This is a genomic window from Oxalobacter paraformigenes (genome assembly GCF_000158475.2).
GTDB classification, from domain to species: Bacteria; Pseudomonadota; Gammaproteobacteria; order Burkholderiales; family Burkholderiaceae_D; genus Oxalobacter; species Oxalobacter paraformigenes.
On sequence record NZ_KI392031.1, the window covers coordinates 731,563 to 787,730 of the forward strand.

Below are 56,168 nucleotides of genomic sequence, written 5' to 3' on the forward strand. Positions count from 1 at the left end.
TTGGGAGAATGGAGAGGTAATTTGTACACAAGCTGACCGAAGTTTTTTCATGGTGTATATTTTTCATGTGGCGCCCGAGTTGCGCCCGGAAAACGTGAAAATCGGAAAACCGACACAGATCCCCTTCATCTGAAGCGGGGTCTTTTTTTATGGAGAAAAGACATGACGAAATTACCGGCAAAGGAATTGCTGGACGGTACCAAGAACCCTGAAACGACCACTGGCGAATTCCGGCTGGCGATGGGCAATCTCAGGCAGTTCCTTTTCGATCTCTTCGGCGACGAAAGTACCGACAAGGAAACGGCTCGCCAGACATTGGGGATTGATCTGACCCAGCTGAATGAGGATATCTCGAAAAAAGCGGATGCCGAGTTGGTAGAGGGGGTAGTAAAGGAGCTCGTCAGTGATGTGGTCGAGCTCGCCAATGATGTGGCAAAACTTGCCGGCGAAGTAGCGAGTATCGTCGTTGCACCTGTTGGCACGATTTATGTCCAGTTTGCTGGTCAATCCACCCCGGAAGACTTGTATGGCGGTACTTGGGAAAACATAAGTCCACAATATGCCGGGCAGTTTTTCCGTGCGGAGGGTGGAAATGCGGCTGCATTTGGCGAATCGCAATCCCAGGGATTACCTAACCACACACATCAATTGAAGGCAACTGGCTCCGATTTGTACACCTATTATGGCGCCAATTATATTTATACAACTGCACGGGTCCAAAACTCGGTTAATGGCATGATCAATAGTATTGCTGCTGTATCAGATAACAAAATTTATGGCTCATCGACCGAGGTACGCCCTGATAACAGTACTATCCGTATCTGGAAATGCATTGCATAAAGGAGAAAAATATGGAATACATCACCGTTGAAAACGGAATCATCGCCGCTCACCGATGCGGAAAAGACAAACCGGAAAACGCCCTAGAAGTCCCGTCCGGATTTGCCGGATATATGGGCTTGCCCCTGTCAGCCCTGAAAGAAGACATGTCCGGCCTGAAGCCCATTTCCCAACAGCTTGCGGAAGGAGTGATTAATCTTCCCGACGGTTACAAGGTCAACAAAGCCGACAACGAATTTATCCGGATGGAACAGGCGGAAATCGACGAAAAATATCCCATCAAAACCTATGCGGAAGAAGGATCGTTTGAGGCCATCGAGGTCAAAAAGACATTCGATCGTGACGGGAATTTCGGTTACTGGCCACCCGAAGGCACGGTTGAAATATCCGGCAAACAGCCGGACGTAACATACAAGGCGGTAAACGGAAAATGGGCGCCTGATCCAGCCAGAGCGAAAGCCAAGCGTCTGGCCGAGATCGACGAACGCTGCGAAGAAGCTATGCGAACTGTAGTGTCCAGCTATCCGGACAGCGAAAAACAGACTTTTCCGCAACAGTCCGCCGAAGCGCAGGCGTATTTGGCCGACCCGACTGCCAGCGTGCCGTTATTGTCGTCATTGGCTTTGTCAAGAGGCGTAACACTGGATGAATTGGCACGACGTGTATTGAACAAGCACACGGTTTATTCCGTATTAACCGGCAAAATACTGGGACAAAGAAAAACGCTTCAAAACAGGGTAAAAGCCTGTTCGAGCGTGGAGGAAATCGAACAAATCGAAACAGCAATCCAGATACCCCAACAGGAACTTAACCAGTATCTTTCCTGAAGCGGAAATTCCTTGCCTGTTTGATGGGGCTGTCGAAGTTCGGCAATCCCGAACTTCGGCAGGAACAAAGGTGACAGAATAGAAAACGGGGTCTTCTATTTTACAAAGCTGGTGTTATTACGGCATAGGCAAAGGGTTCAGGTGATGTCTCGTCTGATTCGCAGGTGGTTATAACAATATCTTTTTTGGGATAGTGCGTAATAGCGAATTCGATTTTATCCCTGAGTTGATCCTGTGTATCTGTGAGCCTGCCGTTATAAAGCGCTTGTTTGAATCGCTCACCTTCTATAATTTCAATACCGTATTTATCTTTCAGTTCGGCAATTAATGAAATCATCGTACCCCTTTCCATTTTGTCGAAAAACATAAAATTTTGGGCCGGATGCCGCCCCCGCAACCCGATTCAGACGCCGCTGAAAGCGTAACTTTCAGCGGCGTTTTCTTTATTCAGGTTCAAAAGACCGGACAAACGGGTACACTGACTTGTCCGTGATGCCGGCTACATGCAAAACAGAAGTCTTGAAGCGGTCGAACTCTTGTATTCTTTCCAGTTTGCAGAAAGTTTGTTAAATATGCCTGTTCTCCGTGTTCGACTGAAGCGTTTTCCTGAAATGGGGATAAAAACACGGCGCCAAATTTGTGACAAACTGTGACTAAATCACAGCATTTTGTGACATCTTATTACATGTCTTTTTGCTTGCCGATGCAATAAGTTATTGATTTTGAATTGGTAAAAAGAGGGTTAAATCTTCTTTGCCGTCATGGCTGACCGAAGATTGAAAACGGGATAAACTCATGAGGTGGGGCGCGTTGCGCCCTTTTTTCATGTCGCGCCTTCCGGGATATCCCAACTTCCCGGAAGGCTTTTTTTATGGAATGAATAAGGAGAAACCCGATGAGCGATGACTTTGAAAACTATTTTGGTTTGGCTGGCGACATGGCTTCAGGCAGCCAAAACCCGGGCGAACACAACGATTGGCTGGACAAACAGCAAAGAGAACGCGAGCGGCAACAGAAAGCGCGGGAGCGGCAACAACCCAACCCGAACCGGACAGCCGATGGCTTCACTGCCCCCGCAACAGGCCTGACCCCGGTTTTTGACAACGAAACCGCTGTACCGAAAAGCGAGCCCCTCAAAATCGAACCGGTAAAAGCGGAAACCCCGAAACCCGGCCTTTCCCCGGCAGAAACGCCCAAACCTGCTGCATCGGGAACCGGCTTGTCCAACACCGGTACGGCTGGAACCGCCTCCCCGACAATTAACCTCTCCATCACGCCCGAAGACGCCTACACCACCTTCGGGAAGACATGGGGAGAACAAAGACTGATCGGCATGTATGACAAGCAGCCCGTGCCGCGCCGGGAACAGCCCGAAGAATGGTACGCGGCACTGGCGCGTCGCGCCAAGCATATCCCCACCCTGAGCCCCGACGTGCAGGAATGCCTCTTCCGTTTCCACTGCCAGACCAATCCGCCATTTCGCCAGAAAATTCAGGAGGAAATCCGGCAGACGCACCGCGTCATGCCCGATATCCGGAAGGATTCGGCCCAAAGCTCACCCCAAAGCCCGACAGGGAACACGCCGGCCATCCCTTCCGCCAGCGTGCCGGAAGAAACCGGGAAGCTGGCTCCTTCGAGTGTGGAAAAAGCCGGAGCCGGAAGACAAGGCGAAAACACCCCGGTGGAACCGGAAACAAGCCTCTTGCAACAAGCCCTGAGCGTCAACCTGCCTCAGGACATGAGCCTGAACCCGCTTATCGACTTCGTAAATGACCATGACCGGGACATACTGGGCGACAATCCTTTCTGGAAAGCCGACCCGCCCGGTCATTCCGACCTGAGCTATGGCGCTTTTGGCGAGACCCTTTCCAAAAGCGCCCAAAGCGCTCTGGGAGAAGCGAGCGCCATTCACGGCAAAGACCAAAGCCGTACCGCAGGCCTGCTCGATGAAAGCTACGCTCCCCTGATCGGAGACGTGTCAGACAACCTCGGCGCCAACAGCGCCGTCACCGGCCACGGCCGGGAAACCATCGGCGCCCCCAACCAGAGCTATTGGGTGAACTGGGAAGACGAACAGGGGCGGCAAATCCCCTTCGATCTGGCGGCCAGAGGCGTTAAACAGGGTCTGGAAGACGCCAAAGCCCTCTTTTACTCCGGGGCGGCACTGGCCGGAGACCTCGTATACCAGCTCGTCGGAGGCGACGACAAGGCGCTGCGGCAAATACAGGTCCTGGTGGATCGACACCGGAAAGAGCGAAAAAAGAGAGAGACCCTGAGCATAAACGAACTCTACGTTGAAGGCGACGCGGAAAAGACCATGCAAAATATCACGCAGTACCTGTATCAGGAACTGGGGAACCAGATAGTGAACGTGCCAGCCTATATCGTACTGGGCCATCTGAAAACCTTTGCGGAGCTGACGGGCGTCTCGACGACGGTCATGGCCGCACAGATACACGGCGACATCCGGGAAAAGACGGGAGAGGGAAAGCCGGTGGAATCGGTCCTGTACGCTGTGCCGCTGGGCTTGATGAGCGCGTTACGCATGCCGTTCCGTCAGGCGGGGGCATTGAAAGGGGCGCAGGAGGTGAGGAATTATGTGGGGGGCCTTCTGGTCGGCTTCGGGGTGCATATGGCTCAGCAGGAGCAGGAAAAAATGATTGTCAGGAAATTTGGTGATACCACTAGCCAAAGTGATTAGTCATTGCGTTATTATTCAACTTTAGTTCTCGGTGGGACAATCTGAACATAATGGACAAGCTTGTCCCGCTTCCTGCTGAACCATGAAACCTGTCATTAAAACCTTTTTCCTTTTTCTGTTCCTGATCCCGGTTTTTTCCGTACAGGCCGACAATGCTGCAAAAGGAGACCGGCTTTACAAGGCAGGAAAATACGAAGAAGCCTTGAGGCATTACCTTAAACCGGACGCACAGGAAAAACCGGAAGTCATGAACCGGATCGGTTATATGCATAACTACGGGAGAGGAGTTGAAAAGAACACATCAATTGGTGTCCAGTGGTATAGAAAAGCGGCAGAACTGGGCTTCGCCAAATCGCAATACAACCTCGGGCAGTGTTATCAGTTTGGAACCGGCGTCAAAAAAAACCTGAACGAAGCCATCAAGTGGTTTCGGAAATCGGCGGAACAGGAATACGCCGATGCCGAAAGAAAAATAGGATATCTGACAGTAACAGGAACCGGGGTCAAACAGGATTTTGGCGAAGCGATGCAGTGGTTCCGCCGGGCTGCCGGACATGGCAATATCAGGGCCTATGCCGATATCGCGCATGCCTACGCAGAAGGGTACGGCGTCAAAAAAAACAAGAACCGGGCGGTGCAGTACTACATCATGGGGGCGGAAAAGGGTGACCCTGAAGCGCAGTACTGGCTGGGGCGGGCTTATCAGCTGGGCCGGGGCATCAAACACGATTCCGCACGGGCCCTTTACTGGCTGAACAGGGCGGCCGACAACGGCAATACGCTGGCGATGGATGCGCTGACGCGAATCTACAATTCGGGGGCGCTTGACCAGCCCATCGATCACGAGCTGGCAGCGAGATGGGCTGAAAAGGCGATTGAAACCCGGAAGCAAACCGGAGAGAGTGATCCGGACCTGGTGAAACGGCTGCGGTTTTTCGGGGTCGATGTTGACCGGATGAAGAAACCGCATGAATAGTAGTCTTAGCGGACTGGGAGAAAACAGCGCCATCCACGGAAGCGGGAACAAGAGAACTCCCGCAGGACACGCTGACGAAAGCTACGCTCCCCTGATCGGAGACGTGTCAGACAACCTCGGCGCCAACAGCGCCGTCACCGGCCACGGCCGGGAAACCATCGGCGCCCCCAACCAGAGCTATTGGGTGAACCGGGAAGACGAACAGGGGCGGCAAATCCCCTTCGATCTGGCGGCCAGAGGCGTTAAACAGGGTCTGGAAGACGCCAAAGCCCTCTTTTACTCCGGGGCGGCACTGGCCGGAGACCTCGTATACCAGCTCGTCGGAGGCGACGACAAGGCGCTGCGGCACATACAGGCCCTGGTGGATCGACACCGGAAAGCCGGCGCAAACCGTCCCCGACTGTCCATAGACCAGCTCTACGTCGAAGGGGACGCGGAAAAAACCATGCAAAATATCACGCAGTACCTGTATCAGGAACTGGGGAACCAGATAGTGAACGTGCCGGCCTATATCGTACTGGGGAAGTTGAAAACCTTTGCGGAACTGACGGGCGTCTCGACGGCGGTCATGGCCGCACAGATACACGGCGACATCCGGGAAAAGACGGGAGAGGGAAAGCCGGTGGAATCGGTCCTGTACGCCATTCCGCTGGGTTTGATGAGTGCGTTACGCATGCCGTTTCGTCAGGCGGGGGCGTTGAAAGGGGCGCAGGAGGTGAGGAACTATGTGGGCGGGCTTTTGGTCGGCTTCGGGGTGCACAGGGCTCAGCAGGAGCAGGAACGAAAGATTGTGGGGGGTTATGGAAATAGAGAAAAACGAGGCAATTAAAATTTACTTTTTACTTTGTCTGTATTGACCATCATGAATAAGCCTGAACATAATGGACAGGCTTATTCTGTTTCTCATCGAACCATGACACCATTTATCAAAACGATTTTCTTTGTTTTTCTGTTGTTCACGGGACTACATGCATTAGCCGGCAATGCCACAAAAGGAGATCGGCTTTACAAGGCGGGAAAATATCAGGAAGCCCTGACGTATTACCTGACACCGGACGCACAGGAAAAACCGGAGGTCATGAACCGGATCGGTTATATGTATGACTACGGTCAAGGCGTTGAAAAGGACGCATCAATTGGTGTCCGATGGTACAAGAAAGCGGCAGAACAGGGGTATGCAAAAGCGCAATTTAACCTTGGACTGTGTTACCAGTTTGGTAACGGCGTCAAAAAAGACCTGAACGAAGCGATCAAGTGGTTTCGCAAATCAGCAGAACAGAGTCATGCTGATGCGGAAGCAAAAATGGGTTATTTGACAGTGACAGGAACCGGTATCAGGCAAGATTTCCAGCAAGCTATGAAATGGTATCGGTTGGCAGCGGAACATGGAGATACCAGCGCGTATTATCAGATCGGCCTCTTCTATGCCCAAGGCAACGGCGTCAAAAAAGACAAGAACCGGGCGGCACAGTACTACATCATGGGAGCGGAAAAGGGCGATCCCGAAGCGCAGTACTGGCTGGGGCGGGCTTACGAGCAGGGGCGCGGCATCAAACACGACCCGGAAAGAGCCCTGTACTGGCTGAAGCAGTCGGCAAACAAGGGCAACTGGCAGGCGATGCGCGAGCTGTCGGTGATTTACGGCTCGGCTTTGCTGGGACAGGCGATTGATGAAAAGCTTGCCCTGCAATGGGGAGAAAAGGCGGAGGAAACCCGCAGAAAGAACGGGGAAACCAATCCAGACGTGGAAAGGCGCTTGCGGTTTTTCGGCGTCGATGCCGACAGGCTAACGAAGGACGGGCAGTAGCCGCACTTGCCGGAACGGGCCGGCAGGGGGTATTTCCCCGGAAGTGTCTTTGCCGCGGTGGCTGGCGTTCCGTCAGGGGAGGCCGGAAGACGGAGGGCCGTGTTTGACAGACGGGGGAAGGCTTTTAAAGACAGCATCCGTCAGTAAGGCGGTTTCAGGAGACAAAAAGACGGCAGGATTTCAAGGCAGGGACGGGCAACGCCGGTTCGTTCCCGGAAAAGGAAAGGAAACCGGCCCTGTCTGCAAGCGGCAGGGCGATTCCGAAGGCGATTCCAAAGAGAGGGGCTGGCCGAATCAGCCAGCCGGAAAGCCGTTGTCCCTGCGGTATGGGGGGCTTTGCGGGCGATTCGATGGCCGGGGCGCTTGTTGACGCTGTCGCCGGCTTGCCTTTGCCGGCCGCTTCAGTCAGCCGGGAGGGAACGGGTGCGATTCCATGCCCCTTGCCCCTGCATGCTGGCTGGAAGCAGGCAATCGTTTTCCGCAAGTTGAACGGTTCGGCTTTTTTCTTTTTCCGGCCGGTTTGGCGTATTTTTTCATGAGGCAAGGCCCTGTTCTGTATGGCGGCCGGTTTTTCCCGGTTCGGCACTGGCGGGCAACTCCTTTTGCGGGTCGGGGAATACCGTTTAAGGGGCTTTCCGGTTTTTTTCTCCGTTTCGGTCCGGATAGAACGCCGCTTTTTTCATGGGTTTCTTTTTGCGGTGTTGCCGGAAGGAGCGTGCGGGGCCGCCTGTTTCCGGCGGGTTCCGGACGTATCGCGGAGCGGAATGTCGTCCGTTTCATGTGTCGTTTTCTGGCGAATTAAGGGGTTGACAGACGGATTTTCGGGAAAAAGGAGGGCGGCCAAACGAAAAAACGCCTTGTTCCGCTTTTCCGTTTGCGGTTTTGTTCTCTTTTAAGGTGTTGATTTTTATGGGAATTTTTTTAATCAGGCGTTTTTCGCGGAAAGCGTTTTGCATAAATGTGCCGGAAATGTCCGGAGACGGTTGATACCGGATTTATAATGCAGGGGTGCCACACACAAGGGCAAGAGGCCGGCAAGCGGCACACGCTCTTCTCTTGTATGGCACGTGCAGGGAAGGCGGGAACGGCCGGGTTTCGAGGCCGTTTTGCCGGGGGTCGCGTCCCGGCGCCCGGGGTTTCCGCTTTTCCGTCCACATCGTAATTTGTCGCCGTATCGCCGGGGGTCGCGTCCCGGTAGCGCATGAAGCGGGTTTGAAGTCGCCGAAGCCAGTGTCGCGTCTGGCAATGTCCGTTTCCAACAGCAGGGTTTGCGTCCTGCGCCGGTGTGAAAGACAGGTTTTTCATTCTTTCATATTAGGAGCGACAGATGCCAATATCATCTACCGACTTGCAGGCGCTGGGCAAATCCACGCTTGACGATTATCTCAAAAACGAACCGATCGACCAGGTGTCGGTCGATATTCCCCTGCTGAAAAAGCTGATGAGCAAGCGCAAGCCGTTTGCCGGCGCCAAGCAGAATGTGACGGTCAATATCCGCAAATCCCACGATTCCAATTTCGCCTGGGCGTATGGGGAAGAACCGGTTTCCTTCAACAAGCGCAATACGCTTGAAAACGCCGCTTTCCCCTGGCGTCGCGCCGTGGACGGTTTTTATATCGCCCACGATACGCTGTTTGCCAACGGCATCAAGGTGAGGGAAGGCAAGAGCAGGGAATACAAGCTGGAAGTCAGCGAAAAGAATCAGCTGACCAATCTGTTGAACGAACAGACCGACGCGTTCCGTACCGGTTTTTCGGAAAAACTGTCGATGGAACTGCACCGCGACGGTACGGCCTCCGACGATGCCGTGACCGGTCTGGATGCGCTGGTTTCGCTGAAACCGGAAACTGGCGTAGTCGGCGGCATTGACCGTGAAACGGCTGTTTACTGGCGCAACAATGCGGCCACCGCCATTGCCGCTACCGGCAACGGAAATCTGGCAACCGCGATGGAAGGCCAGTGGCGCCGCTGTATCCGCAATGGCGGCAGCCCCGATTTCATTCTGGCCGGTTCCGCCTTTATCGACGCTTACCGCCAGTACGGGGTCACGGTGACGAACAACGCGAATGCCGGTGCGGTCAAGCGGCTGGATGCCGGTATCGGTTCCGGTTCTTCGACGGGCCTGTATTTCAAGGGCGTTGAAATCATCTGGGATCCGCAGTTCGAGGCGCTGGATGCGCTTGAATCGCCGACGATTCCCTGGGAAAAACGGTGTTACTTCATCAACACCAAGTATCTGGAATTGCATGACGACACGATGGATATCGTCTCGCCGACCCGTCCGTACAACATTCTCGCGCTTTATCAGATGGTCAATCTCCGTCTGGCGCTGGTGTTGAAACGCGCCAATGCGCATTCCGTCATGTCGATTGCCTGATCATAAGGCTTTCGGCGTGTGCCGCCGGGCGACCGGCGGCCCTTGTTCCCCTCTTTTCAGTAAAAAGGAAAAAAAGATGACTCCATTGTATGAAATCCGCATCCGCCGCGATGCCCATACGGTAACCCCGATTACCGTGCCGGAATACGAACTGCCGCTTTTGCAGGAGATTTTCGGTATTGAAAACGTCCATAACGCCGACAAGAAACGTGTCGATGAAGCCGGTTGCGGCTCGCCCGCCGGGTCTTTCAAGGCAAGCGGGGACGAGTATGAACGCTTCTGCGCCAAATACGGCGTTGAACTGGTCGAACAGGTTTTCGGGAAGAAGGGTTCCCGTGCGTTTGAAAAAGCGGTGGCCGATTCGACAACGAAACCGGCGGCGAAAGGCAGGCAGGCTGCCGTCTGAGGTGAACGCGGACTGGCCGGGACAGCCGTAAAGGCGGGGCCTTGAGGGATTCTCGCGCCAGATTGCACAGCAAAAACGCAGGGAAAAGAAGAATGGGAGGAAACGATGGCACAGCCACCCGCCTATAACCGGGAAAAGAATTTCACCTTGAACAGCGGTCGCGAAACCGACCATTCGGCCTTGAACGCCGAGCTGGACCGGGCGTCGAATTCGATCAACGATATCCGGGCGAATCTGGCGATTTTGCAGGCGGACGACGGGAAGTTGCGTCCGTTTGTGGTGACGGCGGATTCGATCAGCGAGGAATTGAGAATTTCGCTGGTGGAAGGCGTCGTGATGGACGCGCAGACGATGCTGGACGAATCGAAAGCGGCTTCGGAAGCCTCGGAAGCATCGGCGGAAAAAGCCGGGGAAAGCGAGGCGGCAGCGGCGGCCAGTGCGGTGGCGGCAGCGGTTTCGGCCGAGAAAGCGGCCGGATTGGCCGCTCATGTACAAGGCAGGGCGGACGAGATTGTCCGGACAGCCAGCGCACAGGCGCAAACGTGTGCCGCAGAGGCGGCGCAATCGGCGCAAAGCGCAGCGGACAGTGCGACGCAGGCGCAATCGGTTTGCGAGCTGATCAATGATCGGGTCGGGGAGATTGTGGAGCAAGCCGCGAAAGCGGCCGCCTGCAGCGCGGCAGAGGCGGAACAGTCAGCAGACGAAGCGGCGCTGTATGCCGCCGTTGCCAGCCAGCGAGGTATTCCGGTCGGAACGGTGGTGATGTTTTCGGCTTCCGAAGCGCCCGCCGGTTACCTGAAATGTGATGGCGCGGCTGTCGGGCGGGACACGTATCCTGACCTTTTTGCGGCGATTGGAACCGTCTTCGGAGCCGGGGATGGGGAAACCACCTTCAATCTGCCGGACATGATCGGGCGGTTTGCCGAGGGGAGTTTGACACCGGGGACAGTGAAGGAAGCGGGGTTGCCTGATGTTACGGGGACTATCAGGCTGTCGGACAATTCACAGATTAACGCGGTTGAAGCAGACAAGATAGCAACAGCTAACGGAGCGTTTTCCAGAGTACGGACGAATTCGCCAACCGCGTATTCAACCGCTTCTGTTGATGTTGCCACTACCAATAAATATGATCGTGTCGATTTTAGCCTTGCCTCCCAAAATCCCCTGTATGGCAACTCCGACACTGTCCAGCCTCCGGCATTGACGCTTTTGCCCTGTATCAAAGCCTTTGACGCGGCAGTGAATCCCGGGCTGATCGACGTAACGGAACTGGCAAACGAGGTGACAACAAAGACGACACCGGCACAAGCGGCAAATGCGGCCATGCCGTCAAGCACATTCGTCCATTTATCCCTGGCTGCGTCAGGTAATGATTACACCGCGCCGGCAGACGGTTACCTGTCTTTGGCAAAGCAGGCCGGTGCAGCGGGCCAATACGTTGCTATGTATGGCGCTTCTGGCATCCAGAGCGTTATGTGGGCGACTGGAGCAAGCCAGATATTTGCCATGATACCGGTGAAGAAAGGAAACGTTATGAAGGTGAATTATAGCGCTACAGGAACGACAGATTCGTTTGTTTTTGTCTATGCGGAGGGAGCGAAGCCATGAAATACGGAATAGCAGAAAACCACCAATTTGTCCTGATCGACGACGATCTCACGAGATTGGAAAACACGCTGGCTTTCATGCCGCCATACAAAGTGGAGCAAATAGCCGAATACGCGGACGATGAAGTCGAACAGGGCCACAACGGAAACTGGTACGAAAAAGGGCACGCCCCGCAAAAGCCGCTAAACGAAGCGAGAAGCGCAAAGCTGGCCGAACTGAACGCCGCCTTTGCCGAAGCCTCGGCCAATGCCCACTGCCGCTCTTCTCTCGGCTTTGAAATCAATGCCGACGAAACCGCCAACCGCAACGTCACCAGCCTGATCGTCGCCCTGGAAGCGGCCGGAGAGGAAACCGTGCCGTTTTGCGCCTTTGACAACCGCTTTCACGACGTGACGCTGGCCCAGTTGAAGACGATGCAACTGGACATCATCGCGAACGCGAGAGCGCTTTATGCGAGAAAGTGGGCCTTGCGCGAAGCGATAGGGAAAGCGGCGTCCGTTGAAGAACTGGACGCGATAACAATCGTTTTTTCAGGGGAGCATGCATAATGGCCCAACCTCCTTCTTATGAGCGGCAAAAGAATTTTGCCGACGACTTCGGCAACGAGACCGACCATTCGGCCATAAACGCCGAGCTGGACCGGGCGTCGAATTCGATCAACGACATCCGGGCGAATCTGGCGATTTTGCAGGCGGACGACGGGAAGTTGCGTCCGTTTGTGGTGACGGCGGATTCGATCAGCGAGGAATTGAGAATTTCGCTGGTGGAAGGCGTCGTGATGGATGCGCAGGCGATGCTGGACGAATCGAAAGCGGCTTCGGAAGCCTCGGAAGCGTCGGCGGAAAAAGCCGGGGAAAGCGAGGCGGCTTCGGCGGCCAGTGCGGTTTCGGCAGCGGCTTCGGCAGAGAAAGCGGCGGGATTGGCCGCTCATGTACAAGGCAAGGCGGACGAGATTGTCCGGACAGCCAGCGCACAGGCGCAAACGTGTGCCGCAGAGGCGGCGCAATCGGCGCAAAGCGCAGCGGACAGTGCAACGCAGGCGCAATCGGTTTGCGAGCTGATGGATGAACGTGCCGGGGAAATCGTTCAGACGGCAGCAAGCGAAGCCAGGTCGCATGCGCAATCGGCAGAAGAATCGGCCGTCGCAGCGCAAGTCCATGCGGAAATTGCGAACCAGCGCGGGATCCCGGTCGGAACGGTGGTGATGTTTTCGGCGTCCACCCCGCCGGCGGGCTATCTGAAATGTGATGGCGCGGCCGTCGGGCGGGACACGTATCCCGACCTTTTTGCGGCGATTGGGACGACTTATGGAGAAGGCGACGGAGAGGCCACCTTCAATGTGCCGAATCGGGAGGGATACAAAAGAATTGACTACAGTCCCGAGACTACCACCCTAATCGCTCCTGGCGATGGCTACATCTTCGCGCAGGCGAGCACGTCACTTGGCGGATTTTATCTCAGAAACACGACAAAGGACATGCTAAGCGAAACCCTTGCGGAACGCGAATGGGGACTGGGGACATTTGTCCCCTGCTGGAAGGGAGACACCATAACCGTTCGAGTGTGGCAGGCCACCATCAACTTGTTATACTTTGCCTCCTCAAACCTCCAGCCGTTTGACGGGGCAGACAAGGGGTGCCTCTGCATTAAATCTTTCGATGCAGCGACCAAACCCGGGCTGATCGACGTAACGGAACTGGCCAATGAAGTGGCCGGGAAAGCCGACAAGACACAGGTCGCCAATCTGGCCATGCCCTCGGGATCACTTGTGCCACTGACCCCATCAAAAGGCGGAACCTACACCGCCCCTGCCGATGGTTACTTCTGTTTTGTGCATGGGCCGGCCAACAACACGGGACAACTGTACATACAGCTACACAATCAGACAACGGGATTCCGGTATCAGACATCGGCTGCTTCGCAAAGCGGGGACTGGAATGTGGGCTATCTGCCTATTATCCGGGGGCAAACCCTGAGGCTGAGTTACGGAATAGAACTGAGTGGCGACAGCTTGTGGTTTTTCTATGCGCAAGGGAGCCAGCCATGAAATACGGAATAGCAGAAAACCACCAATTCGTGCTGATCGACGACGATCTCAAGAGATTGGAAAACACGCTGGCTTTCATGCCGCAATACAAAGCGGGGCAGATAGCCGGATACGCGGACGATGAAGTCGAACAGGGCCATGACGGAAACTGGTACGAAAAAGGGCACGCCCCGCAAAAGCCGCTGGATGAGGCGAGAGCCGAAAAGCTGGCTGAACTGAACGCCGCCTTTGCAACCGCATCAGGGCAAGCCCACTGCCGCTCTTCCTTGGGTTTTGAAATCGACGCCGATGAGGTGGCGAACCGCAACATCGAAGGGCTGACCCTTGTCTTGCAACCGGGAGAAAGCACCTTGTTTCGTGCCTACGACAACCGTTTTTACGAAGTGACGAGAGAGGAGCTGGAGACGATGCGTAAAGAAATCGTGGTCAACAGCCAGAAACTCTATCAGGCAAAGTGGACACTTGAGGCGGCTATTACGGTAGCGGAATCCATTGAGGCGCTGGACGCTATTGCCCTCTCGCCTGACGCGCTGGCTGAACTGGCGGACGTGTCAGGAGAGAACATCGGGGCAGGAGGAGATCATGGGCAGACGGTGTAGGCAAATCCCGATAGCGGTCGATCAGTTCGTGAACACGCTCTTCGGAGGCTGGGCGGACGAGACGATATCCAGCGTGGCGTGGCGCAAGCGGTGTGAAAGCAAGGGCTGGGCCTTGCTGCGGGCGCTGATCGACACGCTGTTTTTCTGGCAGGACAACCATTGCCGGTCGGCTTGGGAATCGGAGAAAAACCGCTTGCAGTGTCCGCCGGAACTGAGGGAAGGGAAATGATGAATGATTTGATGGCGATACTGATCCAGATGGCGGTGGGTCTTTTGGCCTTGCAGGTGGCGGCGCTGGTCTGGTTCGGAACCCGGGCGCTTGTCGCGCTCGGGAAGCTCCTTGAGACCGTCGCGGTATCGCGACAGGATGCGCAGGAAACGTTTTCGGTCATGGAGGCGCGTATTGCCCGGCTGGAAACGCGCTGCATGATGGTGAATCTGGGTGCGGGAGAAAAGGCATGAACGGTCTGAGCCAGCGTTATCGCACGCTCGGGGAATTGCTGGCCGAGCTGAAGGCGAGACTGGGTTTTGTGGCGCAGGGCCCGGCCTCGAACAACAATAATCCGGTGATGATTTCGTTTTTGCAGGAAGCGCACGAGTATGTTTACGATCAGCTGAATCCGACGCCGATGCGAAAGAAGACGGTGATTACTCTCGAACAGGGATCGTCTCTGTATGACTGGCATAACGATGAGGAGGATGAAAACATCGATCCCGGTCTGGTGAAGTCGCTCTGGATTATGGATGGCAGCGAGCGCTTTCCGCTTTCGCAGGGTATTGCGGAGAAGTGCCGGGAAGACGAGACACGCTCCATGCCTGTCCGGTACGACACGATCGACGGGCAGATCGAACTCTGGCCGGTTCCGGACAGGGCGTATGGCCTTCTGGTGGAATATATCGCCAGCCGGCCCCGCTTCGCGCAGTCTTCGGATCGTCCCGGCGTTTCCGACCGGCTGGTGCTGCTGTATGCGCTGGTGAACGCCAAGGCGCATTTCCGGCACCCGGACGCGCAGTCGGTCGCTGCGCTGTTTGCTTCCCAGATGCGGCGTGAACGGGTCAAGCAACATGAAAACCGGCGTTATTTCCTGAGCGGCTGTTACCGGTCGGAAAAAACCGTGACCGGTTCCGGCGGCGATTACCGCTTCACCCCGGAGTAGAACATGGCGACGATTACGTTTAACAAGTTCGATCTGGGGATCGATTTGCGGAAATCGGCTGCCGTTTCCGACGCCAACCGCTTGCGGGAAATGAAAAACGCCTATGTCACGACCGGGCTGGCGACCGCCAAGCGCCCCGGATTTGTGAAAATCGCGACGCTGGAGGCGGGAACGCAGGGATTGTCTGCCGCGCTGGGAAAATTGCATACGTTTTATGGCGGAGCGGAAGAAATCACGCATGCCAATCCGCTTTTCAAGGCAAACAGGCTGGTGTGCGCCGAGGAAGTGACGGACGATATCACGAACGAAACGTCCCATGCCGCCGTGCACAAGGCGGTGACGGATGTGCATTATGCGGATGTGTTTAACGGGTGCCTTTATGTGTCGGCGCAGCATGGTGACGTCTGCCGCCATCATTATCTGGAGGAGGACGGGATCACGCAGGTAACCGATGCGGCTTGTCCGCATACGCGGACGGCGATCAAGAGCGCTTCGAAAATTTTTTCGATCTCGCCTGACGGTTCGACGGTGCGTTATTCGAAAACGGGCGATCCGACGGTCTGGACGGAAAAGGACGACGCGGGGTTTCTCCCGACGGGTTTAAACGCGATGGGCAACCGGGAAGCCAACGCGCTGGGCCTTTATCGCGGCAATCTGGTGGTGCTCATGCGGGATGGGGCGCAGGTCTGGATGGTGGATCCCGATCCGACGGCGATGAGTCTGGTCGAGACGGTCGAAAATGTCGGTTCGTCCTATCCGCAATCGCTGGCGACGGTGGCGGGCGATTTGTATTTCCTCTCCGATTTCGGTTTCCGTTCGATTACGACACAGCAGCTGGTGGCCCGGCTCGATGATCTGGATATCGGTTCGCCTGTCGATATGCTGGTGCGGCCGTGCCTGAAAGCGCTTAAAGGGACGCCGAAAGCGGTGTATTTCTATGGAACGGGGCAATATCTTTGCGCGATCGACCGGCAAATGTTCGTGTATTCGGTGTCGAGAACGTCGAAAATCGCGGCCTGGAGCCGCTATGAATTGCCCTTTACGGTCGATGCGATGGATGAGCTGGATGGGGTGCTTTATCTGCGCAGCGGCGACGATGTGTACAAGCTGGATGAAGAGGCGCATACCGATGACGGGAAAGAGTACGAGGTGATTCTGGAATTGCCGTACATGAATTTCAAGACGCCGGGCGTGCTGAAACGGGTTTACGGCGTCGATCTGGTCATGCAGGGGGAATGTTATTTCTCCATGGGCTTCGATGTGCGGAATTTCGAGGCGGTAACCGATGAAGTGCGTGTCGCGGGCAATACCTACGGCGGCGGCCTGATTCCGCTGGAAGTGGCGGGAACCGAATTCGCGCCGCGTTTCAGGAATGTGACGGATCAGCCGTTCCAGCTCGATGCGCTGACGATTTATTACGAACCGCTGGGGGTGCTATGAAACTGGTTTTTTTAAAGCCCGAAGAAGTGGCCGCCGTCTGGGACGAGATCGCCCCGCAGTTTCAGCGGGTGGTGTCGAAAGCCTGTCACGGCGAATTCACGGTGGACGATCTGTACCGGATGGCCTTGTCGGGGAATGCGATTATCGGGGTGGCGCGGGAAGAAAACGGGAAAGTGGCGATGGTGATGGCTTTCCAGTTCGTCCTTTACCCGTCGGCAACAGGGGTCAATGTGCTGGCGATGGCCGGGAAGAATCTGAAACAGTTCATGGGCCAGTTCCTGCCGCCGTTCAAAACCTTCTGCCGGGAGATGGGAGCGGACTGGATCGAATGCGCCGTGTCGCCGGGAATGGAAAGGATGCACCACCGGCACGGATTTGAGACGGTGTACCGGAATTTGAGAATGAGCGTGAAGGAAGACTGTCCGGACGCCGGAAGGGAAGCGGGATGAGATCGCATTTTTATCTGAATGAAGACGACCTGTTAAACGACTGGGCACGTCTTGCGCCCCTGTTTCAGCGTGTTGTCGAACGGGCCTGCCGCGGGGAATTCGATGTGGCCGACCTGAAAGCGATGGCGCTGAAAAAACGCGTTGTGATCGGGGCGTTTTTCGATGAGAGAGAGGAGCCGCTTTTAGCCTTTGCCTTCGAGTTCCGGTACTACCCGAAAAAAACGGCGGTCAACATTCTGGCCCTGGGCGGCAAACGGATGGACGAGGTGTTTTCGGTCTTTCTGGAACGGTTCAAGCAGTGGGCAAAGAAAGCGGGGGCGGATTTTATCGAGGCGTCGTGTTCACCGGCCATGACACGATGTCTTTTGCGGTATGGCTACGTAAACGCCTACCGGCAGTTACGACTTGATTTGGGAGGGGAAACGACATGATTATTTTGACGAAATTCAACGGTTATCGCGCTGACGGACGCAGACTTTACTTCAAGGGCGGAGACGGCGGGGCCGGGGAAATGCGGAAAATGGAAGAGGAACGCCAGGCGCGGATCGACGCGGCGATCCAGGCCATTAACGATATTTTCGATCCGCCGGCAACAAAGCGGGGCGTCAACCCGGCGACATCGTTTGACCCGTCGAAGACCTACTATAACGCCGATGGAAGCGTGTTTACCGGGGCCGTATCGGGAAAAGGAAGCGGTGGGCTGAAAGTATCCAAAACGCTGCCTTACGGCATCACGCCGCCAGGAGCCTTCCAGCTTCCGGCTTCGGTTGCGAATGCGGCGTTGGCGTCCGGCGGAAAAGGGGGCGGAATCCGGTTTGAGCCCTATCAGACGATCAACGGCCAGAAATGGAATATGGGCAAGGTAAGAAGTGCGCTTGCCAATGGGCGGCTTTATACGGGCGTCGAGACTGTCCAGCCGGAAAACAAGCGTCTGAAACTCTATGAAGACCAGCGCGACGCGGTGTACCAGATCAATTCGAAGGATGTGAACCGGCAATATGGCGACGCCGAGCGGAACAACCGTTTCGGTCTGGCGCGTCATGGACTCATGGGCGGTTCGGTCGATGTCGATTCCAACGCGCAACTGCAGGAAAAAACCAATGAAGGCCTGATGAAAGCGAGCGGCATCGCCGACAGCGCGGCAGCCAGCCTGAAGGCCAAAGATGAAAGTGCCCGGCAAAACCTGATTTCGATGGCGCAGTCCGGCATCGACACGGGAACGGCACAGCAGATGGCGATAGAAAGGCTGAACACGACGGCGCAGGAAGCGGAAGGCGCACGCGCCGGCGCTTCGGTTGGCGACCTGTTCGGCAATATGACGCAGGCTTATTTGCGGTACAGGAAACTGAACGGGGACGAAACGGCCCTGTCTTTGAACGGGAACAATCAGGGCGGTTTGTCCACGCGCACAAGTTATGACGGTTATACCAGCCGATAAATTTCAAACAGGGAGAACACTATGTGGGAAGCCATTGCAGCGATGGTCGCTTCGGCGGCCTTGCAACAGATCAACAACAGCGTAACGTCGTCCAGGCAGAACAGGATAGCGCAGGAAGCGATGAAACGGCAGCGTGATTACCAGAGGCAGGCGGAGAAAATCGCCCTGGACAACGCCAACGATTACCAGCAGGATACCCGGGCCGACAATCAGGAAAAAATCGCGGACGAACTGACGGAAAATTATTACAAACCGGTCGAGGCGGCCCAGACGGTCAACGCGCTGAATGCGACGACGCAGGGCAATGTGTCGCAGGACTATCAGCAGGCCAAGTCGGCGTCCGACGCCTTCCAGCAAAAAACGGCGCATGAACTGGCTCGCCTTTTGGGCCGCCAGAACAGCGCCTATCGCCTGCGGCAGAACGAGGCGATCAAGATGGCGGGCAACGCCAACGAAATTGCCCGGATCAACAATTTCGCCAGAGGACGATATGACGTCGATAAATACGCGATCGAGGCGGCCGGGCGGCCCGATCCCCTGTTGCAGCTCGGTTCGCAAATTCTCGGCATGTACGGGGCCGCTTCGTTACGGGAAGCCACCAAGACCGGAGTGACCGATACGACGGGCGGGGTGACGAAAACGGCAGCGAACGGGTTTTCGCCCGGTGATGTGTTGGCAAGCGGCAGGTCATTAAGCGCCTGAGCCTATGCTCATGACCGGTTTCCAGACCGGAGGGGCAACTTGTGGAAAAGCCGGTTTTTACACCGGCTTTTATTTTCCAAAAGAGATGTTTTATAAACTTGTTGTATTGTTGCGACGATACAGGTTCGTGTGCCGGGATTTTATTGCCTGATGCCAGACAGGAACGGTATCCTGTTATCGTTAACCGGTTTTTATCCCTGTCGATGAGGCAAACAGGATTTTGCAGCAGCAGTATGGCCTGACAAGGGAAGGAAATGTGAAGGAATCAGTGTCATAAAACGGGCAATATCGGTATATGAAAAAAATGACTCTGTTACTGTCGCTTGTATTCAGTATCCTTTTAGCTGGCTGTGCCACAACAGCGAATTACGAAAAAATACTCAATTCGTGGCTCGGCAATACGGAAGAACTGCTCATACAAAAATGGGGAGTTCCGGATACGGTTTATGAGAGCGGCAACAGAAAATATCTGGTTTATTACCGACAAAATACCGTGTATTTTCCCGGTACCCCGCCCACTTATCAATCCTGGTATGACAGTCTTACGCAAACGGTAACCACCACACAGACAGGCGGCTATTCCGGGCGAAGCTTCAATTATTACTGCAAAACAACCTACACTGTTGAAAATGGACGGATTATTCACTGGCAGTGGCAAGGAAACGCCTGCACGGCTTATGAATAACATAACGTACCGGTAAATACGATAACGTACAGGCCGGTTTTCCCCACGGCACGCGGCAAACTGCACAACGGCACATTAGGTCGCCGTCACAAAAGACGCAACAGTTTGTATGACAGCTCTGGTGCGGACTGGAGGGGATCCATACGGCAAGGCGGGCCTCTTTCTGGCCAGCTGCATCAGCGGAGAAGGAACGATATCCCGTATGGAGAGCCGATAGGGATCCCGGCCATGTGGCAAACGGTTCAGATTCGGTTGTTTGCTGTCTGGGAAATCAGTTTGGGAAATCAGTTGCGCCGCTTGCTTTAAGGACGCCTGTTTTCTGAAACAGGGTTGTCCGGTACAGGAAGGGTTATTTTGGATTCTTATCGGTTTCTGAACCGGTTGGCGGATACGCTTTTGGCGGAATATTGGAGACGTCGCGGGAACGAATGGGCAAGCGCGCGGATTTCAGCGTTTTGCGGTGCCATGCCGTCAGCTCACGTTTTCTTTTGAAAACAGGACAGGTTTTTCTGAAAACGCGGAATGCATATTCTGGAAAATACCGGTTTGTGAGGAAAAAAGGAAAGGACACCCTGACTTTGTGAGCTTGTACAGATTTTCAGTCTTTTCCCGGTGCAATGGAAAGTCCTGGGAAAAAGCCACGGTAAAGTAATCAATATCTGTAACGTTGCTTATGGCAACAGGGTGGTATTTCATGTGCAAACCGTGTCATTCGGTAATTCAGGTTTATCGTTTCTGTCGCTGATTTTCAATTTATCAACCACTATTTTTCTTATGGAAGAGCTGTTTCGACTGGTACGGGATGAAAACGACATTGACAAGGCCTTGTCTCTGGTTCGTTCGGGTTACATGCTGGAACCGTCTTATAGGGACAAATACAATTCCGGTCTCTTGTTTTACGCAATTTGGCGAAAAAGCCCGGTATTGGTAAAAGCACTGGTAGAAAAAGGCTTTGACGTGAATGACAGGTTGCCCGGTAGCACGACTTCCCTGATGTGCGCGGTCAAAAACAACGCTATTGATATTGCCGGATACCTGCTGGAGAAGGGGGCGGAGTTGGAGGCGTGTGACGAGGAAGGCTGGACGGCTTTGATTGCGTCTTCTTCTTTCAAACATGTCGATATGATGCGTTTTCTGGTTGAAAAAGGCGCCGATATTCGGGCAAAGACCAAATGGGGCTATACCGCCCTTTTCTATGCGGTGATAAAAGGCAGTCTGGCCGAGGTCCGATACCTGACAGACAAGGGGGCCTGTGTCAATGACAGGAACAATAGCAGTCGAACCGTACTGATGGACGCGGTAAAAAGAAACGACGCGGCAATGGTTCGTTTTCTTGTGGAGCGGGGGGCGGATGTCAGGGTACGGACAACTTCGGATTATTGCGTGCTGGAAGAGGCGGCATGTTGGGCAAATGCGGAGATTGTCCGGCTGTTAATAGAACACGGCGCGGATGTCAATAATGTCGATACGGCAGGAATGACCCCGTTGCTGTATGCCGCCATCTACGATAATGCTGAAGCAGCCCGGGTGTTGATAGAAAACGGAGCCGACCTGGAAGCCCGCGAACGGAGTAAAGGTTTTACCCCTTTGCTTTATGCCTGTCATTTGCTCAAGCCGAAAATCGTGCCTTTATTGGTTGAAAAGGGCGCGGAGTTGAATGCAAAAGACAAGAAAGGCAAGACGCCATTGGCGAATGCCTGCAAAAAAGGCGGGCTTGAAATAGTGAAGTGTCTGGTGGAGCATAAAGCCGATTTACGGGTTGGCAACAGGAAAATACAGGATGTGGTAAAAGACAAGGCAATTAAGCAGTATCTTTCCGAATGGGCCTGAATGATTGTATAAAACGCGTATGGAATTGGATAATCCCTGTAAGTGACCGCCATCATGTCAATGCATGCGATAGAAAGTTTGGTGGAATATTCCGTGATAAGCGTAGCGACCGCTTCGCCTGTTCCACCTTTGGCACAAAGTATTTGTTACAGTCTTTATCATCTTCAGAACCAGCTGGATTGCGGGTACACGGTCTTGCGGGTACGGGATGAGCTGGAACAACTCGGTTATCTCTCTCTTTTGCCGCCGGAGCAATTGCCCGAACCGGAGCGTAGCGAGGCAATGGGGCTGGCCGCAGAGGGCGGTTTCCTGAAAGGGGATACGTATGTGGACGGTCGCTCCGGGAAATGCTGCGTCACCGCCGGGTCTGCGTTATGGGAGAAACTGTCCGGGTCGGGCATTCTTCCGTCTCCGGCAAACGCGGGACTTCGCCTGCTTGATCCCTTGGAACTGGCGGAACAGATTGTCCCTCTGGCTTTCAGGGCGCTTGCCGAAGGCGATAAAAGGGGAGCCGATACCCTGGGGCATTGGTATGCGTTCTTTCCCCTGTTTTGCGTGGTGGAAGGTTGGGACGATGACAATGCCCCCGAACCGGAAAGAATTCAGGCGCTGCTCCGGCTGCTGGCCGTTCCCGAAGCGTTTGAAGTGGCAGGCATGTATGGAAATGAGATGGATTTCGGTTTTGAAGAAGAGGGCATGTCTTTTCTTGCCGGTTGGGAGACTCCCTATAACCAATGGAAAGCGCAACAGGAATCTCTGTTCCCGGCGTTTTGCAAACGCATGGTGTACGAATGTATCGGAAAGCATGATTTTGCGGAAGCCGACCGTTTCGCTTCCTGTATGAAAGACGAACTTTCATGTTTGCTCCACCGTTGCGTAGCCGGTTACGCTTGCCACCAGTGGCTGAAGACGCAAGAGCCGGGCACCTTGCCTCCGGAAGGCCTGCTCTCTCTGCCTGAGGTCAAAGAGGGGTTTGAACGCTTGAGCGGACTGCCGTTGCCGGAACAGGCACTTGCCACGTGCCGTATTTACCTGTTGCAGACGATGGTGTTGTCGGGTGATTATCCGGCTGCCATCGAAATGCAGCAAGCCCTGTTTACGGAAGCCGTCGGCAAACTGGAACAATACCCCGAAGGAGAGGAAAAACAGATACAGCAAATCGCATTGGCCCTCAGTTACTACCAGATGCTGTACACCAATCTTCCGGAAGAGTATCCCTCCCGGAAAGAATGGATGCGAAAAGGCTTTCCGGGATTGATGGAATTGTCCGACGCCAGACGGAGATGTGAGGAACTGCTCTCCGGAATGCCGCAAATGGCCGATACGCTGCAAGAGTATATGGAACAATGTGATGTCCTGGCGCACTATCTTGGCTAGGAGCGGTTATGAGCATGCCTTTCAGGAAAGTCAGGATGGTATTGTCGCTGCTGTTTGTGGCGGCATGCGCCTGGGGGCAGGCGACGGATGCGAGGAATTTCACCTTCACTTCGCAAACCGTAGTGAAGACCAATTTGCCCAAACTGGCTCCCTGCTTGTTTGAGTTGCAAGGGATATTGAGGGAACGGTTCGGGCAAAGCGCCATCATCGGCGGGATGCGGGCAAGCGGCCCTTCGGTTATCGAACTTTGGACAGATGCCGAATTGGAAGGCAAGGCGCATTACATACTCAGGATATCGGCCAGGAGACTCTCGATTAAGGGAGCGACGCAGGAAGCCATTCAATGCGGACTGAAGGCTCTGGATAAAATCCTGCGGGAGGAAACGAACCATACGGCGAACAGGCAAATAGCCCCTCGCCGTATTGAGAGCGTTTCCGGCAGCGATTGCCCCTGATGCCTTGCGATTATCCCATCAATGTGATTTCTTCCACCTTGCCGTTTTCGATGGCGGCATACAGGACATGTCCGGCAAACGTATCGTCCGTGTCGTGGAAGAAGAGTTCCAATTCGTAATGGATAGAGCCGTCTTCCTTTTCCCGGGTCTCTATATGAACAGATTGCAGTTCGATTTGGGCGGCGAGGGCCTCTTTGGATAGCGCCGGAAGGTCGCCGTCCTCACGCCATGCGTTTGCTGTTGGAAGCAATTTGTCTGCCATGCGCAATTGCCAGCTGGTTTCACCTTCTTTTCCCAATTCGTTCAGGTAGCCGCCGATGGCTCGCAGATGTTTCCGGACAAGGGGTTCGTGCGGACAGCGGGATTCCGTTGTTTTACCATATTGCTTCCTGACGAGTTTGACAGCCTCATTTAAGCATTCTATTTTCGTGTTGGTCGAAAGCGAGGGCATTTCCCCAAGTCGCTCGTATAACTCCAATTGTTTTTCAAACGGGCGAAAGGCAGGCTTTGCGCCAATCTTGATATCAAGATAGGTGTCGTAGGTTTCAGATTTTTCTCGGGTCATATCTCGTTCAATGCGGTTCAGCCTGTTTTGTGCTTCATTCATGCGGGTAATAATGCCATCGACCCGTTTCACCAATTGACGCACCTGCCCGGGCGTTTTTATTTTGCACTTCCTTGCGGTTTTTTCTACACACTGCGTATAGTATGAAATGGTGGCCATCAGGATGGAGATGTTCGTGTCGGCACGTACCAGCTCGTCTGGCAGTTGGAACTGGCTCACAAGATCGTATATTTCGATTTTATATGGAACGAGCCTGCCAATCTTTTCTTCGACAGACAGCCCTTTGTCACCCCATATCGTGTCGCACTCCCGGATGATGGTTTTGATTTTGCCGGCATTGATCTCATCCAGGCAACGTTGTTCCAGCACTTCGTCCACCCTGGGCGGCAGGCGTTTTTTGAGGGATCTTATTTTCTTTTGAAGTCTGTTGACATAGGCCTGCTGCTCCGGCGGGAGTCGCGGGTTCTTGCTTCTTGTCGTTTTTTCTTCGATGGCAGGAAATGTCCTGGTCGGTGTACCCAAAGGGGCGATGGCGATATGCAAATCTGCCTTCTTGCCCCAGATTGCCGCTTTATGCCCTTCGGGAGTCCGATAGCCGCGAAACCATCTTTGGAGCGTGTCGAGCCAGAATTCCGCATGGATTTCCAAGGTGATATCGCATAGGCCGGCCATCGGCTTTGCCAAATGGAAATTCCAGCTGTTTTTACCGTTTGTTGGTTTCTTTTTCATCATGCGGATTGTGAAGTTTATGGATTTGCTCTGGATAACGCTTTTTTAGCCCATTCGCAAAATGGCCGAAAGCCGAAACAAACCGCTCAGTTATAGGGAGATTCATGACGGGTTTTTCCCTGGGCGATCGTTTGGCACCCCTGTTCATCCCGGGTTTCGGTATTCGGATGGCTTCTTTAAATGCGTTCATGTTCTTTCTGAAGCAGTTAACGGGCGAAACGCCGTTTATTTTGAAATCATCATTTTCTTCCGTGTTCCGTTTGAGAGAACAAACCGCACCGTCCGCTTTGAAGTGCTGTCTGAACCCGGGCGAATGGCGTTTGCCTTTAATGGTAACATCCTTGAATGGGTACCGTTTTTTAATAAGCCCATCGCCGCAATTCAGCGTGTTGCGCAGGTATGTTAGAGTTGGCGTTTACTTCATGGCATCCACGAATTCGGATAGCTTGCGGTTCTGTTGCCTGTATGCGCTCCCTGTCTCTTGCGTCTGTTTGGCTTGTTGCCGTTCCTTTTGCCGGACTTTTTTCAAGCTCAGGGATGCGTTTTGCAAGTCCTCATTCTTGCGTTCCAGTGTCTTCCTTGCCGCTGCCGAAAAGAGAAGCGGCACTTTCGGCAATGTGGGCGGCTGCGGTGGTTGCCGCCCCTTTCAGATTCCCGGTCTGGATTTCTTTTTTCGCCTGTCCGGGTTCCTTCCTCGGCGTTTCGTGCTGCTGCAAATCCGCAACCTCCGCTTTGAGGCGGCCGGCGAATTTCGGTATGTCGCGATAATACTGCTGTGTGGCGTTCGTGAGTCGCCGGCAGATACGCAAGACGGCGCAATACGCGGCAAAATAGGCATCTGGCCAAACACTTTCATCCGCCACGCCAGGAATGGGCGGTAACTGGACGCCGGCCACATTTGGCGGCGAGGCAGGGCGCTTTGGGGACGTTTCCACACGAAAAACGAAGCGTAACGAACACGGTGACAGTCTTTCGCCAGGCTTTGCCCACATTTGCCATCTCGCTATCTGTTTGTTGGATGAATCGGCAACCGGTAAAGGGGGGATCAATGACGCCGTCTGCCCGCATGAAAAGCGTGCTTTTTCAGGGGGGCAAGGGAAAAGAGGGGAACCGGCGTCAATGGAAAAGGCCGGTTGGGCAGAACGCCGGGTTTTTCACGGGGGGCACGATCCGTTTGGCTTTGAGAAGAAGCGGTAAGGGTGTAAAATAATGGTCACATCCGTGTCCCCTTTCCGTATTCATGATTTCTCCCTCGATCAGGAAGTCTCTTCTTTTTGCAGCGGTTTTGTCCTGTCTCCTGCCGGTCTCGTCCGTTTTGGCCCGCTCCGGTTCCGCTCTGGTCGATCCTGTGCTGGAAAATACGCCCTTGCCGGACTACCAGTATGCGCCGGGGGGAGAGGATACGCCTGAAGCCTGGTTGCCGGTGATGGACGGGCAGGGGTTTGCCGGCGCGAAACCGGGATCGACAAGGGAAGCGCGCCTGAGAAAGCAGAAAGTCGAGGAAGTGCTCCGCAAGAATCCGGATATGCCCGATTATATGAAGAAAGCCTATCGCGCCTATCAGGAGACCGGAGACAGGAATATCCGCCGTTTTGCCCAGGCCGCGTCCGAGTTCCAGAAGCAGGAGTTGCGCGAACAGCTGATGCAGCACATCGACGATCCCGAAAAGCTGAACCGGATGATGTCCGCCCTGTATGGCAAGCCTTACGTTCCGTACAAGGCGGTGGGGCAGAGCGGGTACGTCCTCAATCAGGAAACCGGAGAAATCCTGAAGGGCAACGACGCCCTCTCCAGCGCCTACCGCCGGAAACTGGCGGCGCAGGCCGCCGGCAAAAAAACGGCTTCTTCCCGGCGGCGCGAATCCCGGCGCGGAAGGACGTACCGTGAAGATCGCGATGGCGGCCCTTCCCAAAACATGAAAGCGGATTATCTGGCTGCCCGCCAACGCGCTGTCGATGCCCATCGTCCCGATCTGGTGGAAGAACTGGACAAGGCGGCGGTCAAAAACGGGTTTTTCGACTGAAGCGCCGGCGGTTTTTGCCGCCGGTGAGCAGGTCATGGCCATCTTTCCTTCCCTTGCGTTCCCTCAAAGCCGTTTTTCCGGAAAACGCTATGCTTGAATCCTGCTCCATATTTTCAGCTGTATTTCTGCTCTTTCCTCTTTCACCGCGCTTTGGGCGCGGTTTTTTTTCGGCCGGATCCGGATGCCCTGTCCGGTTTGCCTGATGTCTTTTGCGCGTTCAAGCCTTAAATGGTCAAATGAAGGGGCGGTTTTTGTCTCTTTTCCGACACAACAGGCCTTGTTGTCTTAGGGTATAAGCCATAAAAAGCCAAAAATAGGCCATAAAAGTCCGGATAGGGTCTGAATATGCGGTATAACGGAAGGTGTTCATATCATCATTTGTGGAGAATAAATGCGTATCACATTCAGGGAACAGCCCGAAACGGATCCGCTGGCCAGAAAATGGTCGAAACGCGTATCGGAAGCGCGGCGGCACTGGGACGCTTTTCACCGGCGTATCCGGCACAACCGGCAGATCGTTTCCGGTCTGGACTGGAGCCGCGATCCGGCCAGCGAGGAGTTCTATTTGCACCGCGCCAATCTGATTCACAGCACGATCATGGGGATTTTGCCGGGCATTTATGCCCGCAATCCCGAAATTTCCGTCAAGCCCCAGCACGCTTCACGCGATTTGAAGCTTCTTTGCAAAACGATCGAGACAGTGACGAACCGTTATCTGGACGAGGCGAATCTGAAGCAGCGGGCCAAGGCGACGGTGCGCGCCGCGCTCACCTGTTCGTTCGGCGTCCTGAAGGTAATGTATCAGCGGAAAATCCAGTCCGATCCGCTGATTCAGGCGCGCATTCAGGACAGGCAGGACAATCTGGTGCGTGCCCGCGGGCTGGCCATGCAGTTGCAGGAAGACGGGCAGGGGGGCGATGCCGACAGCAAGCGGGAAGAAATCCGCCAGACAGCCGCGTCGGCTGAAGAAAAGGCCGAAGTCGTGAAAACGGAAGGACTGGTGATTGACCGGGTCATGACGGAACATCTGCTGGTGGATCCGGCCATTGCCGAATTCTGGGATTACGAACAGGCGGACTGGATGATCCAGACCGTTCCGATGAAAAAGGCGGTCGCCGAGGGGTTGTACCGGCTCCGGCTCGACAAGGCGACGGTTTACCGGCATCAGGGTGAAGGCGTTTCCGGTTCGGGACGGATTTTCGAGGGGCAAACGGGGGGCGCAGACGACGATGCGCAAATCTGCATTCTGGAAATCTGGGACAAGCAGACGCAGCGCGTTTATACGATGGCTGAAGGCTGTGATTTCTGGTTGCGCGAACCGTATAGTCCGCCGAAAGTCGGCGAGCGCTGGTATCCGTTTTTCCTGTTGCCCTTCCAGACGGTGGATGGCCAGTTCATCGGCCCGTCGATCGTCGATTTGACGGAGCGCTTGCAAAACGAGCATAACACGGCCCGCGACCGCTATAACGAACACCGCGACCTGATCAAGCCGGGTTATATCGCCAGCGCCGAAATCAACGAGCGGACGCTGAAGCGCTTTTCCGATTCGGAACTGGGGGAAATCACCCTGATCGATTCGGACGGGCAGCCGATCCAGCAAGCCATCATGCCCAAATCCTATCCGCCGATTGATCCGGCGGTTTACGACACGTCGGCCGTGCGGCTCGACTGGGAAATGGTGACCGGCCTTCAGGACGCTTCCCGCGCCTCTATCGTCAAGCCGAAGACAGCGACGGAGGCGAATATCCTGCAACAGTCGTTGTCCGGCCGTATTTCCGAATTCAGGGATCAGGTCGAGGATTTTCTCCAGCAAATCGCGCAATACACGGCCGAAATCCTGATTCAGGAACTGGACGTGAAACAGGTCGAAAAAATCATGGGGCCGCACAAGACGGGCCTGTTGCCGGATGTGTCGGCAGGCGGCAACGGCTTGCCGGTGCCAGGCGTCGTCGAACTGGCTTACGACTGGCCCCGCTTGTCGAAAGACGAGGTGTTCGAACTGGTTCAGCTGAAAATCCGGGCCGGCACGACAGGCATTCCGGACGATCTGGACAGGCAGGAAGCCTGGACGCGGCTGTTGCCGGTCATTCAGCCGCTGATCGGCCAGATCATGCAGTTCCAGCTGGAAGGGATCAACCCGACCGCGCTTGTCAGCCTGCTGAAGGAAACGGTATTGCGTTTCGACGACAAGCTCGATCTGGACGCGTTTGTCCCGAATCTGGAGAAAAAAGCGGCTCCTGAAAGCGGTGCGGCACTTCCCGCGCAACCGGATGGAGCGGGTGTTTCGTCTTTGCCCCCCGAACCGGGGGCGGCCGATGGGGCCGGGGCGGAGGCTATGAACGGCATGCCGGGCGAAGTGTTCGACAGACTGGCCGCAGGCGATGAGGTTTTTGCCGGAGGCGGAAGCGGCATGCCGCTGGCGTCCGTTTCCGGCTTGCCGGACAGTCCGGAAAAACCGTCGGGCGCTCAGGTGAAACTGTCGCCTGAAGCGGCGAAATTCCTGCCGGAAGCCCTTTTGGCCCTGCTGGGGCCGGAAGCGCTTCCCGACGGCATGGCCGCGGGCGACCCCGGCAAGGCGACCGGAGGGCCATTGCCGGCCGGGCCGGAAAACGCAGCTTCTCTGGCGCACGCGGGAAGTCTTGCCGGATTGCCGGAACAGGCGGGTGTAAAACGGCTGGCGGCCATCGCGCCGCTTTTGGAAGAACGGGTGCCGAAAGAGGCGCGGGACGACGGCGGAAATCCGCGGAACGCCCTTTTGAAAGAGCGCATGCAAAACATCATGAACCGCCGGAAAAAACGGGAAACGAAAACGGATAAAACGGATCGTCCGGCCAGCTGAGCGGATGGGGGCGTCCGGCGATGGCCGCGCCCGGATTTTTTAAAATGGGGAGTCTGAATGGAAAACGAAGAAATGCATGAACAGAACTGGCAGGATAATGAGCGGGCGGAACCGGCGGATGGCAGCCTGCCCGGCAACGCGATGGAAACGGAGGGCGACGGCGACGCTTCCGGAAAAGAAGGCGATTATGCCGCCGGGGAGGGCGGAAGGGAATGGAGGGCCGGGCCTGACGCCAGGGCGACCGATTCCCCGAATGTGAAGAAATTGCTGGATGAATTGACTGACGATGGTTCGGAAAGCGGGAGTGGCGCGGAAGCGGACACGGCCGCAAACCCGGCCGCTGACGGCGCGGGCCTGAACGCCTTGCCGGAAAAAGAGCCGTCTGCCGGCGGCAAAAACAGGGCGCGTTCTGCCGAGGAAGAAGAACTGGAATTGCTCGGGACGGTCAAGTCCGAACGGGGCCGCGAACGCATCAAGTCGATCATTTCGGCGCGCCGGGAAGCGGAGTCGCGTCTGGAGGCGTCGGAATCGGCCGTGAAAGTGTTTAAAGATATTATCCACTCAACCGGCATGGAGATGGAAGATGTCGCCGCGACGCTCAACTACGGCAGACTGGTTACGCAGGGCGATCCGGCAAGCCTTCAGGAAGCGCTGGGCATTCTCGAGCGCCAGCGGGAAGAACTGTGCCGCCGTCTGGGCATTGAAGCGCCGGGTGTCGATCTTTTTGCCGATGTGCCCGAAATCAAGACAGCGCTGGAGCGCAAGGAACTGAAAAAGGAACATGCCTTGCGTCTGGCGGAAACGGAAAGGGCCGAACGCGCCGTCCGCGAACGGAACCGGGAAGAATATGAAAAGGCGTACATGGCGGTGGATGCCGTTTCCAATGTGGCTGAATTCATGAAAACGATGGGAATGTGTTTGCAGCCCTATACCGGCGAAGCGGATCATCAGGCCAAGATGCTGAAGATGTTCGACTACATGTCGTCTCCGGGCTGGGCGGACAGTTTTATCGCCAACGTGCCCCAGTCAATGTGGGCCAGCCATATCAAATACCTTTACGAGAATCTGGCGGTTCCCGCGCCCAGACCGGCCGTGACGGCGCAACCCTTGCGGAGCAGTCCGGTCGCGTCAGGACCGGTAGCGGACCGCCCGGGCATGTCGCACACTGAACGGATATTGAGGCGTATCGACGAAATGGGGCTGTAAACGGCCGGGGCGCTTGCCGGCGGCCCGTTTTCCGCCATCGGAAACGGCCTGAGGCCTGCCTGAAAAGAGAGGCGACATACCCCCGGCAAGGACGCTTTTTCCCTGCCGGAGGCGTGTGGAAAACAGGCGGCCGCTTGTGCAAAACGGGATCGGGGAAGGACTGGCCCGGGTATAAGGCCCTTTTTTCTGTTGCGCCTTCTCTTTTGGTTCCGGAAAGCCGGCGTCCTCTCCTGCCGGGGAGGGGCGCGGAAACGGCCGCGGCTCTTTTTGCCTGTCCGTTTTGGCGGGGCGGGTTTGCTGTCCTGCTTTCCGGTTTTCCTGTCGGGGCTCCCTTCTTTTGCGGAGCCTTTTTCATCTGAACGGCGTGTGCCTTGCCGCCTGAAAAGGCCCAATGTGTCCCGGCAGCCGGGACGCGGTTTTCCGCCTGCTTTTTTCAAAACCGTCCGTTTCCGGAGGGCGCCCCGGGCAGTACCGACGGCAAACGCCGTTTTCATGCGGGAACCGTTTGCGGGCCGGAAATCTTGCGGGACGACATAAAAGTGCCATAAATGTCCGGAAACGGTCTGAAACGGGAGTATAAATAAACAGGTGGACACAGGTATGGCCGGAGACGGGCGAAAACGGGAAAGCGCAATCGGGTGCTTTTTCCGGTTTGTCCGGCGGCCGGTCAATGGCCCGCTTTGGCGTGACATATCGACAAGGCGGCTGAAAGGCCGGGGGAATGAAAGAAAAACCCGTGAAGGAGAAAAGAATGAAGAAAACGTGCAGCCGTGCCATAGCGACGTCGCGAGCCGACAGCGGCCGGACGATGTCGCGGCGCTTTGCGACACGGAACAGCCCGTTTGACGCAGCGGGAAAAGCCGGGGAGCGGCCGGTTGATCCGGAATGGCCTGAAGATCTGTTTTTGATGAACCGGTTTTACGGGAAGGCTGTTCTGGAACCGTTGATTAGGGTGCTTCGGGAGGATGTGGCGGGTGAAAAAAGCGGCTTGCTGGCAGAAACGCTTGAAAAGGAAATGCAGGCAAAAAAAGGCTGCATCCGGGGCGACGCGCTGTGGGAAATCCTGAAAAACGGGCTGGGCATGGCGTGTGCGGTCCATCTGATTGCCGGACTGGACGGTTTCGGCGGGCTGGGGCTGTATGACGACCGGATTATGGCGCGTTTTGCGCAAGGCCGGAAAAGACCGGCCCAAACGGCCACATCGTGTTGCGGCAAGTCCGGGGGAATGGAAAGTCCCGGCAGGGAAAAAATCAGGGAGGCCACCCGGGGTTGCCGGGATCGGGCGTCGGGAAAGGAGGAAAACCGTTGGCGAGGGAAGAGGGAAAAAAACTGAAGCCGGGCGTGGGGGAAGCGCAGCCGGAAGCGCCGGGGATAAGGGGGATGGAACCGGATGGCGGCGAACTGACGGCGCGGCAACGCCGTTTCATTGATGAATATCTTATTGATCTGAATGCGACGCAGGCGGCGATTAGGGCAGGATACGCGCCTTTAGGCGCACGCCAGCATGCTTGCCGGTTGCTGGCGAAAGAGGAAGTGAAAAGGGCGGTTTCCGACGCGATGGAAAGGCGGCAGGCCAGAACGGAGCTGACGGCTGACGAGGTGATCGCGGATTTGCGCGAACTGCGGGATATCTGCATGGGACGCAAGCCGGTGAAGATCATGACGATTGTGAAAAACGCGCGGGAAGGCACGGCCGAGCCGGTGGAAGTGGAGGGCATGATGTTCGAGCCCGCTTCGGCCAACCGGGCGCTGGAAATGCTGGGCAAGCACATGCGATTGTTTGCCGACAGGATGGACATGACATCCAACGGCCAGACACTGCAATCAGGCGTTTTGCTGGTGCCGTCTGTCATGTCGGAGGAAGAGTGGATCGGAAACGATCCGGCGTCCGTTCGGAAAACGGCCGGAAAACAGGACGGGAAGGGCGCGGGGACGGGCAGTCCGTATTGACGGCGGGCGCTCGTTCCGGAAAGGTTTTCCGGCCGCGATTGGAAAAGCTTTCCGCAGGGTGCGGAAACGGCCGATGCACGCCGGATGAACCGGCACGGCATCGGGGAAATTCTCCGTTGGGAGATCACAGGAAATGAAAGGATGTTGACGATGAATTTAAACGATATTTACGGTTCAAACGACGCTTATCGGGGCGGGGATGTTTATCAGCCGCTGATTGCCCGCTTGCAGGAGATCGCGGCCAGACGGGCGAACGATTACCGGGCAGCCGCCGATTCTTCCCCACTGCGCCGGATGGAACTGGCCGGAAGTCAGGGCGGCCAGTTGCCGGGCCCGGAGGCGGCGCAGGCCATGCACGAATGGGCTGCCCGCCAGAACATGGGGGACGGCGCCCGCGACTGGATGCATGAAGGCGGCATGATGGAACAGGAAATGCAAATGCCGCCGCCGGAACAGTACGGCCCGGACAGGACGCATTACATTCCGGCCGGTTCCACGCCGCTGTCACGCCTGTCGGAACGGATCGAGCGGATGGGGCTGGTCGGCGGCGGATCGCCGGAAAGCCGGCAGGCCATGCTGTATGCGCAGGGCGGCGTGCCGGGCGGCCGTCGCCGCCGCGTGTCGTATGACGATCCCGCTTCCTATCTGTTCAGGACAGCGGTCGATTACAGCGACGGGGAAGACGGACAAGGGTAAGGATGGACAGAACTGGCCCTTTTTTTACGGACTGAACGGAGCGGGAAAACGGTGGAAACCCCCGTTTTCCCGCTCCGTTCGTACCTGGCCGGTTTTTCACGAAGGAGACAATGATGGAAACCGACTCATCCGGTGCGGAAAAGATCACTCCGGTTGAAAGCGGAACCGGAAAGAAAGCGGAAGAATCCGGGAAAACGGGCCCTCGGGTGATCTGGCAACCGTTGCCGGGCAGCCAGACGCGTTTTCTGACCTGTCCGGTCTTCGAGGCGCTTTTGGAAGGCACGCGGGGCGGGGGCAAAACGGATGCGCTTTTAATGTCGTTCGCCCGGTATTGCGGACGCGGGTTTGGCGAGCACTGGCGCGGCGCGCTTTTCCGGCTGACCTACCCTCAACTGGCCGATGTCGTCGCCAAATCGAAACGGTGGTTCTATTCGATCTTTCCGGGCGCGAAATTCAACGAATCGGAATACCGCTGGACATGGCCGACCGGGGAAATCCTGTATTTCCGCTATGGCGCAACCGAAGACGACTACTGGAATTACCACGGCCATGAATATCCCTGGCTTGGATTCGAGGAGCTGACGAACTGGCGCAACCTGTCTTTTTTCGAGGCGATGATGTCCACCTGCCGGTCGTCGTATCCGGGCATGCCGCGCATGATCCGGGCCACCTGCAACCCCTTCGGCGTCGGCCATGCCGCCGTCAAGGCGCGCTACAGGATCGGCGAAGTCTCGGCCGGCGTCATTATCCATGAACCCGGACAGCAGCCCCGCGTGCGCATCCATTCGTCCATTTACGAAAACGACCATCTCCTGAAAAACGATCCCGACTATCTGCCGACACTCGAGGCGATTTCTGACCCCAACCGGAAAAAGGCCTGGTTAAACGGCGACTGGGATATCCATGTCGGTTCGTTTCTGGAAGGGGTGTGGGACGCGGCAAAACACGTGACCGAACCGTTCGCCATTCCGCCATCCTGGACAGTCTGGAAGGCGATGGACTGGGGATATGCCGCGCCCTATGCCGTTTACTGGTTCGCCATGAACCCGGACGGCTGCATTTATTTGTGGCGCGAACTGTATGGCGCCGGCGAAAAAGCCGGGCAGGGCAGCCGGGAAGACGCTGCCGACGTCGCCCGGAAAATCAAAAAAATGGAAGAGCGGGATGAACGTTTCGGCTACGACTACCGGATCAATCTGGCCGACCCGTCGATCTTTTCCAAAAACGGCACCGACCGTTCCATCGGACAGATATTCCGGGATGAAGGGATACGTTGGCAGGAGGCGTGGAACGCCAAAGGTTCCCGCGTCAACGGCGCGCAGGAAATCATTCGCTTGCTGGCGGAAGGCAAACTGAAAATCTTTTCGACGTGCAAACACTGGCTGCGTACCGTGCCATCCCTGCCGCCGGACGAACTGAACCCGGAAGACGTGGACACGACCGCCGAAGACCATGCCTGGGACGCCACACGCTATGGCGTCATGAGACGCCGCCGTTCCCCCGAAACGCCGCGGCCGGCCAATGACGGGCTGGACGACGAAGCCGACATCGGCGACGACGGCAGGCATTTCATACGGATATGAAGACAAAAGGGTCAACGGGAAATACCGTTTACCCGAAACAACACAGAAAGGAACCCCTCATGGAAACAGCCACCCCCCGGAACGCTGACAGCAGCCAGAACCCCTTCGGGCAGACATTTGGAGGAAGCGACATCCCTCCGCCGAAACGGTCGCTCCCGCCGGACGCGCTCAGGCTCTATCACGGCCTTCAGCGCTTTATGAACCCTCCTTCCGCTTCCGGCCCGACGCTTGCCTCTTTCAAGACCGCCACCGGCTCTTTCGGCTCGGGCAAGCGGAACCTTTCGCCCGAGCCGGCCCGGCAGGCTTCGCCCGGCCTCTCTTCCAAGATCGGCCCTCATACCTTTTCCGATAAAACCACGCCTGCTGTTTCAAACAGCGCGACGTCTTCCGCCATAAGGCGAGCGGAAACGTCTTCTCCCCCGGCATCCTCTTTCGGAAGGGATAACGCGGCTTTCAAACCGGTTTCTGCCGCTTCGGACACTTCCTCCGTTACCGATCCCCGCACCGCCGACGCCATCCTGTACGGGAGCGATACGTCTTCGGGAAATTCCTCCCGCTTCCGGTCTCAAGACAACGCGTCCGACTATGCCCTGGCAGCCGGAAACGAAGGCTTTCATATGCCCGCTGAAATCCATCCCGGCCTCATCGCGTCCGGCTCGCCCCAACAGCAAGAGCGCACCCGGCAGGAAAGCGTCCGCCTTCAGCACAGTCTGGGAAACGAAGGCTTCACCCTGTCGCCCGACACCCCTGAACAGGCGGCCCGGTTCAAAGAAGCGCTGGAAGCCGGGGGAAAACAGGCGGGAGCGATGCTGTCGGGACAGGAAAGGGAAACCCGCCTTGCCTACGGCATGCCGGCAGAAGGCGAAAGCACCCAAAGCGCATGGGGAACCTATATGAATGCCAAACGAAAGAGCGACACAGCCACCCATGACGACGAGGCAAGATACCTGAACCGGCTGGCCGGGAGCGGCTATGGCACAGGCATCACCGATCTGTCCCATTCCCTGATCGCGGGCGGATACGATGCGGGCAGCAAGGCGCTGACCTATGGCTATCTGGTCACCAAACCCCTGACCTTTATGTGGGATAACGACGTCTATACCGATCCACAAAGCGGCATCACCTACAAAGACGACCTGAGCGCCTACCTTGGCTATCCGGCCAGACGTTTGCTCCACGAGAAGAAAGAAGCGGAAAAAGCGGCGAGAAGCGAGGCCTACCAAAACGCGAGCCTCACCCAACCCGGCTATCTTCCCGTCAAGGCCGTGGGCACCGTCATGGAAGACCTCATCACCACCCTGGTGATGCTTTACCTGACCCGTCAGGCCGGGCTGGGAAGCGCGACCGCCGTCAGCATGGCGATCAGCGCCGTCAGCGACTACAGCGGCGGGTACGACAGGACGGTAGCCGAATGGATGGACAAGCCGCAGGGGGAGATCGGACAAAACCGGGTGTACCGTGAGCTGAGAAGGCAGGGCATTACCGACACCCGTGCCCGGTTCATCATCGGGCATACGTTAGGGGAGAAGCAGGCGAAAAGGAGTGCCCTGGCCGGGGCGTTGCGGGCTTATGCCGCTTCGAGGGTGGCCGGGATGACTCGCACCGGGAAGGAAGGCGAAATGTTGAAGTTTGTTCAGGATGAAAGCGCTAACTGGGGTATTAATCAGGGAATGGACATGTTCAAGAAGAACGTTCTTGATAAGGATAATAAGAAACAATAGAATGCAACAATAAAAGAAATACCCACTTCTTTCGAAACCAGTATGGCTAAAAAAATATTCTTTCTCATTTTAACCGGTAGTCTGTTATTCTTTTTAACAGCCTGTGAAAAAGAACAAGCAAAAGAGATTGTCAGTGAAAAAGAAGGGATGGAATATTATCGAAAAGGGGAATATAAAAAAGCGTCTCCTTTACTACGAAGGTCGGCTGATTCAGGAAATGCAGCCGCCTATTATTATCTTGGTTTAATCCACTTGAAAAGCAAGGGCAAGGAAGAATCTGGTAAAAATGCTTGTAACTGTTTTGTCAAATCAGCTGAAAGCGGATATCCCAAAGCTTACCTGAAAAGTGCCGGTTGCTATCTTACCGGAACAGGAGTTGAACAGGATTTCAAGAGTGCGTTCGAATGGGGGAAAAAAGCAGCCGATACAGCCGATGAAATCCGGATGGACGACAAGGACAGACTCTTTCTGGCTTTACTGATGGGAGGCATGTATGCCAATGGAAAAGGTACCTTGCAGGATTTTTCCGAAGCGGCGAAGTGGTATAAAAAAGCGGCCGAAATGGGAGATGCAACAGGGCAAAGCATGATGGCGTTCTTTACCTATTCAGGCAGAGGCGTACTGATGAACAGGGAAAAATCCCGATACTGGGCGGAAAGGGCAGCGGCACAAGGTTCGCCGTATGGTGAGGTTATTTTGGGAATGCTCAGCCAATACCGGGAAAACCCCGATATGAAAGAAGCCATGCACTGGTACAGAAAAGCGGCCGGACAAGACAATAAAGTGGCTTATTACCAACTGGGCGTGATCTATGAAAAAGGGCTGGCAGTCAAACAGGACCTTGCCAAAGCCCATCATTACTATCAGCTGGCCGCGCAAAGCGGAAGAGACTATATTGTTCAGGAGCTTATCGACTTCGAGGCACGGCACAAGCTGAACAAAAAAGATTAATCCCGGTTTTCCCATTTCAAAGCCCGTCTGACCGAACGGGCTTATGCCGCTTCGAGGGTGGCCGGGATGACTCGCACCGGGGAGGAAGGGGCATTTACCAAGGAAGTTCAGAATTATTTTTCAGATAAAATTGTTGGGAAAATACTGGAAAGAGGAATGCATTCTTTAAATGAAGAAGAAAATAAGCCATAATAATCAAAATTAACTTTTCAAAAAAAATGAGAATCGATCCTTCTTTTATAAAAAAATGTGGTTTTTTTATTTTGGCCTTTATTTTTATTTCTGGATGCCAACCAAATACAAGTGATGGAATACATTTTTATAAAGACAAGCAATACGAACGAGCCTTTTCTTTATTAAAAAAAGAAGCGGAAGATGGAAATGGACAATCCCAGTATTGCCTTGCAAAAATGTATGAAGAAGGATTGGGTGTAAAACCCGATGACAGAAAAGCGTTGCATTGGTATAAAAAAGCTTCTGAAAATAATGATGCGTTGGCTCAGTACGAGCTTGGGCAAGCATACTATCATGGAAAAATGGGATTAAAAGCTGATCCGAAAGAAGCGTTTAGATGGTATCTCAAAGCCGCTGAAAATGGCAACACTGAGGCACAAAAAAAAACAGGTATTTACTATTTTGTTGGGAAAGAAGTTGGTCGTGACAATGTAAAAGCTTTAAAATGGTTGAAAAAATCTGTTCAAAATAAGAATAAACAGGACAAGGAGATATTTTATTATATTGGATCGATATATTATACAGACGGAAAAGGTTTAAAAGATACGGCTGAAGCAGCAAAGTGGTATAAAAAAGCTGCAGAATTAGGTGATCCGGATGCACAGGCCGTATTGGGCTTGCAATATTATTCTGGGCAAGGAGTTACAAAAGACTTGAATAAAGCAAGATATTGGGCCGAAAAAAGTGCTGAAAAGGAAAACGATCAGGGAGAATTATTGCTTGGCATGATCTATGATTTTTCCGGAAACACCGATCGGAACGTAGAAAAAGCCCTAAGATATTATGAAAAATCTGCAAAAAAAAATAATGGGGCAGCATATTATTTTCTTGCTGAACATTATAGAAATGGGGATGGAGTAGAGAGAAACAGATCACTTGCGTTAAAATATTACAAGCGTGCACTTGATGAAGGTTTTTATTCAGCAAAAGAAAAAATAGAAGAACTTTAAAATGAAGGTTGAAAATTTTTAATTTTTCAAAAATAAAGAAGAGATCTTGTTTCCTGTTATCCTTTTTATGCATGCTTTTTGTTCTTTCAGCGTGTCATAAAGAGGAAAAGGTAGCAACGGATAAAAAAGAAAGCGTTCAGCTTTATTTGGACGGTCAGGTTAAAAAAGCTTTTCCATTGTTAAAAAACGAAGCCGAAAAAGGAGATGCTCAAGCGCAGTATTATCTGGCAGAAATATACGAGGAAGGAAAATCGGTAAAACAGGACAATGAAAAGGCTTTGTATTGGTATCGTCAATCGGCTGAAAAGAACCATGCCTTGGCGGAATACAAACTGGCTGAAGCATTCCGTCATGGAAAACTGGGTCTAAAATCCGATCGCAAAGAAGCGTTCAAATGGTATCTGAAAGCGGCAGAAAACGGTAATGCAGCCGCACAAAAAACCGTGGCCGGATATTATCTGGAAGGAGAGCCCATCCCGAAAAACCATGCCGAAGCGCTGAAATGGTTTAAAAAGGCACAAGAAACCCGAAAAGACGACAAAGAACTGTATACCAAAATAGGGATAATGTATTACAGTGGATTAGGAACCTTGAGAGACACCAGCGAAGCGGCAAAATGGTTTGAAAAAGCGGCCATACTTGGCGATTCGCATGCTCAATCGGTATTGGCAGTACAGTACTACTCAGGTCAAGGCGTCCTGATGCACAAGGAAAAAGCGAAATACTGGGCCGAAAAAGCGGCGGCTCAAGGTAACGATGTGGGAGAATTCATTCTTGGAATGCTCTGTCATTATCGGGATATACCAGATATGAAACAGGCTGTTGCATGGTATAAAAAAGCAGCAGAAAAGAATAATGAGGCTGCTTTACACGCATTAGCTGTGCTTTATGAACAAGGCAATGGTGTCAGACAAGATTCAACCAAAGCCCATCATTACTACCGTCTGGCTGCGCAAAGCGGAAAAGATTATACGATCAAGGCATTGGCTGACTTTGAAGCGAAAAACAAGCTGGAAAACAGGCCATAATTTTCATTTCCAATCCGTTTAAAACCCGTCTGAATGATCAGACGGGTTTTTTATTGACCGAAGCAAGCTGAAAAAGCGGCGAGAAGCGAGGCCTACCAAAGCGCGAGCCTCACCCAACCCGGCTATCTTCCCGTCAAGGCCGTGGGCACCGTCATGGAAGACCTCATCACCACCCTGGTGATGCTTTACCTGACCCGTCAGGCCGGGCTGGGAAGCGCGACCGCCGTCAGCATGGCGATCAGCGCCGTCAGCGACTACAGCAGCGGGTACGACAGGACGGTAGCCGAATGGATGGACAAGCCGCAGGGGGAGATCGGACAAAACCGGGTGTACCGTGAGCTGAGAAGGCAGGGCATTACCGACACCCGTGCCCGGTTCATCATCGGGCATACGTTAGGGGAGAAGCAGGCGAAAAGGAGTGCCCTGGCCGGGGCGTTACGGGCTTATGCCGCTTCGAGGGTGGCCGGGATGACGAGAACGGGAGAAGAGGGAGCGGGAACTTTGATCTGGCAGGATACCCTTATAAACATGGGATTCGATGGAGTATCAAATTATTTGAAAAAAGAAGAAAAAAGTAAAAAATAATATATTGTATAATATCAAAATCAATTTTTAGTTTTTGAATATGAAAAACAAAATATTTTATTTTTTGATTCTATTTTTTCTCTCTTTTTTAGTTTCTTGTGAAAAAAAATCAAGTATTTCCAGTGAAAAAGAAGGGATGGATTATTATAAAAAGGGAGAATATGAAAAAGCGTTACCTTTATTAGAAAAATCGGCTAATTCAGGAAATGCTAAAGCATATTTTTATCTGGGTGAGATATACAGAGATAAAGACATCTCTACGTCCTGCAGAAATTACAAGAAAGCTTCCGAAGGAGGATACAAAGAAGCTTTTTTCAAAGTAGGGTTATGTTATTATGTCGGCGAAGGAATTGAAAAAAACGATTCAGAAGCTTTTAAATGGGCAAAGAAAGCAGGAGACGAACTTAACGAAATTCAACTTAGCAATGATGATAAAAAACATTTAATGCTATTCATAGGAGATTTTTATCTAACCGGAAAAGGAACCTTGCAGGATTTTTCCGAAGCGGCGAAATGGTTTGAACAGGCGGCGGAACTGGGTGATGAAAGAGCGCAAGCGACAATGGCTTTCTTTTATTACTCAGGTCAGGGCGTCCTGATGAGCAAGGAAAAATCCAAATACTGGGCCGAAAAAGCGGCGGCTCAGGATAATGAAATAGGTGAGTTTGCGTTAGGAATGCTTAACCAGTTTAACGATCCTCCGGCTATCAAGGAAGCCGTTTACTGGTATGAAAAAGCGGCTGAAAAAAATCATGAAGGGGCGCAATACGAATTGGGCGTGATCTATGAAAAAGGCGTCGGTATTGAACAGGATTTGGCCAAAGCCCATCATTACTACAAATTAGCGGCAACAAGCGGACGCAGCTATCTTGTTGAAGAACTGTCAAATTTTGAAAAAAGGCACAACTTGAAAGGAACACCTTAGCCTTGTGCCAAAACCAGGGGAAGCGAGGCGTACCAGACACGGCTTCCCCAACCCGGGTTACCTGCCCGTCAAGACGTGGCCGAATGGATGGACAAGCCGCAGGGGGAGATCGGACAAAACCGGGTGTAGTGGGGGGAAGGCGAAATGTTAAAAAATATGCAAGACTATGTTTTCGACAAAGTCACCGATGCCTGGATGAACGGCACCGAAAACCCTCAATCCGATTCAGCTCATAACCGGCCATAACGGCATGATAGAATAAAAGCCTCCTGATTTCTGTACGGTCACATGTTGAAAAAGATATTTTCCCTGCTGGTAACAAGTGTCCTGTTTTTTTCTTTAACCGCCTGCGAAAAAGAAAAGGCAAACGGGATAATCAGCGAAAAGGAAGGCGTCGAATATTATCGAAAGGGAGAATATGAAAAAGCGCTTCCTTTATTGCAGAAAGCGGCCGATTTCCGCAATGCGGCCGCTTTCTATTATCTCGGGTTGATGCAAAGGGAAGGAAAAGGCGTTGAAAAAAATTACGGAAAATCTTGCGAAGATTTTCTGAAAGCGGCAGAAGGTGGATATCAGGAAGCTTATCTGTTGAGTGGCATTTGCTATCGGGTGGGAGATGGCTTCGAAAGAAATGATAAAGAAGCGTTCAAATGGGCCAAAAAAGCAGCGGATACGGTTAATGAAAGTCAAATGGATAGCGAAGATATAGTGGTGTTATCCGTATTTCTGGGCGACCGTTACTTTGCAGGAGAAGGAACCTTCCAGGACTTTTCGGAAGCAGCGAAATGGTACGAAAAGGCAGCCATGCTGGGAGATCCCAGAGCACAGGGAGTTCTGGCTTTTCTTTATTACTCAGGAAAAGGCGTTCTGACCAGCAAGGAGAAAGCGAAATACTGGGCTGAAAAGGCTGTAAAGCAGGGTGATGATATGGGGGAATTTACTTTGGGAATGTTTAATTTCCTAAAAGAACCAGCCGATACTGAAAAAGCAATTTATTGGTATGAGAGCGCATCGAACAAGGGAAATTACTGGGCGCAACAGTCTCTGGGCGTTATCTATGAAGAAGGAACCGGGGTAGAAAAAGATATAACCAAAGCCCACCACTACTACCGTCTGGCTGCCAAAAGCGGCAAGGAAGCCATGCTAAAAGCGCTTGCCGACTTCGAGGCGCGGCACAAGCTGAAAAACACTCCCTGATTTTCTTTTCCGATCCGTTTAAAAACCCGTCTGATTATTCGGATGGGTTTTTTATTGACCGAAACGGGCTGAAAAAATGGCGGGAAGCGAGGCCTGCCAAAATGCGGGCTTCCCCAATCCCGGCTCTTTTCCCTCAAGGTGTCGTTGTCGTGGAAGGCTTCATTACCGTATTGGCGGCGCTTGGCCTGATCCCTCAGGCTAAAGACGGCAACGAAAGCCCCGCCACGGCGGAAATACGCCTTCCTTGGATAACGGCCTGGCCTTTCCCCGGCGATTCCGGTCAGGGCGGCAGGCGACTGGGGCGGTTACGCGGGTGAATGGGGACAACCTGACAAGCCTTATCGCCCTATCGGAAGAGGGAGCGGTGAAAAAACCGGTCTGTGCCCGGTTGAGACAGACAGGAGAAACGATCCGGGTGCCCGCCCTGATGTGGCGGACGCCAACGCGGCAGGAGAAGGCACGGAAAGGCCTGTTTCCGCTCTCGCCGGTCAGGTCGGTGGGCCGTTCGGGAAGCGGCCGGGCCGGGAAGGCCGGCTTTGTGTTTGAGGGGAGGATAAAACCGGGTATCCCGCTTTGAGGGACAGGCAGGGAGAAAGACTGACAAAAGTAAAACATCCCCTAAAAACGGGAAGGCAAAGCATGCCGGAATGCTAAAATACAGGCTGCCCCTAAAACGTCCTGAACAGAAATGCCCAGAAAAACATTCCTCCTGATAAGCCTTATCGCGCTGTTCTTTTCTTTAACGGCCTGTCAAAGTGAAAAGGCGAAAGATATCCCTGCCGAAAAAAAGGGAGTGGAGTATTACCAGCAGAAAAAATACCGGAAAGCCTTGCCTTTGTTGAAGAAATCGGCGGATTCGGGCAATGCGGCGGCGCTGTATTATCTGGGGCTGATGCACCGGCAGGGAAACGGGGTGGAAAAAAGTGCCGGAAAAGCCTGCCAGTATTTTCTGAAAGCGGCTGAAGGCGGATACAAGGAGGCGTATCTGGCAGCCGGCCTGTGTTACCGGAAGGGAAACGGTTTCAGCCGGGACGACAGGGAAGCGTTCAGATGGGCAAAAAAGGCGGCGGATGAAACCGGCGAAAGCGGGATGAAGGATGAAAACCGGCGCGAATTGGCGGTATTGCTGGGCGACAGTTACTTTGCGGGAGACGGCACTGTTCAGGATTTTCCGAAAGCGGCCAGGTGGTACGAAAAGGCAGCGGAACTGGGAGACACCCGCGCTCAGGGCGCGCTGGCTTTTCTTTACTGTTCGGGCAAAGGCGTTCTGATAGACCGGGAGAAGGCGAAATACTGGGCGGACAAGGCAGTCTCGCGCAAGGACGATATGGGGGAGTACACGCTGGGAAGGTTGAGCCTTTTGGACGAACCGCCCGACATGAAAAAGGCGGTTTACTGGTACCGGAAAGCGTCGGATCAGCGCAATCCCTGGGCGCAACAGGCGCTGGGCGAGATGTATGAGGAAGGAAAGGGCGTCAAACGCGATCTGGCCAAAGCCCGTTATTACTATGGACTGGCGGCAAAGAGCGGAATGGAAGAGATGAAAAAGGCGCTTGCCGGATTTGAGGAACGCCACACGCCCAAAAAACCCGCCTGAGTTTTTTCCGGAACGGGAAAAGCCTGTCTGAACCGGTCAGACAGGCTTTTTCGCGTTTTGGCCCGCGGAACCGGCCGCCTGGCGAGCCACGGGCCAAAGCCCGGATCGTTCCGGATGGGCTTCGCCGCGAAAAACGATGCGCTTCCCTTTTCCGCCCGCGTTACGGCAGACTGAACCGGGTCGCCCTGAAAAGCCTGCCCCAACGCCCGGGGCGGGGCGATTTCCGCGCCGGTCATGTCTTTTTTGAAAGACGCACAGGAAAAAACGGTCAGGAAAATGCCCGCGGAAAATGTTTCCACCGGGACAGGCGTTGACGATGCCGGCGTAAAGCGCTTGAATAGACCACATGGCGGCGGTTTGCGACACGCGTTTGGCCGCGATATCGCCGGAATGCGGAAAAAGAAACGGAAAACGCGGGAAAATGCCGGCCGGAAAAGCCGCTCCCCGGGCCCGGTTTCCGCTTGGGCGGCAAGGGTCGCCGGCGGGAAATTGTCAGGCTGTAAGGGGAGTGGACAGGGGATAAGACCGGTAATTTTGGCGCGAATGAAGAAAGGAAGGCATGGAATGGAAATTAAGGTACGTCAATACCGGCCTGGCGACTTGCCGGACATGATCCGGATATGGAACGAAGTGGTGGAAGAGGGCATCGCGTTTCCTCAGGAAGAACGGCTGGACATGGCAACAGGCGCCGGCTTTTTCGGCGACCAGTCCTGTTGTGGCGTGGCAGAAGAGAGCGGAAGCGGCAAAATTTTCGGTCTGTACATCCTGCATCCCAATAATGTCGGCCGGTGCGGCCATATCGGCAATGCCAGTTATGCCGTCAGTTCGGAAAGCCGGGGACGGCATATCGGGGAAAAACTCGTGAAGGATTCCCTGATACAGGGCAAAAGGATCGGTTTCCGCGTTTTGCAGTTCAATGCCGTGGTCGCGACGAATCGCCATGCACGGCATCTTTACGAAAGGCTGGGATTCACGCAACTGGGCGTCATTCCGGGCGGTTTCCGCATGAAAGACGGCGATTATGAGGATATCTGTCCCTATTATCGCCTGCTGTAGGACATGGCTGGCCGTGGAAGCCGGCGGTTTGCCGGGAAAGGCGGAAAAAACGCGCTGATCGCCCGCGACGGTATGTGGCAAGTCCGGCGTGGGAGAGCTGTTCGCCTGCCTGCCATCCGCGGGCGGTTTATGGCCTTTGCGGGCAACCGGGGAAAAAAGGACACGGATGAGGGGCCGGGCTGTTCGGTTTTTTCCGGAAAACAGGGGGATGTCTGGCCCTGTCCTGCCGGGTTCCGGGTGCGGCCTGAGACCGGCGGGGCAAGGCGTCAGATGATACGAAAAACGTAGCAAACATTTTGTTTAATAACGTCATGTCCGCTTCCGGCGCGGTCTGGCGTAGCCGGCGAAGGGCCCTGTCGAAGGCGGGATGGTTGCGGGCGCGCAGGTTCAGGCAAAACGGGGGGCAGGCGGGAAACGGGCGGTATCGGCCCTTTTCCGGGATCTTGTCGGGAAAACCGGTTTTCCCGGAAAACGCCTCGCCAATGACCCGGAGGGAGCCAGCCCGGTTGACGGGGGCATCGCCGAAGCAGGGCGGGGTGGCGGACGGAGGGAGGCGGCAGGGCCATCGTCCGGCGAACGGATGGCGACCCGGAAAACGGTGGTTTGAAAGCCGGGCCGTCCGGCTTCTTCAGGCGCGGGATGTGGGGAAGAACCGTTCGCCCTTTCAGTCAAGGTTGACGGGTTTCAGCGCCGTGGTATGCTTGATTTCGCTCAATACGAACGAGCTTTGCATTTTGGCGATGCCCTTGATGCGGGTCAGTTTTTCAAACACGAAGCGGTCGTAGGCCTGAAGGTCTTTCACGACGACTTTCAGGAAAAAATCGTGAATGCCGCCGATGGAATAGCACTCCATGACTTCGTCCACATCGCGGATGGCTTCCCGGAACTGGCGGATATGCCCGTCGTCGTGCACGGACAGGGTGACGTTGCAGAACACGACAAGGGGAAGCCCGATCTTTTGCGGATCGACCAGCGCCACATAACGCTTGATAATGCCTTCTTCTTCCAGCCGCCGGATGCGTTCGTAAATAGGGGTTTTGGAAAGGTGCAGTCGGGAAGCCAGCGCCTTCATGTTGATTTTGGCGTCATTCTGGAGCGCTTCCAGAATCAGCCGATCGGTTTTGTCCAGTCGGGTCATGGTTTTTTTTCCTGCCGGTTTGCCTCCGGAGCGGGCGGAAATGTCCTGTGGATGGCAAAAAGGCCGATATTCAGGAATATTTCCCTGATTTTGTTTCCGGTATGGTGTATTTTACGGCATTCCCTATAATGAATGGAAACTTTATCCGGCCTGATCCGGGTAAAAAGGCGGGAAGAGGGGCTTTCCGTTCCGGGCGATGCATTGCGGCGGAAAAAACAGGACACTTCCGGCGGTTTTCAGGAATATGAAGAGGAAAGGGGAACGGCCGCAAGGCGTTCCGGTTTCGTGGACAATGGCGTTTAAAAGAACATTTTGGTTTCATCTGATCGCGCTGGTGACGGTGGCGATCTGGGGCACGACCTTCGTATCGACCAAGGTGCTGATCCGGAGCGGGCTGACGCCAGTGGACATTTTCTTTTACCGGTTTGTGCTGGCGTATCTCTGCATCTGGATCATCTCGCCGAAAAGGTGGTTTGCCGACAGCGTAAAAGATGAACTCTGGCTTGCCGCGGCCGGATTTTGCGGAGGCGCCCTGTATTTTGTCACGGAAAACACGGCGCTTGATTTGACGCTGGTCTCGAACGTCTCGCTGATCGTGTGCATTGCGCCTCTTTTGACCGCGTTTCTCGTCATCCTCTTTTACCGGAACGAAAAAGTCCGCAAAACCCTTCTGGCCGGTTCGGTCATGGCGCTGGTGGGCGTGGCGCTGGTCGTATTCAACGGGCATTTCATCCTCAAACTGTCCCCGGCGGGCGATCTCCTGACCGTGGCCGCCGCGTTTTCGTGGGCCTTTTACTGCCTGATCCTGAAGCGGCTCGACCTGCGTTATCCCACGCTCTTCATTACCCGCAAAGTCTTTTTCTACGGCGTGGTGACGCTCCTGCCTTTTTTGCCTTTTCTGCCGCTGCATTTCGAGGCGGCCATTTTCATGCAGCCTGCCGTCTGGACAAACCTCCTCTTCCTGTCGCTGGTCGCTTCCATGCTGTGTTTCATCATGTGGAACATGGCCGTGAAAGAACTGGGCCCCGTACTGGCGACCAACTACATTTACATCGTTCCGCTGATTGCGATGCTCACCTCGGCCGTGTTGCTCGGCGAACCTGTCAATACGGTCATGCTGGGAGGATGCGCGCTGATTCTGGCGGGCGTTTTTCTGGGGCAGCGCCGTTCGCCGCCTGAAAAGCCCTGAACCGTTTGTCGCCTTGCCGTGTCCCGGCCCGGTTCCGTTGGCTAGTGACGGGGCCGTCATTCCTTTTCGCGCACCCCCCACAAATCGGACAAGGCGTCCGCCGGATGAGCCCCGGGAGCGTGGAGGGCGAAAGCCGTTTTCACGGGTTATGCTGGCGACGCCCATCAGACGGAAGCCTTTCCTTTTTCGCGCGCGGCAAAAAAGCCACAGATGGGCAATCATGCAAAAACCCGGTCTTGCCGGAGCGCGTGTCCCTTTGCAGGCGAATGCCGGAGCGTCCGGCCTGCCGCAGGCGCTCCGGCCTGAAGAAGCCTCATGAGGCCCCTGTCCGGCGCCTTTTGCCCGCCCGAAACGGCAGCGGTGCCGGGCCGGCCCCGCCGTTTGCCGGACGGGGCGGGAAAGCGTGCCGGCCTGCCGCAAAGAGCCGGAACCGCCGTGTTCGATAGCCGGCTGTTTTCCCCGGCGGGCAAAGCGGGCCGCTTGCCGGGCAGGCTGAAGCGGCGTTTTCCCTGTTTTCCCGCTCTTTTGGAACCGCCCGGTTTTGCCGGTGTGCCGGATGAATGGCGAAAGGGGGCAAATGGGGCGGGCCTTTTCCATGCCCGGCGAAGAGGGCGGAAAAGGCAGACGACGTTTTCCGGTGGAAGCGTCGGAAGCGGCCGTCCGGCAAAGGCGGACAGAAAGGGGAAAGCCGGAATGCGTTTGGCCGCCGTGCCGGCAGCCATGTTCCGGTTTGCTGCCGCGTCGGTTCGGCAGACAGGCTTTTACGATCGGCGGCAAGGGGGAAAAGAATCGGCGGCAAGGGGGAAAAGAGACAGGGAAAAGACAACAAGGTGAAAAGGGCAAAGAGGAAAGAGCGGAGGCTGGAGAGCCGGAAAAGGCAATGATGAAAAGCGCAAGGGCCTGTGAAGGTACACAGGATAAAAAAAACGGCCCATCAAGTCTGGCCTTCAGGTTGGACAAATCGCCTGCCGGAACTGGCAGGTGATTATCGTGCGGTCTTGCGGGCCCTTCAACATCAAACTTTGATCGTTATGCCGAAAGGCCGTTTCAACAATACCCTTCCGACGGTATCACTCAGACCGAATGCAAACTATAAAGGAGAAAAGGTTTGGCGTGTCGTGTCACTCGGATCGGCAAGCATAAGAAACGTCAAACAGGCTGAACATCCTCTTGTGGCAGGAAAACCGGAAGAGAAATGGCAAGCCGGGGGTTCGGGACATCTCATAATACGGGGCGGTTACGACGCGCTGGCAGGGCCATTTCCAGTCCACGGCTTGCCCTTTGAATTGATGATATGGCTTTTTGGCTTTTAAAAGGAATTTGAGCACATTTTATAAGCGTTTTTTTATCACTTTAAAGGGATTTTTTCGTTAAATCGGACGCCATGTCGATCTACTTGCGGATCAGACCAAACGTCCGGTGATATTTCCGGGAAATTGCCCCAAACCCGCCTGAATTAAAGCTTGTCGGCTTTTTTAGACTTTTTTTACCGGGTTTGATCCAGACATCCCCCTGCTGCCTGTCTCCTTCCCCGGCCACAGCCGCTTGCCGCCGCGCCGGAACCGGTTGCCGGTGACGGTTGAGGGGAGAGGGAAGAGGGAAGAGGGAAGAGGGAAGAGGGGCTTTATCGGGCGCTTTGCGTCCGGGAACGTTTATCCGTTTCGCGAAAGGGCGGCCAGCGGTTTTCAGGCGATCAGCAAAAGGGTTCCCACCGCCAGCACGGGCAGGCAGCTTGTCATGAAGCACATGGCGGCGACCGCTGCCCGCCACCAGGTGTCGCGGGAAGTCGAGGCGAAAAGAGACGACATGACCGCTGCCGGAACCAGCAGGCAGGCAAAGGGGATACCGCCGAAAACAAGCATCGTGGTGTCTTTTCCCACCATCTTGATGAACACGATATCGGCAACCCAGCACACGGCAAGCGCCGCATAAAAGCGCCACAAAAGCCGGGCAGGCAAAGGTTGCAGCAGGGCTATCGTCAGGAAAGCGCCGCCCACGACAAAGAGAAGCAGGGTAAAAAAAGCGAACGTGGTCAGGGGAGAATGGAAGTGGAGAACGATGCCGAAGCTCGCCAGCCAGAAGACAATCAGGGGCGCGTAACGCAGCAATCTGCTTTTCATGGATACCTGTTTCCTGTAAAAACCGGGCCGTTTACCGGATTCCGTGCCTGCCGGCGGCAGGATTGGCGACAGTAGCCGACCCGTCAGACAACTGGCACGGAAGGAATTTGCCGGTTTTTCCGTTATCCCGTCCCTTTGGCGCGCCATAGCCGTTTTCCGCCTTTGTCTGGAAATCCCGTCAGGAAGTCCCTGCCGGTACACAGCATGCCACAGCCTGCCCGCTTTTTACAAGCCATCCTCTCCATCACGCCGGACAAAAAAACGGGAGGCAAAAAGCCCGGCAGGAAGCGGCAAGCCGTGCCCGCGCGTCTTTTATCCGGACAGGGGCACGCCTTTCATGGCCGGTTTCGTATGGACAGCCAGCACAAAAGCGAGCCGGCGCAGACCATAAGTCCGCCCTGCCGGAAAGACGCGGCAGGCGGCGTTTCCGGCGTCGCCTGACGGCTGGCGGGTAAAGCGCGGGCGTGAAACAGGACGCGGCGGCCAGTACGGTCGCCTTGCCTTTTGAATCCCGGTATGGCGGCGGCGCGGCCGAACCGTGCCGGGCACGTGCTGACAATCAGGGGAGAGCCGTTTCCGGCAGGCGGCCGGAAAGCCCGCCGCTTTATCCCGGAAATGCCCGCCGGATTGTCTGGCCCGTTCAGTACTTGATGCAGGCCGTCAGGGCGATATTGCGCGGACGCGTTTCGCTGCCCCCCGTCCAGGTCGTGGCAATCGGCGCATGTTCGGCCACTTCCATGACTTGCGGCGTCCAGGAATACACGCCGGAACCGAACTGCACCTTCGGGATATCCAGAAACCCGTGATTGTGATTGCGGATTTCATCCCCCTGCACACTGCCCAGCGGCCGGCCGTCGTCGAGGCCGCGGCCCTTGTCCAGACAGCGGATGAATTCGCCGCGCAGATCGGGCAGCCGGAAAGTCGTCATGCCGTTGTCGCCGGAACCGAAAGCCGTGCCGATGGCGGCAAACAGATCCGGATACGCCGCCACCAGCAGCATCGACCCGTCCGCGACCAGCCAGCCGTCGGGAGGCGTTTCCGAACACAGGTAAAGCACGGAACCGGGCGGCACGCCGTTTTCTCCCCTGGACGGATACAGCGATTCAAGCCAGGGAAGCGGCGTCGCGTTTTCACCGGTTCCGCCTTGCATGGCGTTTTCTTTCAGGAGCGCCAGCAACTGGGGCGACAACCGCGGATCCGGTTCGGACGGAATAGCCGGCTGGCGGGCCGTTCCATCGCTGTCCATGAGGTTTTTCAGACAATCGCGCAACTGGCAGAACGCTTCGCGCAATTCTCCCGGCGAGCGGGGTTTCCGGTGGGTGTTGATCCAGTCGGTTTCGGTTTCTCGGGCCATGATTTCTCCATAAAAAAGCCCCCCTTCAAAAGAAGGGGGGCAAAGTGTGTTTGAAAACGGTTTCGGGCGCAAAAAGCCACCCGGAAGATATGGTATCAGCGATTGTTTTTTCGGTCAGCTCCGGTCACGGTTTTTTTCTTCCGCGGGGAAAAGAACGGTTTTCCGCGTTTTCACCGGTTTTTTTGGCGCGGTGAAATGCCGCCATGTCACACGGGCGATGTCCGGGATCATTTTTTCCGTCACGGCTTTCGGTTCCTTGCCGTGAGAAACGAATACCGTGACAAAGACCGGCTGGCCGTCCGGCAACACGATAATGCCCATATCGTTGATCGTCATGCCCTGTTTCCGGTAAAAAGCCGTCGAAGTGCCTGTCTTGTGGATCAGCGGCGTTTGCGGGGGCAAACTGCTTCTCAGGCGTTCAGGAGAGAGCCCCGAATTTTTCATGGCGTTCCAGAGAAAAGCGTGCGTTCGGGGTTTCAGCAGTTTCTTTTCCTCGAAAAGGCGCAACAGCCGTGTCGCCGCTGCCGGCGTCGAGCTGTTTCGGAACGGGATAGGCCAGTCGCCGTGCATTGCCCGCTCGGTCGTGGCGACCGTCATGCCGGCAACGCCGTGTCGCCTGAGGAAAGCCGTAACCTTTTCCGGGGCGCCCGCCAGCCGCAGCAGGATGTCGCAACCGTTGTTGTCGCTGTCAGTCATGGTCGTGCGCACGATTTCGGCAAGGGGAATGAAAACGGTCTTTCCTTTCCGGTACCTGTCCCGCAAGGGGCTCCAGGTGCCCGGACGCAATTCGGAACGGCTGATTGCGATGCGTTTTTCCAGCGACAGCTCCCCCCTGTCCACCCTGTCCAGTACAGAGAGCGCGATGGGAAATTTATAGACGCTTTGCATCGGGAAAAGGGCATCGGCCGCGATAGCGGCTCGTTCCGTGCCGCCGGCATTCCCGACGGTCACCCCGATGTGTGCCCGGTGACCGGCGACAAGCGCGCCGATTTTTTCCTGAAGGGATTGCGCCTGGCAGGCAAACGACAGGGCGAATGCCATCCACAAACCCGGCATAAGGGCGGCGAGGCGTTTTTTCATAAGGCAAACACAGGCGACAAAACAGTCAGCGGAATTTTCCCGGCAGGCGAAAACACGCCATCCGGCCTGACCGGCATTGTAGCGCGGCAAGCTGTCAGGGCACGGAAAGGGATGAGACAAGGCTGTTTTCCGTCAAAAAGAGGCCGGAAAACGGGCTGGCGCCAGCTTTTTTCAGGGGAATTTTGGCGGGCGCCAGTCTGTTTGTCCGGTTCGAAAGAACCGGAAAACCGGAACCGGATGCGGCATGGCGCCGGCCTGACGGTTTGGGAGAGGAGAAAGACAGGGCGGACTGACCGTCTGAGGGGGCAGTCCGGTGTTCCCGGAAAACAGGCGCTTCAGGAAAAAAGCGGCAGGGCGCAAAACGCGTGTTCCCGCCCTGATTGCCGCGCCTGTCCCGACGGCCTGAAAACGGTCTTTACGACGCGCTTCCCCAGGTCATGTTCATCAGCGCGAGATTGGCGCTGCGCTCTGTTTCGCATCTGGCGCAAAACTGAAAGGATTGCTGGCAGACGGGTACCGCTGCCGCGGCGCTGTCGCGTGCCATTGTTTCTCCACAGTTTTCGCAAACGGGGCCGTTTGCCGGCTTGTTTTTTTTCATGGGGTTTGGGTGTCCTGAAAACAAAAAGTCCCGTTGCCGGGACTTTTTGGCGTGGGGCCGGATTAAACCGGCTGGATATTTTTGGCCTGCGGCCCTTTTTGGCCTGCGCCCGTTTCAAACCTGACCTTTTGCCCTTCAGTCAGCGACTTGAAGCCGCTGCCCTGAATTTCGGAGAAATGGGCGAAAAGATCCGCGCCATGACTGTCAGGCGTGATGAAACCGAAACCCTTTGAATCGTTGAACCATTTTACAGTACCTGTTTCCATCTGGAATTCCTTAAAAAATAATAAAAGAAGGGCAAACGCCCGTTTGGCAAGATAATCAAGGAAGACTGGTGAGACGATGAAGAAACTGTGAAAAACAGTACAACGAGGCCAACTGAATCCGGAACTTGAAAATATTGTTCAGGCATATTAACACGAAAACGGACTGGCGGGTGAAATAAATCGGAAAAACCTGACCGTACCGGTTCCGGACAGGACACGGCCCGAAAGCCCGCAGCGGTTTCGGGCAGAAATATCGCTTTTGCCGTTTTGGCGGCCGCCCGCAAGGCAGCGGAAAAAACCGCCTTGAAGCCGCGGTGACCCCGAAAGACCCGAACGCTACTCGTCGAGCCGGAAAAGTTCCCGGACGCCGTGCCGCGCCGCAGCCAGGGGATTTTCGGATGGGTGTAAACAGGATTCCCATGCCGCTCTGGAGAGGGCCGCAATCGTTTTTTCCGTTTCCAGTATGGAGTCTTTCGCTTCGCTGATAAAAACGCTGATCAGAACAGGCCTGCCGTCGGGCAGCATGATGATGCCGATATCGTTGACGCTCATTCCCCCGGCAGGGGATACGGCGCCGGTGCCGGTTTTATGGATCAGCGCCGTTCCGGCAGGGAGCGGATCGCGCAGCCGGCCGGGCCCCGTCAGGGTATCCCCCATCAGTTTCCAGAGCAGTTCCTGACTGGACGGCTTCAGCAGTTTCTTCCGGTAAAACAGGCGCAGCAGGCGGTTGGCGGCGGCCGGGGTCGCCGTATTGCGGAACTGCTTTTCCGGGTCACGGTGCATATCCGCTTCGGTAGCGCCGATTTCCATGCCCGTAATGCCCAGTCCCTTTATATAGCGATCGACCGCTTGCGGGCCGCCCAGAAGGCGCAGCAGGATATCGCACCCGTTATTGTCGGACAGGGTGATGGTATCGCTGAGGATTTCCCGGAGCGGGATGGCGACATTCGCTTCCGGATATTTTTCCCGCAAGGGGCTGTGCGTGTCGGGAAGCAGATCGGAAGGGGCGAGAAAAACGGGATCGTCCAGATTCAGGCGTCCCTTGTCCACGCTGTCGAGCACGGCCAGCGCGACGGGAAACTTGACGACGCTTTGCATCGGAAACGGTTTGTCGGCGTTATGGGCCGCTTTCACGGCGCTGCCGCCGGATTCGATGGCCACGCCCACCTCGGCTTGCGTCTGTTTGACAATCGCATCGACTTTCGCCTGCAAGGCCGGCGCTTCCGGAGGCTGGGCCAGCGCGAAAGCGAACGGACAAAGCGCGGCAAGTGCCACGCACACACAGTGGATCCAATTTTTTTTCATCATGGGACTATCCGGAAAGGGGCAAACCGGGCAAGACACAGAAAAACGGGCATCCCGGTCGGTAAAACGGGAAAAGGTTTGCAGGACGGCATTTTAACCCGGTGTGCGCGGCAACGGAACAGGGAAGCGTCCATAAACACGGAGACAGCCTTTCCCGCAAGTAAAGGCAGCGGGAAAAGGCCGGACACCGGCTGGCGGATGAATCCGGTTTTCGCCGGGTAAAAACCCTGTTCGGATTCCGCGTTTTCCGGAAAATGTTCACCTGGTTTCAGGCTGCCGGTGTGCCTGCGCCGGACCTGCCGGCTGGAAAAACGGTTTGCCGGAAGCCGCCCGGACGGTTTTGCCGGACGCTTCCGCGCTTTCCCGGCAGCGGCATCCGGTTTCTTTTCTGCGGGGGAACCGCAGAAGCCCGCCGCATCGTCCCGAACGTCCGGAGCGGAAACGGAACCCGCAAATCCTCAAATCCTCAAATCCCGAAATCCCGAAATCCCGAAATCCCGAAATCCCGAAATCCCGAAATCCCGAAATCCCGAAATCCCGAAATCCCGAAATCCCGAAATCCCGAAATCCCGAAATCCCGACATCCCGACATCCCGACATCCCGACATCCCGACATCCCGACATCCCGACATCCCGACATCCCGACATCCCGACATCCCGACATCCCGACATCCCGACATCCCGACATCCCGAAACGGTTTGGCCAACGCGCTGTGCCCGCTGACAGCGCCCATGCCGGTATCGTTTCGGGGGGGCGACAAAACACGAACGGAGGGAAGGCACAGGACGCGGCGTTCCCGCAAAGAGCCCTTCATCCCGATTTCCGTCCAGCCCGGCGACCCGGCCGTTTTTTCCATGCGCTGGCGGGTACGGGATGTATTTTTCAGACCTTTTAATGTCTGAAAATCCCTGGATTCCTGTCTTTTTTCCACCGGCGCCATCTGTTTCGCCGGAAAGAATCATAAAAATGCCATAAATGTCCGGAAACGGTCTGAAACAGGTGTATAAGAATGAGAGGCTTTCCGTTTTTCGCTTTCCGGCAGACTGTTTTGGCGGCGCGGCTTGCGCGCGGCCGGGATTTTCGGGTCTGGCGGAACAAACGGAAAGGGCTCTGGCCGGAAAGGCCGCCGGAAAACGGTTTTCCGGCCTTCCGAAAAACCGGAACGATAACGCGTTCCGATCATGTAAAGGAGTTTTTATGAATAGTTTCATGAATGGATTTTTCAGGGCGATGGCCATGCCGAATACGGCGGACAACCTGTATGCGGCGGGTTCGGCGCTCAGCAAATGGATTGCCGAGCAAAGGGAAAAATCCGCTGCAAAAGAGCGTTTTGAAAAAAGTATGAACATGGATGCGCCCGTCTTGCGCAAAACCGTGCCGGCCGCCACAGGCGGGACGAATGCCGCACGGGGCGCGAACCGCACGCTCTTTGGCGACATATATGCCGGCGGATCGGCCGGTTCGGGGACGGCTCCTTCAGGGCAGCAGGCGCCGGACGGGTATGAATTCGTCAACCGCCACCAGAATGAATCGGACAGGATGCTCAGAGAATTGCATCATG

Annotated in this window: 58 protein-coding genes (1 of these 58 running past the window's edge); 46 read left to right on the forward strand and 12 right to left on the reverse strand. The window is 55.1% G+C overall.

Annotated features, from left to right (window positions below; genetic code table 11):
- Positions 1-162 precede the first annotated feature (162 nt).
- Positions 163-840 (forward strand): hypothetical protein, encoded by a 678-nt coding sequence (locus OFAG_RS14130; RefSeq protein WP_020995035.1) that lies wholly within the window; start codon positions 163-165, stop codon positions 838-840.
- A gap of 11 nt (positions 841-851) precedes the next feature.
- Positions 852-1,667 carry a hypothetical protein gene (locus tag OFAG_RS14135; protein WP_005877036.1) on the forward strand — a complete coding sequence of 272 codons (816 nt, stop codon included), beginning with the start codon at positions 852-854 and terminating at the stop codon, positions 1,665-1,667.
- A 100-nt stretch (positions 1,668-1,767) separates the two neighbouring features.
- On the opposite strand, the gene OFAG_RS07070 is transcribed toward OFAG_RS14135, so the two are convergent.
- Entirely contained in the window at positions 1,768-2,004 is a 237-nt protein-coding gene (locus OFAG_RS07070) for a hypothetical protein (RefSeq protein ID WP_020995036.1), read from the reverse strand.
- Between the two features lie 558 nt (positions 2,005-2,562).
- Here OFAG_RS07070 and OFAG_RS07075 point away from each other — a divergent pair.
- The 4 genes from OFAG_RS07075 (at position 2,563) to OFAG_RS07090 (ending at position 7,151) form a co-directional block, all read left to right on the forward strand.
- On the forward strand, positions 2,563-4,368 hold the full coding sequence (locus OFAG_RS07075) for a hypothetical protein (RefSeq protein WP_005877033.1): 1,806 nt from the start codon (positions 2,563-2,565) through the stop codon (positions 4,366-4,368).
- 82 nt (positions 4,369-4,450) lie between these two features.
- The gene (locus OFAG_RS07080) at positions 4,451-5,344 is read left to right on the forward strand and encodes a tetratricopeptide repeat protein (protein WP_020995037.1); all 894 of its coding nucleotides are present in this window, start codon (positions 4,451-4,453) and stop codon (positions 5,342-5,344) included.
- Complete coding sequence (locus tag OFAG_RS07085; protein WP_020995038.1) at positions 5,337-6,173, forward strand: hypothetical protein; 837 nt, start codon at positions 5,337-5,339, stop codon at positions 6,171-6,173. Before OFAG_RS07080 ends, OFAG_RS07085 begins: the two co-directional genes overlap by 8 nt.
- 33 nt (positions 6,174-6,206) lie before the next feature.
- On the forward strand, positions 6,207-7,151 hold the full coding sequence (locus OFAG_RS07090; protein WP_020995039.1) for a tetratricopeptide repeat protein: 945 nt from the start codon (positions 6,207-6,209) through the stop codon (positions 7,149-7,151).
- A 154-nt stretch (positions 7,152-7,305) separates the two neighbouring features.
- Here OFAG_RS07090 and OFAG_RS07095 read toward each other — a convergent pair whose 3' ends face one another.
- Positions 7,306-7,737, reverse strand: coding sequence for a hypothetical protein (locus OFAG_RS07095; RefSeq protein WP_020995040.1), 432 nt, complete (start codon positions 7,735-7,737; stop codon positions 7,306-7,308).
- 741 nt (positions 7,738-8,478) lie between these two features.
- Here OFAG_RS07095 and OFAG_RS07105 point away from each other — a divergent pair.
- The 18 genes from OFAG_RS07105 (at position 8,479) to OFAG_RS07185 (ending at position 23,721) form a co-directional block, all read left to right on the forward strand.
- Entirely contained in the window at positions 8,479-9,528 is a 1,050-nt protein-coding gene (locus OFAG_RS07105; protein ID WP_005877029.1) for a phage major capsid protein, read from the forward strand.
- A gap of 76 nt (positions 9,529-9,604) precedes the next feature.
- Positions 9,605-9,934, forward strand: a complete 330-nt coding sequence (locus OFAG_RS07110; protein ID WP_020995041.1) for a hypothetical protein — start codon at positions 9,605-9,607, stop codon at positions 9,932-9,934.
- 105 nt (positions 9,935-10,039) lie between these two features.
- Positions 10,040-11,542, forward strand: coding sequence for a tail fiber protein (locus tag OFAG_RS07115; protein WP_005877027.1), 1,503 nt, complete (start codon positions 10,040-10,042; stop codon positions 11,540-11,542).
- Complete coding sequence (locus OFAG_RS07120) at positions 11,539-12,090, forward strand: DUF4376 domain-containing protein (RefSeq protein WP_020995042.1); 552 nt, start codon at positions 11,539-11,541, stop codon at positions 12,088-12,090. The genes OFAG_RS07115 and OFAG_RS07120 overlap by 4 nt, the downstream gene beginning before the upstream one ends.
- Positions 12,090-13,589 carry a phage tail protein gene (locus OFAG_RS07125; RefSeq protein ID WP_020995043.1) on the forward strand — a complete coding sequence of 500 codons (1,500 nt, stop codon included), beginning with the start codon at positions 12,090-12,092 and terminating at the stop codon, positions 13,587-13,589. Before OFAG_RS07120 ends, OFAG_RS07125 begins: the two co-directional genes overlap by 1 nt.
- Positions 13,586-14,188, forward strand: a complete 603-nt coding sequence (locus tag OFAG_RS07130; protein WP_005877023.1) for a DUF4376 domain-containing protein — start codon at positions 13,586-13,588, stop codon at positions 14,186-14,188. Before OFAG_RS07125 ends, OFAG_RS07130 begins: the two co-directional genes overlap by 4 nt.
- Positions 14,172-14,417 carry a hypothetical protein gene (locus OFAG_RS13435; RefSeq protein ID WP_020995044.1) on the forward strand — a complete coding sequence of 82 codons (246 nt, stop codon included), beginning with the start codon at positions 14,172-14,174 and terminating at the stop codon, positions 14,415-14,417. Before OFAG_RS07130 ends, OFAG_RS13435 begins: the two co-directional genes overlap by 17 nt.
- The gene (locus tag OFAG_RS07135; protein ID WP_020995045.1) at positions 14,414-14,650 is read left to right on the forward strand and encodes a hypothetical protein; all 237 of its coding nucleotides are present in this window, start codon (positions 14,414-14,416) and stop codon (positions 14,648-14,650) included. Before OFAG_RS13435 ends, OFAG_RS07135 begins: the two co-directional genes overlap by 4 nt.
- Positions 14,647-15,345: a phage adaptor protein gene (locus tag OFAG_RS07140; RefSeq protein ID WP_005877019.1), complete on the forward strand. Its 699-nt coding sequence runs from the start codon at positions 14,647-14,649 to the stop codon at positions 15,343-15,345. The genes OFAG_RS07135 and OFAG_RS07140 overlap by 4 nt, the downstream gene beginning before the upstream one ends.
- Before the next feature lie 3 nt (positions 15,346-15,348).
- Positions 15,349-16,785, forward strand: coding sequence for a hypothetical protein (locus tag OFAG_RS07145; protein WP_020995046.1), 1,437 nt, complete (start codon positions 15,349-15,351; stop codon positions 16,783-16,785).
- Positions 16,782-17,234 carry a hypothetical protein gene (locus OFAG_RS07150; RefSeq protein ID WP_005877014.1) on the forward strand — a complete coding sequence of 151 codons (453 nt, stop codon included), beginning with the start codon at positions 16,782-16,784 and terminating at the stop codon, positions 17,232-17,234. The genes OFAG_RS07145 and OFAG_RS07150 overlap by 4 nt, the downstream gene beginning before the upstream one ends.
- Positions 17,231-17,665 carry a hypothetical protein gene (locus OFAG_RS07155; protein ID WP_005877013.1) on the forward strand — a complete coding sequence of 145 codons (435 nt, stop codon included), beginning with the start codon at positions 17,231-17,233 and terminating at the stop codon, positions 17,663-17,665. The genes OFAG_RS07150 and OFAG_RS07155 overlap by 4 nt, the downstream gene beginning before the upstream one ends.
- Positions 17,662-18,672, forward strand: coding sequence for a hypothetical protein (locus tag OFAG_RS07160; RefSeq protein WP_005877012.1), 1,011 nt, complete (start codon positions 17,662-17,664; stop codon positions 18,670-18,672). Before OFAG_RS07155 ends, OFAG_RS07160 begins: the two co-directional genes overlap by 4 nt.
- A 21-nt stretch (positions 18,673-18,693) precedes the next feature.
- Positions 18,694-19,374 (forward strand): hypothetical protein, encoded by a 681-nt coding sequence (locus OFAG_RS07165; protein ID WP_005877011.1) that lies wholly within the window; start codon positions 18,694-18,696, stop codon positions 19,372-19,374.
- Positions 19,375-19,678: 304 nt separating this feature from the next.
- Entirely contained in the window at positions 19,679-20,059 is a 381-nt protein-coding gene (locus tag OFAG_RS07170; RefSeq protein ID WP_231371679.1) for a hypothetical protein, read from the forward strand.
- Between the two features lie 612 nt (positions 20,060-20,671).
- Positions 20,672-21,889 carry an ankyrin repeat domain-containing protein gene (locus tag OFAG_RS07175; RefSeq protein WP_222707659.1) on the forward strand — a complete coding sequence of 406 codons (1,218 nt, stop codon included), beginning with the start codon at positions 20,672-20,674 and terminating at the stop codon, positions 21,887-21,889.
- A 42-nt stretch (positions 21,890-21,931) separates the two neighbouring features.
- Positions 21,932-23,266, forward strand: a complete 1,335-nt coding sequence (locus OFAG_RS07180) for a hypothetical protein (protein WP_005877006.1) — start codon at positions 21,932-21,934, stop codon at positions 23,264-23,266.
- 8 nt (positions 23,267-23,274) lie between these two features.
- Positions 23,275-23,721: a hypothetical protein gene (locus OFAG_RS07185; protein ID WP_005877004.1), complete on the forward strand. Its 447-nt coding sequence runs from the start codon at positions 23,275-23,277 to the stop codon at positions 23,719-23,721.
- A 10-nt stretch (positions 23,722-23,731) separates the two neighbouring features.
- On the opposite strand, the gene OFAG_RS07190 is transcribed toward OFAG_RS07185, so the two are convergent.
- Entirely contained in the window at positions 23,732-24,970 is a 1,239-nt protein-coding gene (locus tag OFAG_RS07190) for a DUF2262 domain-containing protein (protein ID WP_196806220.1), read from the reverse strand.
- 599 nt (positions 24,971-25,569) lie between these two features.
- Positions 25,570-26,007 carry a hypothetical protein gene (locus OFAG_RS14145; RefSeq protein WP_196806221.1) on the reverse strand — a complete coding sequence of 146 codons (438 nt, stop codon included), beginning with the start codon at positions 26,005-26,007 and terminating at the stop codon, positions 25,570-25,572.
- Positions 26,008-26,255: 248 nt separating this feature from the next.
- Between OFAG_RS14145 and OFAG_RS07205 the strand changes: the two genes are divergently transcribed.
- The 18 genes from OFAG_RS07205 to OFAG_RS07305 all read left to right on the forward strand — a co-directional run bounded on the left by OFAG_RS07205 (position 26,256) and on the right by OFAG_RS07305 (position 46,163).
- Positions 26,256-27,038, forward strand: coding sequence for a hypothetical protein (locus OFAG_RS07205; RefSeq protein WP_005876998.1), 783 nt, complete (start codon positions 26,256-26,258; stop codon positions 27,036-27,038).
- A gap of 391 nt (positions 27,039-27,429) precedes the next feature.
- The gene (locus OFAG_RS07210) at positions 27,430-29,877 is read left to right on the forward strand and encodes a hypothetical protein (RefSeq protein ID WP_005876997.1); all 2,448 of its coding nucleotides are present in this window, start codon (positions 27,430-27,432) and stop codon (positions 29,875-29,877) included.
- A gap of 57 nt (positions 29,878-29,934) precedes the next feature.
- Positions 29,935-31,083 (forward strand): hypothetical protein, encoded by a 1,149-nt coding sequence (locus OFAG_RS07215; protein WP_005876996.1) that lies wholly within the window; start codon positions 29,935-29,937, stop codon positions 31,081-31,083.
- Between the two features lie 751 nt (positions 31,084-31,834).
- On the forward strand, positions 31,835-32,416 hold the full coding sequence (locus OFAG_RS07225; protein ID WP_020995053.1) for a hypothetical protein: 582 nt from the start codon (positions 31,835-31,837) through the stop codon (positions 32,414-32,416).
- Positions 32,389-33,033 carry a terminase small subunit gene (locus tag OFAG_RS07230; RefSeq protein ID WP_005876994.1) on the forward strand — a complete coding sequence of 215 codons (645 nt, stop codon included), beginning with the start codon at positions 32,389-32,391 and terminating at the stop codon, positions 33,031-33,033. The genes OFAG_RS07225 and OFAG_RS07230 overlap by 28 nt, the downstream gene beginning before the upstream one ends.
- A gap of 141 nt (positions 33,034-33,174) precedes the next feature.
- Positions 33,175-33,729, forward strand: coding sequence for a hypothetical protein (locus tag OFAG_RS07235; RefSeq protein WP_020995054.1), 555 nt, complete (start codon positions 33,175-33,177; stop codon positions 33,727-33,729).
- A gap of 110 nt (positions 33,730-33,839) precedes the next feature.
- Positions 33,840-35,312, forward strand: a complete 1,473-nt coding sequence (locus OFAG_RS07240) for a terminase family protein (protein ID WP_231371680.1) — start codon at positions 33,840-33,842, stop codon at positions 35,310-35,312.
- A 59-nt stretch (positions 35,313-35,371) separates the two neighbouring features.
- Positions 35,372-37,033, forward strand: a complete 1,662-nt coding sequence (locus tag OFAG_RS07245; protein WP_005876989.1) for a hypothetical protein — start codon at positions 35,372-35,374, stop codon at positions 37,031-37,033.
- A 42-nt stretch (positions 37,034-37,075) separates the two neighbouring features.
- Positions 37,076-37,984, forward strand: coding sequence for a tetratricopeptide repeat protein (locus OFAG_RS07250; protein ID WP_005876988.1), 909 nt, complete (start codon positions 37,076-37,078; stop codon positions 37,982-37,984).
- Positions 37,985-38,202: 218 nt separating this feature from the next.
- Positions 38,203-39,168 carry a tetratricopeptide repeat protein gene (locus OFAG_RS07255; RefSeq protein ID WP_005876987.1) on the forward strand — a complete coding sequence of 322 codons (966 nt, stop codon included), beginning with the start codon at positions 38,203-38,205 and terminating at the stop codon, positions 39,166-39,168.
- Positions 39,169-39,176: 8 nt separating this feature from the next.
- Positions 39,177-40,196 (forward strand): SEL1-like repeat protein, encoded by a 1,020-nt coding sequence (locus OFAG_RS07260; protein ID WP_005876986.1) that lies wholly within the window; start codon positions 39,177-39,179, stop codon positions 40,194-40,196.
- 153 nt (positions 40,197-40,349) lie between these two features.
- Positions 40,350-40,781, forward strand: a complete 432-nt coding sequence (locus OFAG_RS07265) for a hypothetical protein (protein ID WP_020995056.1) — start codon at positions 40,350-40,352, stop codon at positions 40,779-40,781.
- Positions 40,782-40,821: 40 nt separating this feature from the next.
- Positions 40,822-41,706 carry a tetratricopeptide repeat protein gene (locus OFAG_RS07270; protein ID WP_020995057.1) on the forward strand — a complete coding sequence of 295 codons (885 nt, stop codon included), beginning with the start codon at positions 40,822-40,824 and terminating at the stop codon, positions 41,704-41,706.
- 288 nt (positions 41,707-41,994) lie between these two features.
- Positions 41,995-42,903: a tetratricopeptide repeat protein gene (locus OFAG_RS07275; RefSeq protein ID WP_005876981.1), complete on the forward strand. Its 909-nt coding sequence runs from the start codon at positions 41,995-41,997 to the stop codon at positions 42,901-42,903.
- A 101-nt stretch (positions 42,904-43,004) separates the two neighbouring features.
- Positions 43,005-43,220 carry a hypothetical protein gene (locus OFAG_RS13820; RefSeq protein WP_005876980.1) on the forward strand — a complete coding sequence of 72 codons (216 nt, stop codon included), beginning with the start codon at positions 43,005-43,007 and terminating at the stop codon, positions 43,218-43,220.
- A gap of 371 nt (positions 43,221-43,591) precedes the next feature.
- Positions 43,592-44,500 carry a tetratricopeptide repeat protein gene (locus OFAG_RS07285; protein WP_005876976.1) on the forward strand — a complete coding sequence of 303 codons (909 nt, stop codon included), beginning with the start codon at positions 43,592-43,594 and terminating at the stop codon, positions 44,498-44,500.
- Between the two features lie 564 nt (positions 44,501-45,064).
- Positions 45,065-45,556 (forward strand): GNAT family N-acetyltransferase, encoded by a 492-nt coding sequence (locus OFAG_RS07295; RefSeq protein ID WP_005876974.1) that lies wholly within the window; start codon positions 45,065-45,067, stop codon positions 45,554-45,556.
- Positions 45,557-45,923: 367 nt separating this feature from the next.
- Positions 45,924-46,163: a hypothetical protein gene (locus OFAG_RS07305; RefSeq protein ID WP_005876973.1), complete on the forward strand. Its 240-nt coding sequence runs from the start codon at positions 45,924-45,926 to the stop codon at positions 46,161-46,163.
- A 57-nt stretch (positions 46,164-46,220) separates the two neighbouring features.
- Here the strand turns inward: OFAG_RS07305 and OFAG_RS07310 are convergent, their stop codons facing one another.
- A complete protein-coding gene (locus OFAG_RS07310) occupies positions 46,221-46,694 on the reverse strand; it encodes an Lrp/AsnC family transcriptional regulator (RefSeq protein WP_005876971.1) in 474 nt (157 codons plus the stop codon).
- Between the two features lie 132 nt (positions 46,695-46,826).
- Between OFAG_RS07310 and OFAG_RS13825 the strand changes: the two genes are divergently transcribed.
- Positions 46,827-46,997, forward strand: a complete 171-nt coding sequence (locus OFAG_RS13825) for a hypothetical protein (RefSeq protein WP_005876969.1) — start codon at positions 46,827-46,829, stop codon at positions 46,995-46,997.
- A complete protein-coding gene (locus OFAG_RS07315; protein ID WP_005876967.1) occupies positions 46,987-47,883 on the forward strand; it encodes a DMT family transporter in 897 nt (298 codons plus the stop codon). The genes OFAG_RS13825 and OFAG_RS07315 overlap by 11 nt, the downstream gene beginning before the upstream one ends.
- 1,685 nt (positions 47,884-49,568) lie before the next feature.
- Here OFAG_RS07315 and OFAG_RS07335 read toward each other — a convergent pair.
- Positions 49,569-50,003: a hypothetical protein gene (locus tag OFAG_RS07335; protein WP_147617666.1), complete on the reverse strand. Its 435-nt coding sequence runs from the start codon at positions 50,001-50,003 to the stop codon at positions 49,569-49,571.
- Between the two features lie 204 nt (positions 50,004-50,207).
- On the opposite strand from OFAG_RS07335, the gene OFAG_RS07340 reads away from it, so the two are divergent.
- A complete protein-coding gene (locus tag OFAG_RS07340) occupies positions 50,208-50,444 on the forward strand; it encodes a hypothetical protein (protein ID WP_147617665.1) in 237 nt (78 codons plus the stop codon).
- A 199-nt stretch (positions 50,445-50,643) separates the two neighbouring features.
- Here the strand turns inward: OFAG_RS07340 and OFAG_RS07345 are convergent, their stop codons facing one another.
- The 6 genes from OFAG_RS07345 to OFAG_RS14340 form a co-directional block, all read right to left on the reverse strand.
- Positions 50,644-51,357 carry a phage tail protein gene (locus OFAG_RS07345; RefSeq protein ID WP_005876963.1) on the reverse strand — a complete coding sequence of 238 codons (714 nt, stop codon included), beginning with the start codon at positions 51,355-51,357 and terminating at the stop codon, positions 50,644-50,646.
- 114 nt (positions 51,358-51,471) lie between these two features.
- Positions 51,472-52,437 carry a class A beta-lactamase gene (gene bla, locus OFAG_RS07350; protein WP_005876961.1) on the reverse strand — a complete coding sequence of 322 codons (966 nt, stop codon included), beginning with the start codon at positions 52,435-52,437 and terminating at the stop codon, positions 51,472-51,474.
- Between the two features lie 415 nt (positions 52,438-52,852).
- Positions 52,853-52,981 carry a hypothetical protein gene (locus OFAG_RS14465; protein ID WP_261798456.1) on the reverse strand — a complete coding sequence of 43 codons (129 nt, stop codon included), beginning with the start codon at positions 52,979-52,981 and terminating at the stop codon, positions 52,853-52,855.
- 116 nt (positions 52,982-53,097) lie between these two features.
- A complete protein-coding gene (locus OFAG_RS13445; RefSeq protein WP_005876960.1) occupies positions 53,098-53,301 on the reverse strand; it encodes a cold-shock protein in 204 nt (67 codons plus the stop codon).
- A gap of 336 nt (positions 53,302-53,637) precedes the next feature.
- Positions 53,638-54,609, reverse strand: a complete 972-nt coding sequence (bla, locus tag OFAG_RS07370) for a class A beta-lactamase (protein WP_020995064.1) — start codon at positions 54,607-54,609, stop codon at positions 53,638-53,640.
- A gap of 455 nt (positions 54,610-55,064) precedes the next feature.
- Complete coding sequence (locus OFAG_RS14340) at positions 55,065-55,547, reverse strand: hypothetical protein (protein WP_040719935.1); 483 nt, start codon at positions 55,545-55,547, stop codon at positions 55,065-55,067.
- Positions 55,548-55,804: 257 nt separating this feature from the next.
- Between OFAG_RS14340 and OFAG_RS07390 the strand changes: the two genes are divergently transcribed.
- Positions 55,805-56,168: the 5' portion of a hypothetical protein gene (locus OFAG_RS07390; RefSeq protein ID WP_147617664.1), read on the forward strand. It continues 119 nt past the right edge of the window; the window shows 364 of its 483 coding nt (coding positions 1-364); its start codon is at positions 55,805-55,807; its stop codon lies beyond the right edge, outside the window.

Excerpts from the sequence above, each read along its gene's own strand:
- OFAG_RS07165 (WP_005877011.1), top strand. The coding sequence starts at position 18,694 with ATGTGGGAAGCCATTGCAGCGATGGTCGCTTCGGCGGCCTTGCAACAG.
- OFAG_RS07270 (WP_020995057.1), top strand. The coding sequence starts at position 40,822 with ATGAAAAACAAAATATTTTATTTTTTGATTCTATTTTTTCTCTCTTTT.
- OFAG_RS07185 (WP_005877004.1), top strand. The coding sequence starts at position 23,275 with ATGAGCATGCCTTTCAGGAAAGTCAGGATGGTATTGTCGCTGCTGTTT.
- OFAG_RS07090 (WP_020995039.1), top strand. The coding sequence starts at position 6,207 with ATGAATAAGCCTGAACATAATGGACAGGCTTATTCTGTTTCTCATCGA.
- OFAG_RS07205 (WP_005876998.1), top strand. The coding sequence starts at position 26,256 with ATGATTTCTCCCTCGATCAGGAAGTCTCTTCTTTTTGCAGCGGTTTTG.
- bla (WP_005876961.1), bottom strand. The coding sequence starts at position 52,437 with ATGAAAAAACGCCTCGCCGCCCTTATGCCGGGTTTGTGGATGGCATTC.
- OFAG_RS07345 (WP_005876963.1), bottom strand. The coding sequence starts at position 51,357 with ATGGCCCGAGAAACCGAAACCGACTGGATCAACACCCACCGGAAACCC.
- OFAG_RS07235 (WP_020995054.1), top strand. The coding sequence starts at position 33,175 with ATGTTGACGATGAATTTAAACGATATTTACGGTTCAAACGACGCTTAT.
- OFAG_RS07125 (WP_020995043.1), top strand. The coding sequence starts at position 12,090 with ATGGCCCAACCTCCTTCTTATGAGCGGCAAAAGAATTTTGCCGACGAC.
- OFAG_RS07215 (WP_005876996.1), top strand. The coding sequence starts at position 29,935 with ATGGAAAACGAAGAAATGCATGAACAGAACTGGCAGGATAATGAGCGG.
- OFAG_RS07340 (WP_147617665.1), top strand. The coding sequence starts at position 50,208 with ATGCCACAGCCTGCCCGCTTTTTACAAGCCATCCTCTCCATCACGCCG.
- OFAG_RS14465 (WP_261798456.1), bottom strand. The coding sequence starts at position 52,981 with ATGGCACGCGACAGCGCCGCGGCAGCGGTACCCGTCTGCCAGCAATCC.
- OFAG_RS07285 (WP_005876976.1), top strand. The coding sequence starts at position 43,592 with ATGCCCAGAAAAACATTCCTCCTGATAAGCCTTATCGCGCTGTTCTTT.
- OFAG_RS07310 (WP_005876971.1), bottom strand. The coding sequence starts at position 46,694 with ATGACCCGACTGGACAAAACCGATCGGCTGATTCTGGAAGCGCTCCAG.
- OFAG_RS13435 (WP_020995044.1), top strand. The coding sequence starts at position 14,172 with ATGGGCAGACGGTGTAGGCAAATCCCGATAGCGGTCGATCAGTTCGTG.
- OFAG_RS07130 (WP_005877023.1), top strand. The coding sequence starts at position 13,586 with ATGAAATACGGAATAGCAGAAAACCACCAATTCGTGCTGATCGACGAC.
- OFAG_RS07240 (WP_231371680.1), top strand. The coding sequence starts at position 33,840 with ATGATGGAAACCGACTCATCCGGTGCGGAAAAGATCACTCCGGTTGAA.
- OFAG_RS07075 (WP_005877033.1), top strand. The coding sequence starts at position 2,563 with ATGAGCGATGACTTTGAAAACTATTTTGGTTTGGCTGGCGACATGGCT.
- OFAG_RS07295 (WP_005876974.1), top strand. The coding sequence starts at position 45,065 with ATGGAAATTAAGGTACGTCAATACCGGCCTGGCGACTTGCCGGACATG.
- OFAG_RS13820 (WP_005876980.1), top strand. The coding sequence starts at position 43,005 with ATGCGGGCTTCCCCAATCCCGGCTCTTTTCCCTCAAGGTGTCGTTGTC.
- OFAG_RS13825 (WP_005876969.1), top strand. The coding sequence starts at position 46,827 with ATGGAAACTTTATCCGGCCTGATCCGGGTAAAAAGGCGGGAAGAGGGG.
- OFAG_RS07210 (WP_005876997.1), top strand. The coding sequence starts at position 27,430 with ATGCGTATCACATTCAGGGAACAGCCCGAAACGGATCCGCTGGCCAGA.
- OFAG_RS07105 (WP_005877029.1), top strand. The coding sequence starts at position 8,479 with ATGCCAATATCATCTACCGACTTGCAGGCGCTGGGCAAATCCACGCTT.
- OFAG_RS07160 (WP_005877012.1), top strand. The coding sequence starts at position 17,662 with ATGATTATTTTGACGAAATTCAACGGTTATCGCGCTGACGGACGCAGA.
- OFAG_RS07135 (WP_020995045.1), top strand. The coding sequence starts at position 14,414 with ATGATGAATGATTTGATGGCGATACTGATCCAGATGGCGGTGGGTCTT.
- OFAG_RS14145 (WP_196806221.1), bottom strand. The coding sequence starts at position 26,007 with ATGTGGGCAAAGCCTGGCGAAAGACTGTCACCGTGTTCGTTACGCTTC.
- OFAG_RS07245 (WP_005876989.1), top strand. The coding sequence starts at position 35,372 with ATGGAAACAGCCACCCCCCGGAACGCTGACAGCAGCCAGAACCCCTTC.
- OFAG_RS07120 (WP_020995042.1), top strand. The coding sequence starts at position 11,539 with ATGAAATACGGAATAGCAGAAAACCACCAATTTGTCCTGATCGACGAC.
- OFAG_RS07255 (WP_005876987.1), top strand. The coding sequence starts at position 38,203 with ATGAGAATCGATCCTTCTTTTATAAAAAAATGTGGTTTTTTTATTTTG.
- OFAG_RS07315 (WP_005876967.1), top strand. The coding sequence starts at position 46,987 with ATGGCGTTTAAAAGAACATTTTGGTTTCATCTGATCGCGCTGGTGACG.
- OFAG_RS07140 (WP_005877019.1), top strand. The coding sequence starts at position 14,647 with ATGAACGGTCTGAGCCAGCGTTATCGCACGCTCGGGGAATTGCTGGCC.
- OFAG_RS07225 (WP_020995053.1), top strand. The coding sequence starts at position 31,835 with ATGAAGAAAACGTGCAGCCGTGCCATAGCGACGTCGCGAGCCGACAGC.
- bla (WP_020995064.1), bottom strand. The coding sequence starts at position 54,609 with ATGATGAAAAAAAATTGGATCCACTGTGTGTGCGTGGCACTTGCCGCG.
- OFAG_RS07335 (WP_147617666.1), bottom strand. The coding sequence starts at position 50,003 with ATGAAAAGCAGATTGCTGCGTTACGCGCCCCTGATTGTCTTCTGGCTG.
- OFAG_RS07150 (WP_005877014.1), top strand. The coding sequence starts at position 16,782 with ATGAAACTGGTTTTTTTAAAGCCCGAAGAAGTGGCCGCCGTCTGGGAC.
- OFAG_RS07265 (WP_020995056.1), top strand. The coding sequence starts at position 40,350 with ATGGAAGACCTCATCACCACCCTGGTGATGCTTTACCTGACCCGTCAG.
- OFAG_RS07115 (WP_005877027.1), top strand. The coding sequence starts at position 10,040 with ATGGCACAGCCACCCGCCTATAACCGGGAAAAGAATTTCACCTTGAAC.
- OFAG_RS13445 (WP_005876960.1), bottom strand. The coding sequence starts at position 53,301 with ATGGAAACAGGTACTGTAAAATGGTTCAACGATTCAAAGGGTTTCGGT.
- OFAG_RS14135 (WP_005877036.1), top strand. The coding sequence starts at position 852 with ATGGAATACATCACCGTTGAAAACGGAATCATCGCCGCTCACCGATGC.
- OFAG_RS07275 (WP_005876981.1), top strand. The coding sequence starts at position 41,995 with ATGTTGAAAAAGATATTTTCCCTGCTGGTAACAAGTGTCCTGTTTTTT.
- OFAG_RS07145 (WP_020995046.1), top strand. The coding sequence starts at position 15,349 with ATGGCGACGATTACGTTTAACAAGTTCGATCTGGGGATCGATTTGCGG.
- OFAG_RS07170 (WP_231371679.1), top strand. The coding sequence starts at position 19,679 with ATGACTCTGTTACTGTCGCTTGTATTCAGTATCCTTTTAGCTGGCTGT.
- OFAG_RS14130 (WP_020995035.1), top strand. The coding sequence starts at position 163 with ATGACGAAATTACCGGCAAAGGAATTGCTGGACGGTACCAAGAACCCT.
- OFAG_RS07085 (WP_020995038.1), top strand. The coding sequence starts at position 5,337 with ATGAATAGTAGTCTTAGCGGACTGGGAGAAAACAGCGCCATCCACGGA.
- OFAG_RS14340 (WP_040719935.1), bottom strand. The coding sequence starts at position 55,547 with ATGGCGCCGGTGGAAAAAAGACAGGAATCCAGGGATTTTCAGACATTA.
- OFAG_RS07070 (WP_020995036.1), bottom strand. The coding sequence starts at position 2,004 with ATGATTTCATTAATTGCCGAACTGAAAGATAAATACGGTATTGAAATT.
- OFAG_RS07110 (WP_020995041.1), top strand. The coding sequence starts at position 9,605 with ATGACTCCATTGTATGAAATCCGCATCCGCCGCGATGCCCATACGGTA.
- OFAG_RS07250 (WP_005876988.1), top strand. The coding sequence starts at position 37,076 with ATGGCTAAAAAAATATTCTTTCTCATTTTAACCGGTAGTCTGTTATTC.
- OFAG_RS07155 (WP_005877013.1), top strand. The coding sequence starts at position 17,231 with ATGAGATCGCATTTTTATCTGAATGAAGACGACCTGTTAAACGACTGG.
- OFAG_RS07305 (WP_005876973.1), top strand. The coding sequence starts at position 45,924 with ATGGTTGCGGGCGCGCAGGTTCAGGCAAAACGGGGGGCAGGCGGGAAA.
- OFAG_RS07080 (WP_020995037.1), top strand. The coding sequence starts at position 4,451 with ATGAAACCTGTCATTAAAACCTTTTTCCTTTTTCTGTTCCTGATCCCG.